General features: G+C 42.5%; 53 protein-coding genes and 1 other RNA gene (2 of these 54 running past the window's edge). 45 read left to right on the top strand and 9 right to left on the bottom strand.

What is annotated here, in order from left to right:
• From addA to pheT, 4 genes are all read left to right on the top strand, one after another.
• Window positions 1-2305, top strand: partial view of a helicase-exonuclease AddAB subunit AddA gene (addA, locus tag IGI96_RS16885; RefSeq protein WP_270288309.1) — the 3' portion only. It extends 1373 nt beyond the left edge of the window; the window shows 2305 of its 3678 coding nt (coding positions 1374-3678); the start codon falls outside the window, past its left edge; the stop codon is at window positions 2303-2305.
• Between the two features lie 67 nt (window positions 2306-2372).
• A complete protein-coding gene (locus IGI96_RS16880) occupies window positions 2373-2693 on the top strand; it encodes a winged helix-turn-helix transcriptional regulator (RefSeq protein ID WP_005226192.1) in 321 nt (106 codons plus the stop codon).
• 353 nt (window positions 2694-3046) lie between these two features.
• Window positions 3047-4093, top strand: a complete 1047-nt coding sequence (gene pheS, locus IGI96_RS16875) for a phenylalanine--tRNA ligase subunit alpha (RefSeq protein WP_005226191.1) — start codon at window positions 3047-3049, stop codon at window positions 4091-4093.
• Window positions 4094-6514 carry a phenylalanine--tRNA ligase subunit beta gene (gene pheT / locus IGI96_RS16870; protein WP_270288307.1) on the top strand — a complete coding sequence of 807 codons (2421 nt, stop codon included), beginning with the start codon at window positions 4094-4096 and terminating at the stop codon, window positions 6512-6514. It begins immediately after the preceding gene.
• A 400-nt stretch (window positions 6515-6914) separates the two neighbouring features.
• Here the strand turns inward: pheT and trpS are convergent, their stop codons facing one another.
• Entirely contained in the window at window positions 6915-7922 is a 1008-nt protein-coding gene (trpS, locus tag IGI96_RS16865; RefSeq protein WP_005226189.1) for a tryptophan--tRNA ligase, read from the bottom strand.
• A gap of 267 nt (window positions 7923-8189) precedes the next feature.
• Between trpS and IGI96_RS16860 the strand changes: the two genes are divergently transcribed.
• The 8 genes from IGI96_RS16860 (at window position 8190) to cbpB (ending at window position 14608) form a co-directional block, all read left to right on the top strand.
• Window positions 8190-8927, top strand: a complete 738-nt coding sequence (locus IGI96_RS16860) for an amino acid ABC transporter ATP-binding protein (protein WP_005226188.1) — start codon at window positions 8190-8192, stop codon at window positions 8925-8927.
• 18 nt (window positions 8928-8945) lie between these two features.
• The gene (locus IGI96_RS16855) at window positions 8946-9755 is read left to right on the top strand and encodes a transporter substrate-binding domain-containing protein (RefSeq protein WP_005226187.1); all 810 of its coding nucleotides are present in this window, start codon (window positions 8946-8948) and stop codon (window positions 9753-9755) included.
• A gap of 11 nt (window positions 9756-9766) precedes the next feature.
• Window positions 9767-10414 carry an amino acid ABC transporter permease gene (locus tag IGI96_RS16850; protein WP_005226186.1) on the top strand — a complete coding sequence of 216 codons (648 nt, stop codon included), beginning with the start codon at window positions 9767-9769 and terminating at the stop codon, window positions 10412-10414.
• A gap of 17 nt (window positions 10415-10431) precedes the next feature.
• Entirely contained in the window at window positions 10432-11088 is a 657-nt protein-coding gene (locus IGI96_RS16845; RefSeq protein ID WP_005226185.1) for an amino acid ABC transporter permease, read from the top strand.
• Window positions 11089-11317: 229 nt separating this feature from the next.
• Window positions 11318-12133 carry a glutamate racemase gene (gene racE, locus IGI96_RS16840; protein WP_015509769.1) on the top strand — a complete coding sequence of 272 codons (816 nt, stop codon included), beginning with the start codon at window positions 11318-11320 and terminating at the stop codon, window positions 12131-12133.
• Window positions 12134-13486 (top strand): ribonuclease PH, encoded by a 1353-nt coding sequence (gene rph / locus IGI96_RS16835; protein WP_142973038.1) that lies wholly within the window; start codon window positions 12134-12136, stop codon window positions 13484-13486. It abuts the gene before it with no gap.
• Window positions 13483-13995 (top strand): metallophosphoesterase, encoded by a 513-nt coding sequence (locus tag IGI96_RS16830; protein WP_438785387.1) that lies wholly within the window; start codon window positions 13483-13485, stop codon window positions 13993-13995. The genes rph and IGI96_RS16830 overlap by 4 nt, the downstream gene beginning before the upstream one ends.
• A gap of 109 nt (window positions 13996-14104) precedes the next feature.
• Window positions 14105-14608 (top strand): cyclic-di-AMP-binding protein CbpB, encoded by a 504-nt coding sequence (gene cbpB / locus IGI96_RS16825; protein ID WP_005226181.1) that lies wholly within the window; start codon window positions 14105-14107, stop codon window positions 14606-14608.
• A 35-nt stretch (window positions 14609-14643) separates the two neighbouring features.
• On the opposite strand, the gene IGI96_RS16820 is transcribed toward cbpB, so the two are convergent.
• Window positions 14644-15561, bottom strand: a complete 918-nt coding sequence (locus IGI96_RS16820) for a mechanosensitive ion channel family protein (RefSeq protein WP_438785386.1) — start codon at window positions 15559-15561, stop codon at window positions 14644-14646.
• A 147-nt stretch (window positions 15562-15708) separates the two neighbouring features.
• Window positions 15709-16464: an enoyl-ACP reductase FabI gene (gene fabI, locus IGI96_RS16815; RefSeq protein ID WP_142973037.1), complete on the bottom strand. Its 756-nt coding sequence runs from the start codon at window positions 16462-16464 to the stop codon at window positions 15709-15711.
• A 205-nt stretch (window positions 16465-16669) separates the two neighbouring features.
• Here fabI and fabZ point away from each other — a divergent pair, with 205 nt between their 5' ends.
• The gene (fabZ, locus tag IGI96_RS16810; RefSeq protein WP_005226178.1) at window positions 16670-17110 is read left to right on the top strand and encodes a 3-hydroxyacyl-ACP dehydratase FabZ; all 441 of its coding nucleotides are present in this window, start codon (window positions 16670-16672) and stop codon (window positions 17108-17110) included.
• A 50-nt stretch (window positions 17111-17160) separates the two neighbouring features.
• On the opposite strand, the gene IGI96_RS16805 is transcribed toward fabZ, so the two are convergent.
• Window positions 17161-17910 carry a peptidylprolyl isomerase gene (locus tag IGI96_RS16805; RefSeq protein ID WP_438785385.1) on the bottom strand — a complete coding sequence of 250 codons (750 nt, stop codon included), beginning with the start codon at window positions 17908-17910 and terminating at the stop codon, window positions 17161-17163.
• Window positions 17911-18092: 182 nt separating this feature from the next.
• On the opposite strand from IGI96_RS16805, the gene IGI96_RS16800 reads away from it, so the two are divergent.
• Both IGI96_RS16800 and IGI96_RS16795 read left to right on the top strand, forming a co-directional pair.
• On the top strand, window positions 18093-19184 hold the full coding sequence (locus tag IGI96_RS16800; protein WP_438785384.1) for a DUF871 domain-containing protein: 1092 nt from the start codon (window positions 18093-18095) through the stop codon (window positions 19182-19184).
• Between the two features lie 178 nt (window positions 19185-19362).
• A complete protein-coding gene (locus tag IGI96_RS16795) occupies window positions 19363-20313 on the top strand; it encodes an alpha/beta hydrolase (RefSeq protein WP_142973064.1) in 951 nt (316 codons plus the stop codon).
• A gap of 50 nt (window positions 20314-20363) precedes the next feature.
• Here IGI96_RS16795 and gap read toward each other — a convergent pair whose 3' ends face one another.
• Window positions 20364-21374, bottom strand: a complete 1011-nt coding sequence (gene gap / locus IGI96_RS16790; RefSeq protein ID WP_438785383.1) for a type I glyceraldehyde-3-phosphate dehydrogenase — start codon at window positions 21372-21374, stop codon at window positions 20364-20366.
• Between the two features lie 248 nt (window positions 21375-21622).
• Here gap and obgE point away from each other — a divergent pair, with 248 nt between their 5' ends.
• The 7 genes from obgE to IGI96_RS16755 all read left to right on the top strand — a co-directional run bounded on the left by obgE (window position 21623) and on the right by IGI96_RS16755 (window position 28914).
• Window positions 21623-22936: a GTPase ObgE gene (gene obgE, locus IGI96_RS16785; protein WP_042890376.1), complete on the top strand. Its 1314-nt coding sequence runs from the start codon at window positions 21623-21625 to the stop codon at window positions 22934-22936.
• Window positions 22937-23116: 180 nt separating this feature from the next.
• Window positions 23117-23692, top strand: a complete 576-nt coding sequence (locus IGI96_RS16780; RefSeq protein WP_142973035.1) for a DUF456 domain-containing protein — start codon at window positions 23117-23119, stop codon at window positions 23690-23692.
• Between the two features lie 72 nt (window positions 23693-23764).
• Window positions 23765-24721 carry a ribonuclease Z gene (rnz, locus tag IGI96_RS16775; RefSeq protein WP_034857404.1) on the top strand — a complete coding sequence of 319 codons (957 nt, stop codon included), beginning with the start codon at window positions 23765-23767 and terminating at the stop codon, window positions 24719-24721.
• Complete coding sequence (locus tag IGI96_RS16770) at window positions 24705-25493, top strand: SDR family NAD(P)-dependent oxidoreductase (RefSeq protein WP_142973034.1); 789 nt, start codon at window positions 24705-24707, stop codon at window positions 25491-25493. The genes rnz and IGI96_RS16770 overlap by 17 nt, the downstream gene beginning before the upstream one ends.
• A 12-nt stretch (window positions 25494-25505) precedes the next feature.
• Window positions 25506-25943 carry a lipopolysaccharide assembly protein LapA domain-containing protein gene (locus IGI96_RS16765; protein ID WP_142973033.1) on the top strand — a complete coding sequence of 146 codons (438 nt, stop codon included), beginning with the start codon at window positions 25506-25508 and terminating at the stop codon, window positions 25941-25943.
• Between the two features lie 146 nt (window positions 25944-26089).
• Entirely contained in the window at window positions 26090-28390 is a 2301-nt protein-coding gene (gene recJ / locus IGI96_RS16760; RefSeq protein ID WP_167827405.1) for a single-stranded-DNA-specific exonuclease RecJ, read from the top strand.
• An 11-nt stretch (window positions 28391-28401) separates the two neighbouring features.
• A complete protein-coding gene (locus tag IGI96_RS16755; protein WP_005226167.1) occupies window positions 28402-28914 on the top strand; it encodes an adenine phosphoribosyltransferase in 513 nt (170 codons plus the stop codon).
• A gap of 76 nt (window positions 28915-28990) precedes the next feature.
• On the opposite strand, the gene IGI96_RS16750 is transcribed toward IGI96_RS16755, so the two are convergent.
• Both IGI96_RS16750 and lexA read right to left on the bottom strand, forming a co-directional pair.
• Window positions 28991-29203, bottom strand: coding sequence for a hypothetical protein (locus tag IGI96_RS16750; protein WP_005236082.1), 213 nt, complete (start codon window positions 29201-29203; stop codon window positions 28991-28993).
• Window positions 29204-29332: 129 nt separating this feature from the next.
• Complete coding sequence (lexA, locus tag IGI96_RS16745) at window positions 29333-29953, bottom strand: transcriptional repressor LexA (protein ID WP_005226165.1); 621 nt, start codon at window positions 29951-29953, stop codon at window positions 29333-29335.
• Window positions 29954-30089: 136 nt separating this feature from the next.
• Between lexA and IGI96_RS16740 the strand changes: the two genes are divergently transcribed.
• From IGI96_RS16740 to IGI96_RS16655, 18 genes are all read left to right on the top strand, one after another.
• Complete coding sequence (locus tag IGI96_RS16740; protein WP_005226164.1) at window positions 30090-30329, top strand: DUF896 family protein; 240 nt, start codon at window positions 30090-30092, stop codon at window positions 30327-30329.
• Window positions 30330-30429: 100 nt separating this feature from the next.
• The gene (gene tkt, locus IGI96_RS16735) at window positions 30430-32427 is read left to right on the top strand and encodes a transketolase (RefSeq protein WP_060791961.1); all 1998 of its coding nucleotides are present in this window, start codon (window positions 30430-30432) and stop codon (window positions 32425-32427) included.
• 381 nt (window positions 32428-32808) lie between these two features.
• Window positions 32809-33816, top strand: coding sequence for a hypothetical protein (locus IGI96_RS16730; RefSeq protein ID WP_270306539.1), 1008 nt, complete (start codon window positions 32809-32811; stop codon window positions 33814-33816).
• Window positions 33817-33828: 12 nt separating this feature from the next.
• Entirely contained in the window at window positions 33829-35217 is a 1389-nt protein-coding gene (locus tag IGI96_RS16725; RefSeq protein WP_270288300.1) for a hypothetical protein, read from the top strand.
• Between the two features lie 309 nt (window positions 35218-35526).
• Window positions 35527-36405: a glucosaminidase domain-containing protein gene (locus IGI96_RS16720; protein WP_438785382.1), complete on the top strand. Its 879-nt coding sequence runs from the start codon at window positions 35527-35529 to the stop codon at window positions 36403-36405.
• A 198-nt stretch (window positions 36406-36603) separates the two neighbouring features.
• Complete coding sequence (cysK, locus tag IGI96_RS16715; protein ID WP_005226159.1) at window positions 36604-37533, top strand: cysteine synthase A; 930 nt, start codon at window positions 36604-36606, stop codon at window positions 37531-37533.
• A 169-nt stretch (window positions 37534-37702) separates the two neighbouring features.
• Complete coding sequence (locus IGI96_RS16710) at window positions 37703-38143, top strand: Fur family transcriptional regulator (protein WP_005226158.1); 441 nt, start codon at window positions 37703-37705, stop codon at window positions 38141-38143.
• Window positions 38140-38526, top strand: coding sequence for a RidA family protein (locus tag IGI96_RS16705; protein WP_015509753.1), 387 nt, complete (start codon window positions 38140-38142; stop codon window positions 38524-38526). The genes IGI96_RS16710 and IGI96_RS16705 overlap by 4 nt, the downstream gene beginning before the upstream one ends.
• A gap of 111 nt (window positions 38527-38637) precedes the next feature.
• On the top strand, window positions 38638-39339 hold the full coding sequence (locus tag IGI96_RS16700; RefSeq protein WP_010748401.1) for a DnaD domain protein: 702 nt from the start codon (window positions 38638-38640) through the stop codon (window positions 39337-39339).
• Window positions 39340-39363: 24 nt separating this feature from the next.
• Window positions 39364-40020 (top strand): endonuclease III, encoded by a 657-nt coding sequence (nth, locus tag IGI96_RS16695; protein WP_005226155.1) that lies wholly within the window; start codon window positions 39364-39366, stop codon window positions 40018-40020.
• A gap of 596 nt (window positions 40021-40616) precedes the next feature.
• Window positions 40617-40991 carry an LPXTG cell wall anchor domain-containing protein gene (locus tag IGI96_RS16690; RefSeq protein WP_010748400.1) on the top strand — a complete coding sequence of 125 codons (375 nt, stop codon included), beginning with the start codon at window positions 40617-40619 and terminating at the stop codon, window positions 40989-40991.
• Between the two features lie 14 nt (window positions 40992-41005).
• On the top strand, window positions 41006-41809 hold the full coding sequence (locus IGI96_RS16685; RefSeq protein WP_270288324.1) for a WxL domain-containing protein: 804 nt from the start codon (window positions 41006-41008) through the stop codon (window positions 41807-41809).
• Window positions 41810-41849: 40 nt separating this feature from the next.
• A complete protein-coding gene (locus IGI96_RS16680; protein ID WP_010748398.1) occupies window positions 41850-42662 on the top strand; it encodes a WxL domain-containing protein in 813 nt (270 codons plus the stop codon).
• Between the two features lie 79 nt (window positions 42663-42741).
• A complete protein-coding gene (locus IGI96_RS16675) occupies window positions 42742-46857 on the top strand; it encodes a WxL protein host-binding domain-containing protein (RefSeq protein ID WP_438785381.1) in 4116 nt (1371 codons plus the stop codon).
• A gap of 259 nt (window positions 46858-47116) precedes the next feature.
• Window positions 47117-49168, top strand: a complete 2052-nt coding sequence (locus tag IGI96_RS16670) for a glucosaminidase domain-containing protein (RefSeq protein ID WP_270288296.1) — start codon at window positions 47117-47119, stop codon at window positions 49166-49168.
• 18 nt (window positions 49169-49186) lie between these two features.
• Window positions 49187-49666: a signal peptidase I gene (lepB, locus tag IGI96_RS16665; RefSeq protein WP_015509748.1), complete on the top strand. Its 480-nt coding sequence runs from the start codon at window positions 49187-49189 to the stop codon at window positions 49664-49666.
• 121 nt (window positions 49667-49787) lie between these two features.
• Window positions 49788-50639 carry a hypothetical protein gene (locus IGI96_RS16660; RefSeq protein WP_375838838.1) on the top strand — a complete coding sequence of 284 codons (852 nt, stop codon included), beginning with the start codon at window positions 49788-49790 and terminating at the stop codon, window positions 50637-50639.
• 2 nt (window positions 50640-50641) lie between these two features.
• Window positions 50642-51838: a hypothetical protein gene (locus tag IGI96_RS16655; protein ID WP_270288290.1), complete on the top strand. Its 1197-nt coding sequence runs from the start codon at window positions 50642-50644 to the stop codon at window positions 51836-51838.
• Between the two features lie 79 nt (window positions 51839-51917).
• On the opposite strand, the gene IGI96_RS16650 is transcribed toward IGI96_RS16655, so the two are convergent.
• Together IGI96_RS16650 and recU are read right to left on the bottom strand one after the other, a co-directional pair.
• Window positions 51918-54239 carry a PBP1A family penicillin-binding protein gene (locus tag IGI96_RS16650; RefSeq protein WP_176323957.1) on the bottom strand — a complete coding sequence of 774 codons (2322 nt, stop codon included), beginning with the start codon at window positions 54237-54239 and terminating at the stop codon, window positions 51918-51920.
• Between the two features lies 1 nt (window position 54240).
• Complete coding sequence (gene recU / locus IGI96_RS16645) at window positions 54241-54867, bottom strand: Holliday junction resolvase RecU (protein ID WP_015509744.1); 627 nt, start codon at window positions 54865-54867, stop codon at window positions 54241-54243.
• Window positions 54868-54937: 70 nt separating this feature from the next.
• Between recU and IGI96_RS16640 the strand changes: the two genes are divergently transcribed.
• The 5 genes from IGI96_RS16640 to IGI96_RS16620 form a co-directional block, all read left to right on the top strand.
• The gene (locus IGI96_RS16640; protein ID WP_086338722.1) at window positions 54938-55483 is read left to right on the top strand and encodes a DUF1273 domain-containing protein; all 546 of its coding nucleotides are present in this window, start codon (window positions 54938-54940) and stop codon (window positions 55481-55483) included.
• 71 nt (window positions 55484-55554) lie between these two features.
• The gene (gene gpsB, locus IGI96_RS16635) at window positions 55555-55965 is read left to right on the top strand and encodes a cell division regulator GpsB (protein ID WP_005226142.1); all 411 of its coding nucleotides are present in this window, start codon (window positions 55555-55557) and stop codon (window positions 55963-55965) included.
• 24 nt (window positions 55966-55989) lie between these two features.
• Window positions 55990-56355, top strand: an RNA gene (gene rnpB / locus IGI96_RS16630) — RNase P RNA component class B.
• 66 nt (window positions 56356-56421) lie between these two features.
• Window positions 56422-57585 (top strand): THUMP domain-containing class I SAM-dependent RNA methyltransferase, encoded by a 1164-nt coding sequence (locus tag IGI96_RS16625; protein WP_010748389.1) that lies wholly within the window; start codon window positions 56422-56424, stop codon window positions 57583-57585.
• A protein-coding gene (locus IGI96_RS16620; RefSeq protein WP_438785380.1) for a carboxypeptidase M32 crosses the window boundary here: on the top strand, window positions 57582-57671 show its start. It continues 1425 nt past the right edge of the window; only the first 90 of its 1515 coding nucleotides appear in the window; its start codon is at window positions 57582-57584; the stop codon falls past the right edge of the window. The genes IGI96_RS16625 and IGI96_RS16620 overlap by 4 nt, the downstream gene beginning before the upstream one ends.

Below are 57671 nucleotides of genomic sequence, written 5' to 3'. Positions count from 1 at the left end.
TGAAACAGAGAATGGTGGGCGAAGAATCGTCTTAGCAGAAAATTTCCGTTCTCGTTCCGATGTATTGGATTTTACGAATCTAGTTTTTCAACAACTGATGGATGAAAGGGTTGGACAAATCCCTTACGATGAGGCGGCAGCCTTGATTACCGGTTTTCCTGATTTTCCAGAAAGCGAGGCCTTTGCCACAGAGCTCTTGTTATATGAAAAAGAGCATGAATCCGAAGAACAATTGATCGATGACAAAACAGAAGGTGAAATGCAGATCACTGCCTTGAAGATTCGAGAGTTGATTGAATCAAACTTCATGATCTATGACAAAAAAGCCAAAACAAATCGACCAATCACTTACAATGACATCGTCTTATTGACCCCCACACGTAAAAACAATCTTGTCATTTTGGATGTCTTTAAGCAGTTTGGGATTCCGATGGCGGTCAATGATGCTCAAAACTATTTTCAGGCAACGGAGATCCAAACCGTCGTTTCTTTGCTGCAGATCATTGATAACCCGTACCAAGATATCCCACTTGTGGCCGTTTTGCGTTCGCCAATCGTCGGCCTAACAGAAGATCAATTGGCTGAGATCCGTTTAGCGAATCGTTCCAGCGACTACTACGATGCAGTATTGGATTACCATGGGCAACAAGAAGCGTCACCCTTGTGGCAAACGGTGGATGGATTTTTAACAAAACTGGAACAATGGCGAGAGGAAGCACGACGATTACCAATCCCAACCTTGCTTTGGCAAATCTATGAAGATACTGCCTATTTGGATTATGTCGTGGGACTGCCTGCAGGTCAGCAGCGCTATGCCAATTTAGCGGCATTGGTCCACAGAGCGGAGAAATACGAAAAGAGCAGTTTCCGTGGGTTGTACCAATTCATTCGCTTCATCGAAAAGATGCAAGAAAAAAACAAGGACTTGGCAGAGCCATTAGCTACACCAGTAGAAGATGCAGTTCGTGTGATGACCGTCCATGCAAGTAAAGGTTTGGAATTTCCTGTAGTCTTCTTATTGGATACAACAAAATTCTTTAATTACCAAGATTTTCAAAAACGCTATATCTTTGAAGAACAGCTGGGGGCTGGGATCCAATATGTGGAACCCGCAGAAAACCTTAAATTTGAAACACTACCGTTTCAAGCCATCAAGCAAGTTCGTTTGAAAAAAGCCTTGTCAGAAGAGATGCGAAAATTATATGTAGCATTGACACGAGCAGAGCAGAAGCTTTTCTTAGTAGGCTCCTATAAAAATCAAGCGGATGCCTTCAAGACATGGCAATCTGGCTTGACACAATCCGAGATGGTTCTTGATCCAGCGTTGCGCTTAGTGGCACGGGGGAGCTTGATGGATTGGGTCGGACGGACCCTGATGCGCCATCCAGATATGGAAGCAGTATTCTCCGAAGCGTCAGAGCGCAAGCGAACGATCGATCATCCTGCTCATTTTCGTCTGTCATGGTGGAATCAAGAAACGATCACGCAAGAAGTCCAAGAGACGCTTGCGCCAGTCGAGGAGCCTAAACGATTGATTGCGCCAGATAGCAATATCGATGATCTTTTGAAACGCCTAGCCTATCGCTATCCTTATCAAAAAGCGACCCAAACGACTAGTTATCAATCTGTTTCAGAATTGAAAAGACTCTATAACGATCCTGATGATCAACAGACCACTTTGTTGGAATGGCGGTCGGTTTCCGAGAAGACGAATCCTCAGCAATATCGCTACGTACAAGATGAATTGGCGAAACCCAAATTTCTGCAAGAAACGAAGCCTCTCGCCAGCAGTATCGGAACCGCAACACATACGGTTTTGCAAATGATCCCCTTAGGAATGAAGCCAACACAAGATACTTTGGCGCTCCTGATTGCTGAACTCGTGAAAAAGCAATTTTTTTCTGAAGAAATCGCCAAAAAAATTGACCGATCGAGTATTTTGTGGTTTTATCAAACTGAACTAGGTGAACTGTTGAACCAATTCTCTGATGTGGTGAAGCGAGAGCAGCCGTTTTCGATGCTAAAAGAGGCCGATACGATCTTTGAAGGGTTTGACGAACCAGATGCGCCGCTTTTGATCCATGGTATTATTGACGGCTATATTGAATTGGCGGATGAAATCATTTTGTATGACTTTAAAACGGATGATGTGTTCGGCAGTCAGGCTCAGATTGAACAGAAAATGCGCGAACGATATTATGGTCAATTAAAACTCTATTGCCAAGCATTGGAGAAAGCATTGAACAAACCAGTGAAACAGACCTATTTAGTGCTGTTAAAACCTAAGATGATCGTGGCATTCTAGCTGATCGATCCTAGTTTCTTACATTTCGTAAGTCATATGCTATAATAGGTAAAAGAGGTGATGGAGAATGATAAAAGTAGAATCGGATTATGCCCTTTGTCCTAAATTTGAAAAAGCTTTTTCTATTTTAGGCAAAAAGTGGAACGGCTTGATCATTGATGTCCTTCTTGAAGACGGCAAACAAAGATTTGTTGAGTTAGCAAACAAGATTCCTCAAGTGAGTGATCGGGTGTTAGTCGAACGCTTGAAAGAATTAGAGCGGGAAGAAATTGTCTGCAAAGAAAACAATCTTTACTGCTTGACGCCAAGAGGTATTGCTCTTGAAAAGAGTATGATGAGTGTGAAGCGTTGGGCAGAAACCTGGGTACGTGAGGAAGAATGCAGTTGATTTCTCAACGGAAATTAGGTAAACTAAGCTTAAATGAATAGTAAAAAAAGCGTTGATAGAAACTAGTAATTTGGCTGGATCAGAAAAAGGGAGACTTGTCACAGACTGAAAGCAAGTCCTGTATTCGAAAAATGAATTTCACTTCTGGAGCTTGCTGAGAACAATCAGTCGGCAGTGTTGCTGTCGTTAGCCGAAGTGAGTGCGCGGAACTTTCCGCGAATGAGGATGGTAACACGAGACGTCGTTCCTTTTTTTAAGGGATGACGTCTTTTTTTGTCTTTTTATCAAAAGATCGTCACTTTTTCCAGTCAAATCGTTTTTTACACTATTCACTGTATAGAAGGAGGAAACACATGTCTTTACAAGAAAAATTAGAAGCATTGAAGGAAACGACATTGCTTAAAATCAAAGAAAGTCCAACCATGAATGACTTGAATCAGATTCGAGTGGAAGTGCTTGGAAAAAAAGGTCCCATTACTGAAGTTCTACGGGGGATGAAAGATCTTTCTGCGGAAGAACGGCCGAAGGTGGGGAGCTATGCCAACGAGATTCGTGATATCTTGACAGAAGCGATCGAAGAAGCCAAATCGTCTATCGAAGCAGCAAACTTGGAAAAAGCCCTTGCTGAAGAATCCATCGACGTGACTTTGCCTGGTAAAAAGATGGACCGAGGAACACGCCATGTGCTAACGCAAATCATGGAAGAAATCGAAGATATCTTTGTTGGTATGGGCTACCAAGTAGTTGAAGGCTACGAAGTGGAAAAAGATCATTACAACTTCGAACGGATGAATCTGCCAAAAGATCATCCAGCCAGAGACATGCAGGATACTTTTTATATTTCAGAGGAAGTGCTGATTCGGACCCATACGTCACCAGTGCAAGCGCGAACAATGGAGACTCATGATTTTTCTAAAGGGCCGCTGCGGATGATCTCACCAGGGAAAGTTTTCCGTCGTGACACAGATGATGCGACCCATAGCCACCAATTCCATCAAATTGAAGGATTGGTGATCGATAAAAATATTACGATGGGTGACTTAAAAGGAACCTTAGAAGTCATGATGCAAAAAATGTTTGGTGAAGATCGCCAAATTCGCTTGCGACCAAGCTATTTCCCTTTCACAGAACCATCGGTCGAAGTTGATGTCAGCTGCTTCAAGTGCGGTGGTGCGGGTTGTAACGTTTGTAAACAAACTGGCTGGATCGAGATCCTCGGTGCTGGAATGGTGCATCCTAACGTCTTAGAAATGTCAGGGATCGATCCAACCCAATATTCAGGATTTGCTTTTGGTTTAGGTCCTGATCGAGTGGCAATGCTGCGCTACGGCGTAAACGACATTCGCCAATTCTATCAAAATGATGTGCGTTTCATTCGCCAGTTCAAGGGGGAACAATAAATGTTAGTATCGTACAAATGGTTAAATGAATACCTTGATCTGTCTGAGATCACACCAAAAGAGCTGGCGGACAAAATGTCAGTGACTGGGATCGAAGTCGAAGGTATTGACGTGCCTGAAGAGGGTTTAAAAAAAATCGTTGTCGGAGAAGTGACCGACTGCCGACCACATCCAGATTCTGATCATCTATCGATTTGCCAAGTAAATATTGGTGAGGAAGAAGACACGCAAATCGTTTGTGGGGCACCAAATGTCAAAAGTGGCATCAAAGTCATCGTAGCATTACCAGGCTCTCGAATCGTGGACAATGTAAAAATTAAAAAGAGCAAGATGCGGGGAGAAGTTTCGAACGGCATGATTTGTTCATTGCAAGAACTAGGGTATGCTGATAGTGTAATCCCCAAAGAATACGCAGAAGGAATCTATTATTTACCAGCAGAAGCAGAAGTAGGAACACCGGTTTTTCCTTATCTCGATATGGATGATCACATTATCGAATTATCGATCACTCCGAACCGCGCGGATGCGTTGAGCATGCGGGGGGTTGCTTATGAAGTCGGTGCCATCTATCGGCAAACACCGAAGTTTCCTGAAATTGCGCTTAATGAAAGTGAAGTAGCTGCTGCCGATAAAATTCAGGTGAAGGTCACGGAAGCAACCGATGCACCCGCCTACCAAATTCGAATCATTGATGGTGTAACGATCGCCCCAAGTCCACAATGGCTGCAAAATCGCTTGATGAATGAAGGCATTCGTCCAATCAACAATGTTGTGGACGTGACAAATTATATCTTGTTATTATTTGGCCAACCATTGCATGCTTTTGATTATCAAAAGCTAGACAGCAAGGAAATACTGGTACGTCGCGGCAAAGAAAATGAAAGCCTGGTTACCTTAGATGGAGAAACACGTCAGCTTTCATCAGAAGACATCGTTATCACCAACGGAACGACACCCGTTGCGCTCGCAGGCGTCATGGGAGGGCTTGATTCTGAAATCACGGAAACAACGACCACAGTCGCTTTAGAAGCGGCGCTGTTCGATCCATTAGCGATTCGTTTAACCTCAAAGAAATTCAATTTAAGAAGTGAGTCCTCTGCTCGTTTTGAAAAAGGGATCAACCAAGCAACGGTTGCAAAAGCTTGTGATGCAGCAGCAGCACTGATTGCAGAACTTGCTGGCGGAACGGTCTTAAAAGGGGCAGTAATAGGTTCCCAAGTAGCAGTAGAACCTGTGGAGGTTACAATCACTTTAGCTCGAATCAATAGCTATTTAGGCACAGAAATCACTGATGAAGAAGTGCAAGAAATCTTTGACGCATTAGGCTTTGGTCATCGTCAAGAAGCAGACAGCTATATTGTTTCTGTCCCACCTCGTCGTTGGGATATTACGATCGAAGCAGATATCATTGAAGAAGTGGCGCGTATTTACGGTTATGATCGTTTGCCATCGACTTTACCGCAAGGAGAAACGGTTGCCGGTCATCTAACCAAAGCGCAACGTCTGACTAGAGAAGTTCGGACGCTATTGGAAGGCAACGGGGTCAGTGAAGCCATTAGCTATGCTTTGACCACTGAAGAGAAGGCACAACAATTTACGGATAAATCGAGCCAAGTGACTCGATTGGATTGGCCAATGACCGAAGAGCGTGCCGTCTTGCGCTTGAATCTGATTTCAGGCTTGTTAGACGACGTTGCGTACAATTTGGCACGTAAAAACAATCGTGTTGCTTTGTATGAAATTGGTCGCGTCTTCTATCAAACAGGCGACAGTAAGCACGAGCTGCCAACAGAAGTCAATCACTTAGGGCTAGCTTTGACAGGAAATATCCATGAGAAAGACTGGCAAACCCAAGCTCGAAAAGTTGATTTCTTCCATTTGAAAGGCATTTTAGAAAATCTATTTGATTCGTTGGCATTAACCGACCGTATTCGTTATCAAAAAACGGCAGCTATCAAAGAGATGCATCCTGGCCGTACGGCAATGATCCTGCTAGATGACCAAGAAATCGGCTTCTTGGGACAAGTCCACCCATCGATCGCCAAAGATTATGAAGTGAGTGAAACCTATGTTGCTGAATTGAACTTAGATCAACTGTTAGCAGCAAAAACAGAACAATTGGTCTATCAACCAGTTTCTAAGTTCCCATCAGTAACGCGGGATATGGCACTCTTGCTTGATGAAACGATCGATAACCAGTCCGTGATGGAGATCATTCGCGAAAGTGCAGGTCGCTTCTTAAGTGCGATTCGTTTATTCGATGTTTATCAAGGGAAAAACATCGAAGCAGGCAAAAAATCATTAGGGTACAGCCTGACCTTTAGCAATCCAGAAGCTACCCTGACGGATGAAGAGATCAATCAAGCAATAGCGAAAATTACTCGTAACTTAGAAGAAAAAGTTCAAGCAGAAATCCGCTAATCAAATAAGTAGAAAAACGTTCTCCACCATACAAAGAAGTTGGGTGGGGAACGTTTTCTACTATTATAATAGATGCTCAGATGACACAAGAATGTGAGGAGTTGAGTGAAAGCCGTAAAAGATTTCTCTATAGAAGGCAATCCAGCTTTTTTGGTCCAACTTTTTTTAAACACTGGCAAGGTTGAAAAAAGGATTTTTTAATCCGCATTTTATGAGGTTATTTTTTAGGACGGCTCTCTTGGTTTTTGTGCAAGAAACAGCATCAAATCAAATTACACAAAGTGTCAGTCTAAGGAGGAAGGGTTCTCGTGAAATCTAACACATAGTTGGCACATAGGTTTTGTATGAAAGAATTCATTCCGATTTGTAAACAAAAAAACAAGCCGTAAAGGCTTGTTTTTTAGGCAAAGTAATTGATGCCCATTGCATTTTTGACTTCAGCTAACGTTTGGGCGGCAACTTGTTCTGCTTTTTCACTACCAATTTTTAATAAGTTCATCACTTCACCGGGATCTTTTGCAAAAGCTTCACGGCGTTCACGAATCGGTGCAAATTCGGCTTCTAGAACATCGATCAAATAGCGTTTGATTTTGACATCGCCTAATCCACCACGGGTGTAATGTTCTTTTAATTCAGCAATTTTTTCTTTTTCAGTGCCAAATACATCAAGATACGTAAAGACCATATTGCCTTCGACTTGTCCAGGGTCGTTGACATGAATGTGATTTGGGTCCGTGTACATGCTCATCACTTTCTTTTGTAATACATCGGCTGGATCAGCTAAGTAAATACCATTGTTCAGTGATTTGCTCATTTTCCCGTTCCCATCGATCCCCGCTAAACGTCCCATGCCTTTTGGCGGTAAAACCGCTTTTGGTTCGACTAATACTTCACTATACGTAGAATTAAAACTATGCACGATTTCTTGCGTTTGTTCCAGCATTGGTTTTTGATCTTCTCCAACGGGGACTAAATTTGCTTTAAAAGCGGTAATATCCGCTGCTTGAGAGACAGGATAGATGAAGAAACCTGAAGGGACGCCTTCACCAAATTTTTTTTGTTCAATTTCGGCTTTAACGGTTGGATTTCGTCGTACTCGAGCAACACTGACTAGATTGAGATAATACATCGTCAATTCAGAGAGCTGAGGGATTTGCGATTGAATAAACATCGTTGTTTTTGCTGGATCCAATCCAACGGCTAAATAATCCAAAGCAACTTCTAAAATATTCGCTGAGACCTTCTCAGGTGTTTTCGCGTTATCTGTTAGTGCCTGCATGTCAGCGACCATAATATAAAGCTGATTTTCAGGGTCAGCTTGCATTTCGACCCGTTTTTTTAAAGACCCCACATAATGGCCAAGATGCAATTTGCCAGTTGGGCGGTCGCCAGTTAAAATCGTATTCACTTTTTTTCCACCTTTTCCTTTGTTATATGGTTTATCTTACCTTTTTTTAGCAAAAGAAACAACCGGTTCTCCTTGTGATCTGATGGGGTGAGAAAAATTTTCATGGACAAAAACCTCACATCAAAGTAAAATAGCACTTGTCTTTTCAGAAATAAGGGGGGAACATTGGAAAAGCACCTTTACAAATGAAAAAAGATTGAGCTATAATATGAATCAAATCTTTCCAATTACTCATTTAATTTTAAAAAAAGCTAGGAGTGTGAATCAATGGCAATGATCGAATTTAAGAACGTAGAGAAATATTACGGAAAGTTCCATGCTTTAAAAAACATCAACCTTGAATTTGAAAAAGGTGAGGTCGTTGTTGTTATCGGACCTTCAGGATCTGGTAAAAGTACAATGCTCCGTACGATTAATGGTCTAGAAACCATTTCAGGTGGTCAATTATTGGTCAATGGCAAGAACTTGTTTGACAAAGATGTCAAAATGACAGAAATTAGAAAAAACATCGGCATGGTGTTTCAACATTTCAATTTGTATCCAAATAAAACCGTGTTAGAAAACATTACGTTGGCACCGATCAAAGTATTAAAACAAAATGAGCAAGAAGCCATCAATTTGGCGGAAAAGCTTCTTGATCGGGTAGGGATGTTAGATAAAAAAGATTCCTATCCTTCCATGTTATCTGGCGGACAACAGCAGCGGGTCGCAATTGCCAGAGGGCTTGCGATGAAACCAGAAATGCTGCTTTTTGATGAGCCAACGTCAGCATTGGATCCAGAAATGATTGGTGATGTCTTGGATGTCATGAAAAAAATCGCCAGTGAAGGCATGTCCATGATCGTTGTTACCCATGAAATGAGCTTTGCCCGTGAAGTAGCAGATCGAATCGTCTTTATGGCGGAAGGACAAGTCTTAGAAGACCGACGCGATGTCGATGGATTCTTTGATGCACCAAGAGACGAACGTGCAAAACAATTCTTGAGCAAAGTCAGCAATCATTAAGCAATAGGAGGAACCCTTATGAGAAAGAAAATCTTTTCCTTTCTAGTCTTAGCCTTTGCCCTTGTGACTTTCTCAGGTTGTAAAGGACAAAGTGCCGCAGAGATCGATATTTTAGAAAACAGCAAAGAGACGAATCAGATCGTTTGGGGCGTAAAAAACGATACCCGTCTTTTTGGATTAATGGATATCGCGACCAGAGAAGTACGAGGATTCGATATTGATATCGCTCGTGCAATCACTGAGAAAATTTTAGGTCGTGATGGCAATGCCATCTTTGTTGAAGTAACCTCAAAAACTCGGATTCCTCTTTTGAAAAACGGCAACATCGATGCAATCATCGCCACGATGACTATCACGGAAGAACGTAAAAAACAGGTCGATTTTTCCGATGTCTACTTTGATGCAGGCCAATCGTTATTAGTTGCCAAAGACAGCCCTATTCAAGGGATCGAAGATTTGACCGCAGATACCACTGTATTGGTCGTGAAAGGCTCTACTTCAGCTGTGAACATTCGTGAAGCAGCACCAGAAGCGCAAATTTTGGAACTTGAGAATTATGCGGAAGCCTTTACGGCTTTACAATCTGGTCAAGGGGATGCTATGACCACGGATAATGCGATCTTATTAGGGATGGCGAGTGAAAATCCCAATTACCATTTAGTTGGCGAAACTTTTACAGAAGAACCTTATGGGATTGCCATCAATAAAGGACAAAAGCCGTTTCTTGATGCAGTGAATCAAGCGTTGCGGGAAATGCGTGAAGATGGAACCTATGATGAGATTTACAACAAGTGGTTCCCTGAAGACGAATCAGGAAAAGTAGAGTAGGAGGAAACTGAATGGTTGAATTATTTCAAACGTATACCGGTCAGTTTATTGAAGGCTTTAAATACACAGTCATGGCGAGTTTGATCGCACTGTTTTTTAGTCTTTTGATCGGAACCTTAATGGCAATTTTTCAGTTGTCAGACAATCGCCTCATCAAAGGGATTGCCAAAGCGTATGTTGAGTTTTTTAGGAATATTCCCTTATTGATCATCGTGATGTTCTTTTATGTCGTTGTGCCAATGTATTGGGTTTCTTTTGACGGCTTTCAAGCAGGAACGATCGGCTTAACGATCTATACATCGGCATTTATCGCTGAGACGATCCGTTCAGGGATTCAAACGGTCCCTAAAGGCCAGATGGAAGCTTCCTTGTCTTCTGGTTTTACTTACAGCCAAGCGATGCGCTACATTATTTTGCCTCAAGCATTTAAGATCGTCGTACCGCCGTTAGGCAATCAATTTATCAATCTTGTCAAAAATTCATCAATTTTGGCGATGGTCGCAGGATTAGATATTATGTATCAAGGCGATTTGATCGCAAGTGAGACCTTCAATACATTTGATACGTATATCATTGTTGGTCTTTTCTATTTGATCATTACCCTACCGTTGTCTTATTTGATGGTTTACTTGGAACGGCGTTGGGCTGTCCGCTCATAGAAAGGAGCTAACGAACTATGGACTTTTTTGAAGCTTTTTCAGCGATTAACATTCGCTTCTTGATCGATGGCTTGCGGGTAACAGTTGAAGTGTCGATCCTATCGATTTTATTTAGCTTTATTATCGGAGGGATCGCCGGTATTTTGCGCTTCAGCTCGATCCCAGTCTTTTCTAAAGTATTAGGTGTCGTGATCGATGTTATTCGTAACTTGCCTTTGCTCTTGATCATCTTTTTCACTTACTTTGCATTGCCGCAGATCGGTATCCGCTTTAATATTTTTTGGTCAGCGGTTGTGGCGTTGACGATTTTTGAATCAGCGATGCTCTCTGAAATCTTTCGTGCTGGTTTGAATTCTGTGCCAAAAGGGCAGATGGAAGCTGGTTTGTCTACAGGGTTGAGCTATGTCGAAGTATTGCGGAGCATCGTCGTGCCGCAGGCATTTAAAGCGATGCTGCCAGCGATCGTCAGTCAGTTGATCTCTTTGATCAAAGATACGTCATTAGCTGTGATTATTTCTTTACCAGAGCTGACTCATCATGCTCGAATCATTTATGGTCAAAACACAAACTATGTTTTGCCTATGTTTTTAGCAATGACTGTTTTATACTTTTTGGTTTGTTATGCCTTGTCATTGCTTTCTGGCTTTTTGGAAAAACGTCAGTACGATTACTAAAACGAATAATCGTCAAAAACATCCCCACGATCGGTCTTTCACCCATGCAAGTGCAACTTGTGGGGTGTAAGCCAATCGTAGGGGCTTTTTCTTTTTGACCGTTTCGTGGTTTTTCGGTAAGCTTTTTTAGCAAACGAAAGGAATACTTGAAAAATAGTCAAAAAAAGTCCAAAATGAATAAGAGAGAAAAATGCACCAAACTCTTTCTTTCATGTAAAGGATGGAAACTATGACAAACAACAGACCAATTGGTTTTATCGATTCTGGTGTTGGTGGGTTGACGGTCGTCAAAGAAGCAATCAAGCAATTACCCAACGAATCGATTCTTTATCTGGGAGATACAGCCAGATGCCCGTATGGTCCGAGACCTGCTGAGCAAGTCATCGAGTATACGTGGCAAATGACCCGTTTTTTATTAGAAAAAAACATTAAAATGTTGGTGATCGCTTGTAATACAGCAACAGCGGTCGCCCTTGAAGAAATCAAAGAACAACTAGCGATCCCAGTGATCGGCGTGATCCTGCCTGGCAGTCGAGCAGCAGTCAAAGCAAGCAAAAACCAACGAATCGGTGTCATCGGGACAAACGGAACGATCAAAAGTGACTCTTACAAGCGCGCTCTTCATGGCAAAGCGCCCCATGCGTCCGTCGTCAGTTTGGCTTGCCCGAAGTTTGTGCCGATCGTAGAAAGCAAACAATACCATAGCTCGGTCGCCAAGAAAATCGTGGCAGAAACGTTGCGTCCATTGAAAAACAAACGGCTAGATACAGTGATTTTGGGTTGTACCCATTATCCTTTATTGCGTCCTTTGATTCAAAATGAATTGGGCGCTCATATCCAGCTGATTGATTCAGGGGCAGAAACGGTGGGGGAAGTCAGTACCTTGTTGGACTATTTTTCCATTGCTGCAACGAGTCAGGACGATCCGCATCCGCAACATGCATTTTTTACTACTGGTTCACCGAAAATGTTTGATGAGATTGCCAATGATTGGCTTGATTTAGACACGATCTCATCGATTCACACTGATTTAGGAGGCTTTTAAATGCGACATGATGGCAGAAAAGAAACAATGTTAAGACCAGTTAACATTCAAACCAACGTCTACAAACACCCCGAAGGATCGGTTGTGATCTCTTTTGGTGACACAACCGTGATCTGTTCGGCAACGATTGAAGAGCGGGTCCCTCCGTTTTTACGAGATACGGGAAAAGGCTGGGTCACAGCCGAATACAGTATGCTCCCACGAGCGACCAACACTCGGAATCGTCGAGAAAGTGCCAAAGGCAAGCTTTCTGGTCGGACGATGGAGATCCAACGGCTGATCGCTCGTTCCTTGCGCGCAGTAGTCGATTTAGAAAAATTAGGGGAGCGCAGTATCGTGGTCGATTGTGATGTCGTTCAAGCAGATGGCGGTACCCGAACAGCTAGTATTACCGGCGCATTTGTCGCGTTGCGTTTAGCTATCGATACCTTGTTGCGTGACAAAGCGTTGATGGAAGATCCAATCAAGGAGCATTTGGCAGCAATTAGTGTCGGGATCTTACCAGATGGCACCTGTGTGACCGATCTTGATTATCAAGAAGATTCTTCAGCTGCTGTTGACATGAATTTGGTGATGACGGAATCTGGTCGATTTGTCGAATTGCAAGGAACTGGGGAAGAAGCGACCTTTGATGGTCAGCAGTTGAATGAGATGCTGATTTACGGAAAAACGGCTATCGAAGAATTGATTGCCTATCAAAAAGAGGCACTGTTTTTACCAGATGAACCCCCTTATGAGATTCCCGAAAAAACGATCGTCATTGCTACAGGCAATCCAGGAAAAGCCAAGGAATTTAAAGCCGTATTTGGCGCGGCAGGTTACGATGTCCGTACCTTAAAAGACTATCCTTCCTTACCAGATGTTGAAGAAACCGGCACCACCTTTGAAGAAAATGCCCGCCTTAAAGCCGAAACCATCGCCAGAATTTTGGGAAGACCGGTGTTAGCTGATGACTCAGGACTGAAAGTCGATGCATTAGGGGGACGACCAGGGGTGTACTCTGCTCGATTTGCTGGTGAGCAAAAAAGTGACGCTGCCAATAATGCAAAATTGCTCTATGAATTGACGGATGTCGAAGATGACAAACGCAGTGCCCAATTTCACTGTACGTTAGTTTTCGCAGCGCCAGGAAAAGAGAGTTTGGTGGTTGAAGCTCAATGGCCGGGGAGAATCGGCCGCATCCCTCGTGGAGAAAATGGGTTCGGCTACGATCCATTGTTTATTCCTGATGGTTCAGAGCAAAGCGCAGCCCAAATGAGTCAAGAAGAAAAGAACCGAGTGAGCCACCGTGGTCTAGCAATCAAAAAACTGCAGGAACAGTGGCGGGAGTGGTTAGAAGGAGAAAATGTATGAAATACTTAGTTGTCAGTGACAATCATTCAGATCGTGAGATTCTTGTTGATCTTAAAAATGAATTCGAAAATCAAGTCGATTTGTTCCTTCATTGTGGGGATTCAGAACTTCCTGAAACGGATCCTTTATGGGAAACATTCCAAGTCGTTTGTGGCAATTGCGATTACGGTGGTGGTTTTCCGAATGAGCGTATCGTTAAAACGCCGCTGGATACCATCTATATGACCCATGGCCATTTGGCGGATGTTCGTTTTGGCGTAACCAAATTAGGCTTAAAAGCGCAACAAGCAGATGCCTCGATCGCTTTGTTTGGTCATACGCATCAAATTGCTTGTGAGAAAGTCGGGAATCGACTTTTCTTGAATCCCGGCAGTATTTCCCAACCGCGAGGGCAAATTCAAATCAAAAGTTTTGTGATTATTGAAAGTACGCCAGAACAATGGGCAATCCAATACTATGATCGTTCCTTTCATAAAGTCCCAGAGCTAGCTTTCGTTTTCACACGTTAAGTAAGCGGAATCAAAAAGTAAAAATTTCATTATAATTTTGCAGGTTTCTACTTTCTATTCTCATTTTCAAGTAAAATAGAAGAGTAGCTGTGAAATGGAGGCAATTAGATTGATAGGACAGACCGTAGAAAAAATATTACTCGAGAATCAAGAAAATTTCTTGGTGCCGGCAGAGAATGTGGCATCGGTATTTTATAACCACCCTTTGAGTCACGCATTGCTTGTTTTATCAAAAGTGGGCTATTCAAAGATCCCAGTACTAGATAGTGAGGACCATTTAGTCGGCTTAATCAGCCTCTCAAACATCGTAGAACGAATGATGGATCTCACTGGCTTCAGTATGGAAAATATTGAAGGGCTGACTGTGGCAGATGTCATGGAAGTCAATGTGAATTGCATCAAAGAAAACGATGAGTTGGAAAGTATGCTGCATCTGTTAGTGGATCAAGCATTCTTGCCGATCGTTGATGATGACAATGTCTTTGTTGGGATTATCACTCGCAAAGAGATTTTAAAATCCGTCAATCATTTGGCGCATGAAATCGAAAGACGCTATTTGCTGATTTCGAAAGAAGATGCCCCAAAGATGACAGATGAACTGCATGTGGTATAGAAAAAAGGTTATCCCAGTTTCGGGATAACCTTTTTTTAAATACCGACGATCGGCGCATTGGGGATCGTATAGCCTTTGGCAGTTAATGCATCGATCGATGCGGCCAAAAATTCCTCTTTGATTTTCCATTGCGTACCGTTGGTCACATACATGGTCGTGCGAATTGCAAAGTTGTTGTTCCCTAGATCCACCAGACCGAAGACCGTAGGGGCCGTTTGAATCTCTTCTTCGTGCTGCTGAGCAATCTGTTCATTGACTTCTTCAATGATGGCACGTATTTCATCTAAGCCTTCAGATGGTAAGATACGTACGTCTACCACGACTTGCATATTGGCTCTTGATGTATTACTGATGGTCGTGATGTTACGATTTGGGATATAATGAACGGTTCCGTCAACGGATTTTAATTGAACAGTCCGAATACCGACGGCCGTCACCGTACCTTCAAGCGTCAGATTGGTCAAGCGGACGTAATCACCAACGTTGATTTGTTGTTCGGTAATAATAAAGAAGCCAGTAATCAAGTCGTTCATAAAGCCTTGGGCGCCGAGACCGAGGGCGACACCGACGACTCCGGCACCGGCTAGTAGCGAGCCTACAGGTACGCCGATGGTTGAAAGGAGAGCATAGACAAAAAAGAAGCCTAATGTGTAATGAACCATATTGCGGATCAGGGTATGGATCGTGTTGATTCGACTCACATTGAAGGTGGCTTTTTTTTCATAGGACCGATAGATCCGGTCAATGATCATGTTGCTTATTTTTAATAAAATTCCGAATAAGATACACAAAAAAAGCAGCATCAGTGCTTTTTGGATCAGTAGGCCAATGATCGATTCCCAGTCGATCGATGCCCACCATTTTTGTAATGCATTGAGCTGAGCAGCTGCTGGTTCGGTAATGCTGGAACCACTTGAATCGGTCGTGCTAGCTGCAAGTAGCAGTTGTTTCATAAAATCCCTCCAAGTCTTACTGCATCTATTTTAACCAAGATAAAATAGAAATGCAAAGGAGGTTTTCTGAAATATCTGTTTTTTTCAGAAAAAGCCTGCTTAGCCAACGGGTAGGCAAATAGCAGACTTTTCTATGACAATTATTGATTAAGATAAATGAACGCCTTTATCAACAAAAATCACTTCGCCGATAATCCCGCTTGATAATGGACTGATCAAGAAGGCACAAGTATTGCCCACTTCTTCAATCGTCACACCAATATGATCAGGTGTTCGATCCTCTGACAATTGGATCAGTTTTTGATAGTCTTTTACACCAGTTACTGCCAGCGTCTTGATGGCACCAGCTGAAATCGCATTGACGCGGATTTTTTGCGGTGAAAGTTCGGCAGCTAAATAGCGAACGCTTGATTCTAAAGCGGCTTTTGCAATTCCCATCATATTGTAGTTCGGTACTGCCCGTTCGGCACCTAAGTAGGAAAGGGTAACGATTCCAGCATTTTCAGCTAAGATTGGTTTGGCATATTTGGTGACGGCAATCAATGAATAACTGCTGATGTCTTGCGCCAAAGCATAACCGTCACGAGAAATATTCAAAATATCGCCAGATAGATCTTCTTTATTGGCATAAGCAACGGCATGGACAACACCATGGATCTCACCTGCATATTCTTTGATCGTTTCAAAGGCGGAAGCAATGCTTTCGTCATTGGCGACGTCACATTCCACTACAAATTCATCAGATTCCAATAAGCGCTCTAAAGGCTTTTTCATGCGGTCGTTTTGATACGTGTAGATCACATCGGCTCCTTGTGCTTTTAATGCTTGTGCACAGCCCCAAGCGATACTGCGTTTGTTAGCAACGCCCATGACGACAACTTTTTTACCGGTTAAAAAACTCATAATTCCACTCCTTAATAAATTCAACAATAATAAAATACGTATAATGACAAATAGTAAATCAAACTATCTGATTTCTAATTATTAAGCATAATTGTTTGATTGTCAAACTATTTTTTTCTTAATAAATATTTAGTTGCGAATTTCGCTGAACTATGATACTTTGATAATCAAACTATAATAAATTCTTAAGCAAGGAAGGGAAACCATGAAAAAACTATTGACTGAAACAGAAGTCATGGATTTGATTCCAAATCGCTACCCAATTATATATATTGATTACGTCGATGAAATCGAGTCTGGCAAAAAGATTATCGCAACGAAAAATGTCACCATCAACGAAGACTTTTTCCAAGGACATTTCCCAGGAAATCCAGTAATGCCAGGTGCCTTGATTTTAGAAACATTGGCACAAGCAGGATCGATCCTGATCTTGAAATCCGAGGAATTCCAAGGTAGAACGGCGTATATCGGCGGCATCAACAAAGCCAAATTCCGTCAAAAAGTTGTTCCGGGAGATACCATGAAACTTGTTTTCGAGATCACTAAAATCAAAGGCTCTGTAGGAACTGCTGATGCGGTCGCTACAGTGGACGGCAAAAAAGCTGCGGAATGCGAATTCACCTTTATCGTTGGCGACCAAAAATAAAAGACAACCGCTGAAATTCCCGAATATCGGAGACTTCAGCGGTTTTTTATTTATTCTTTGGCTTCTTGTAAGACCTTGATCGTTTCGATCTTCACTGGCTCAACTGGTTGAGAATTCTCACCATTGCCAGAGTCTTGGGTTTCTGCTTGCGCAATTTTATCTACGACATCCATGCCTTCGATCACTTGACCAAATACAGTATAGCTGCCGTCCAATCGTGGTGTTCCACCATTTTTGTAGGCTTCGATGATTTTTTCAGGATAGTGTTGGATCGCTAGACCGTCGGATACATCTTGATCATTTTGAACGATGTAGAACTGACTGCCTTGGCTGTTTGGCGCACTTGATTTTGCCATTGCTAATGCGCCTCGCAAGTGATAAAGCTGGTTGGAGTATTCTTCGCCGAATCCTTCGCCCCAAATGCTTTCTCCGCCAGTGCCATCACCATTAGGGTCGCCCCCTTGGATCATAAACTCTTCTACGACACGATGGAAAGTCAAGCCGTCATAATAACCATCTTTGGCATGGGTCAAAAAGTTTTCGACTGCTTTGGGCGCGATCTCTGGGAAAAGTTTGATTTTGATCGAGCCTTCTTCCGTCACCATTTCAACTAAAGCTTCATTCTCTTGCACATCCGTTGATAATTGCGGCAATTCCAGGGCATTCAAGTCAACGGATTCTGAGGTTGACGTGCTTTCTGCTGAATTGCTTGATGAGGGATCGGTGGTACTTGAACCTGTACAAGCAGCTAATAATAAAAGGCTAGTAGCTGCTGTCAGTGTGAATAGGATTTTTTTCATTCTTTCATTCCTTCCAGTTTTCTTAATGATAATCATAACAAAAAAGAGACATAGAAGAAAGCGCAGATTTTGTGGAATGAGAAAGAAACAGACGGAAAGGTGTAGACCACTTTTTAGATGTTTGCTATAATGAAAGAGGATTCATTATAATAAACGGATAGAATTTACAGGAGGTTTTTTTGATGGGAAAATTAGGGATATCGATTTATCCAGAGCGCTCAACGTTTGAAAAGGACAAAGCGTATCTAGACTTGGCACACAAATACGGCTTTAAACGGGTATTTACCAGTTTGCTGCAAATCAACGATGACAAAGAAAAAGTCTTGGCAGACTTTAAGCAAGTCGTGGATTATGCCAATCAGTTAGGAATGGAAGTCATGGTAGATATCAATCCTGGTTTATTCGAACAGCTAGGTATTTCTTATGATGATTTATCCTTCTTTGATGAGATGGGGGCTTACGGTGTTCGGTTAGATATTGGTTTCACTGGTTCAGAAGAAGCCAAAATGACCCGTAATCCTTACGGGATCAAAATCGAAATCAATATGAGCAGCGGCACGAGCTACGTGGATAACATCATGAGTTATTCACCTAATACTGAAAATTTACTCGGTTCGCATAACTTCTATCCTCATCGCTATTCAGGGTTAGGCTATGACCATTTTGTTTTTTGTTCGGAAAAATTCCGCAAATACAATTTAAATACGATGGCTTTCGTGAATTCTCACGAAGCTGATTTCGGTCCATGGCCAACACAAGATGGTTTATGCTCTTTGGAAGACCATCGTGATCTGCCACTAGCTACACAAGTCAAACATTTAGTGTTGACTGGTTTGATCGATGATATCTCTATTGGAAATGCCTATGCTTCAGAAGCAGAATTGGCAGCAATGGTTGAAGCGTTTCATGCTGATTATCCGACATTAAGAGTCGATGTCGTTGACGGAATCACTGAAGATGAACGAATTTGTCTCTTCGATAATCTGCACAGCTATCGAGGAGATCGCTCAGAGTACATCTTGCGTTCAACGATGACGCGGATCTATTATAAAGACAAGGAATTTCCACCTCATGATACCCGTGATATGGTAAGAGGGGATGTCTTGATCGATAATGCTGGCTATGGACAATACAAAGGTGAGACGCAAATCGCCTTGAAAGCAATGAAAAATGACGGTCGTGTCAATGTCGTTGGTAAGATCGCTGATGAGGAACTATTCTTATTAGAATTTTTGAAACCTTGGTCAAGTTTTAAATTGGTCGAAAATAACTAATTATCACGAAAAATCAACCATTGCCAACAAAGCGTGTTGGCAATGGTTTTCTTTTTGGGCGCTTGCAATTGACAAACACGAGCAAAAAACGGTAATTTATGTAGTGGGTTCTTTCCATGAAGAACGATGAAACCATAATAATATTATGTAAACTATATAACAAGAGGACGTGACAAGTGTGAAATTGCGCTGGAAGATTGCCATCGGAGTGGCTGTATTAGCAATTGCAGGATTAGGGTATGCAGGAAACTATTTTTACGATTATGCGGTGGTTCCTTCAGAAAAAGATTTTTTGGAAGGAGATACCCCTGGTACGGATGAAAATCAGACAGGAAATGAATCGCAAAATTGGTTTACAGATCCCGCAAATCGTGAGATGTGGCAGCTGACTTCTGAAGATGATTTAAAATTATCCGCCATTTATCTACCGGCGGAGGAGAAGAATCGAGGAAAAACGGCGATCATCGCGCATGGCTACATGGGGAATGCAGAAACGATGGCGGACTATGCTAAGATGTATCATGATTTAGGCTATAATGTCTTGGTTCCAGACGCTCGAGGGCATGGTCACAGCGAAGGAGATTATATTGGTTTTGGGTGGCACGAACGTAAGGATTATCTGCAATGGATCGATGAAGTACTCGCAAAAAATGGTCCTGAAGAAACGATCACTTTGTATGGCATCAGTATGGGGGCTGCCACGGTAATGATGACCAGTGGGGAAGACTTGCCGAAAAATGTCACTTCTATCATTGAAGATTGTGGGTATACCAACGTCAATGAAGAATTGGGGTATCAACTCGATCAATTATTTGGTCTACCTGCCTTTCCATTGATGAATGTCACTAGCCTTGTCACAAAAATCCGAGCGGGGTATTTCTTTGGTGAAGCAGATGCAGTCAAACAACTGCAAAAGAATACGCGTCCAATCTTTTTTATCCATGGCGATGCGGATACGTTTGTTCCTTATTCGATGCTGGAAATTTTGTATAACGCGACCGATGCACCAAAAGAAAAGTGGGTTGTTTCAGGTGCCGAGCATGCGAAAAGCTACAAAACAGATCCAGCGCTTTACAAAGAAAAAATTGCAGCTTTTTTGGACAAATACGATCACCCAGCAAGTGAATAAAAAAGTGCCGGTTCAAAAAAAGAACCGGCACTTTTTGCTTGACCCTTGGCTTATAAACGAGCAAATTCTTCTAGCAAACGAATCATTTGGCAAGTAAAGCCATATTCATTATCATACCAAGCGACGGTTTTCACCAGTTGGAAATCGCCAGCCGTGGTTACTTCTGTTTGTGTCGGATCAAAGATAGAACCTTGGGTGGTACCAATCACATCTCCAGAGACGATCTCACGGTCATCGTAACCGAATGACGGATTATCGACGGTGTGTTTTCTGATCGCTTCATTGACTTCATCGGCGGTTACTTTGGTTTTCAAAATTGAGACTAATTCTGTTAAAGAACCATCGACGACAGGAACCCGTTGGGCGTGTCCTTGTAATTTGCCATTTAATTCTGGGATAACTAGACCGATCGCTTTAGCAGCACCCGTCGAGTGAGGGATCGTGTTATCTGCAGCGGACCGAGCGGCTCTTAAGTTTCCGCCTTTTACCGGACCATCCAATAGCATTTGTGTAGAAGTATAGGCATGTACCGTCGTCTTCGTACCAACTTCGATCCCGAATTCCTCATTTAAAAAGTAGGCCATCGGAGCTAAGCAGTTGGTCGTACAAGAACCTGCGGATATGATAGTATCCCCTGGTGTTAACGTGTCGGAGTTGACATTGTAAACGATCGTTTTCATATTACCAGCTGGTGCGGAGATAACGACTCGTTTGACACCCGCATCAAGATGGGCTTGTGCTTTTTCTGCGGAAGTGTAAAAACCCGTGCATTCTAAAACGATATCGACGCCATTTTCTTTTGCCCAAGGGATTTTGCTTGCGTCTGGTTCAGCGTACACACGGGTCTCTTTGCCATCGACAACGATAGCATTATCCGTTGCAGTAACAGTTCCAGGGTACGTGCCGTGGGTCGAGTCAAATTGCAATAAGTGTGCTAACATGACTGGACTCGTTAAATCATTGATTGCCACAACTTCAATATCGGCAGAAACTTCTTTGATCCTACGAAAAGCCAAACGTCCAATTCGTCCAAAACCATTGATTCCAACTTTTACTGTCATTTCTTGTTTCCTCCTTTGATTGTGTCTGGTACACTTAAAAGTTTGCTACGATTTCAAGTGACTGTCAAAGAATAACCCTTAAGAATTCGCGATTTCTTACGGAAACCCATGAGAAAAGATAGACAAAAGACGTTTCGGTCGTTACAATAAAATAGACTTTCTTATTAGAGAAATAGTAACCACTTAAGGTGAGATAACTGATAATCAAAAAGTATAGAAGGTAGTAAAAAAAGAATGGAGGACAAATAATGTCCATGTTTTTAGATCAAGTGACAATCGATGTCAAAGCAGGAAAAGGCGGCGACGGAATGGTTGCTTTTCGCCGAGAGAAATATGTCCCAGACGGCGGACCCGCAGGTGGTGACGGTGGACGTGGTGGTGATGTCATTTTAGTCGTAGACGAGGGTCTGCGTACATTAATGGATTTCCGTTTTAATCGTCATTTTAAAGCGCAACCCGGGGAAAACGGCATGAGTAAAGGAATGCACGGTCGTGGCTCAGATGATACCTACATCAAAGTACCACAGGGAACGACCGTTCGTGACGCTGAAACAGGTGCCTTATTAGGTGATTTGATTGAGCAAGGCCAAACATTAGTGATTGCTAAAGGTGGCCGTGGCGGCCGTGGCAACATTCGGTTTGCCTCTCCGAAAAACCCAGCCCCAGAATTAGCTGAGAATGGAGAACCTGGTCAAGAAAGAAAAATCGAGCTCGAATTAAAAGTTTTAGCAGATGTTGGTCTAGTTGGTTTCCCTTCAGTTGGGAAGTCTACATTACTCTCTGTGATTTCCTCTGCTCGACCAAAAATTGGTGCGTATCATTTTACCACGCTGGTACCAAATTTAGGTATGGTAACAACTACTGATGGCCGTAGTTTTGCGGTCGCTGATCTACCTGGTCTGATCGAAGGAGCCTCACAAGGGGTTGGTTTAGGGACTCAGTTTTTACGCCATATCGAACGGACGCGGGTCATTTTACATGTGATCGATATGAGCGGCATGGAAGGGCGCGATCCATATGAAGACTATTTATCCATCAACAATGAATTGTCGACCCATAACTTGCGCTTACTAGAGCGCCCACAGATCATCGTTGCCAATAAGATGGATATGCCGGATGCTGAAGAAAACCTAGCCCTTTTCAAAGAGCAGCTGGCAAAAGAAAAAACGGATGAGTTCGCGGATGAACCAATGATTTTCCCAATCTCTGGTGTCACTCGTAAGGGAATCGATGCCTTGCTGAATGCGACAGCGGATCTATTGGAAGTCACTCCTGAGTTCCTCTTGTACGATGAAGAAATCGAAGAAGATGTGGTTCATTACGGCTTCCAATCGGATGAACCGGAGTTTGCAATCGATCGCGATCCTGATGCAACTTGGATCTTGAGCGGTGAGAAAATCGAAAAACTATTCCAAATGACGAACTTTGATCACGATGAGACTGTGATGCGTTTTGCTCGTCAATTACGTGGATTGGGTGTCGATGAAGCATTGCGTGCGAGAGGTGCCAAAGACGGTGATATTGTGCGTATCGGTAATTTTGAATTTGAGTTTGTCGAATAAGCGTTTAAAAGAACATCATTTTTTTAAAAAAATCCTTCATAGTTGAATTGGTTTTGACTGCCGATCATTGATTTTCTCTAAGAAATCAATGATCAGCAGTCTTTTTGGTTTCTTTTTTCATTTAAATGATTTACTGTTAAAATAAAGAAAAGAACAAATAAACCAAAGGGAGCGATTTTTATGTCAAAACGAGTCATTGTAATGAACTTTGATGCTAGTGCCAAAGCGTATCAAGCCTTTTCTGAAGTGAAACGGATGCATATGGAACGGAAGATCAAAGGGGAACAAATGGCAGTTCTTACCCACACCAATGAAGGCGTGCATCAATTTAAAGTCGAGGACTTTCTCGATTTTACTGGGAACAATAAGACATCAACGGGTGGATTGATCGGGATGCTCGTTGGTGTGCTAGGCGGACCTTTAGGAATCATGCTGGGCTGGTTTGGTGGCAGTATGATCGGTGCTACTCGTGATGCAAAAGAGATCCAAAATGCGCAAATGCTTTTTGAACATGTCGGAAACCAAATTGGTGTTGGTGATACGGGGTTATTATTGATCGCAGATGAAGAAGACAATCGTCCTTTGAATCATTTGATCATGAATGAATTAGGCGGTGACATCACGCGCTTTGACTACGATGAAGTGGAAGCAGAGATTGAAACGGCTAAGAAAGTCGAAGAATCCACCAAAGCACGCGTTCAAGAAGACTGGAAAAACTCTCATAACGACGCAGAAGATCGCCAATCTGAGAAATAAAATCCACAAGCTTCAATTGCAACTTGATTTCTTTTCCGCTAAAATTGGAAAGAGATGAAAGGAAAGAAGCTTATGGAATTAGAATTTTTAGGAACAGGCGCGGGTGTGCCTGCGAAACATCGAAACGTGACCAGCATTGCGTTACGACTTTTAGATGAACGGAATGCCGTTTGGCTTTTTGATTGTGGCGAAGGGACGCAAATGCAGATTTTGCATTCTACGATTCGTCCACGAAAGATTGAAAAAATCTTTATCACTCATCTTCATGGTGACCATATCTATGGGTTGCCAGGATTGATCAGCAGCCGCTCCTTTCAAGGAGGCGACACGCCTCTAGAGATTTATGGACCCAAGGGGATCAAAGCATACGTTCAAACCGTTTTGCGGATTTCTCAGACCAAAGTCAGCTACCCCTTACATTTTTTCGAGATTGAAGAAGAAGGGATTCTTTTTAAAGATCAGCAATTTGAAGTATCGTGTCTGCGTCTTGATCATGGCATTGACAGTTTTGGTTATCGGATTGTTGAAGCAAGCCATCAAGGGGAATTGCAAGTGCAGGCTTTACTGGAACTTGGTTTGAAACCTGGGCCGCTCTTCGGTCGTTTGAAAAAAGGTGAAGTAGTTACCCTTGACGATGGACGTCAAATCAATGGGGCTGATTTCTTGGGCCAAGCGAAAAAAGGTCGGATCGTGGCGATATTAGGTGATACGCGTAAATGTCAAAACGCCGTACTGCTAGCAGAAGATGCGGATGTATTGGTGCATGAAAGTACCTTTAACAAAGAAGAAGCCAAGTTGGCTCGCGCTTATTTTCACTCGACGACGCGGCAAGCTGCCGAAGTGGCACAAGAAGCTCAAGCTAAGCGTTTGCTGTTGACCCATATCAGTGCGCGTTACGTTGGCAAAGATATTACAAATTTAGTAAATGAAGCAAAAGAAGTATTTCCGAATACGTTGATCGTCAAAGATTTTGATATTGTCGAGATCCCTTTTGCCGGAGAGGAAGAAACAGATGAATTTAGAGAATAAAGTTGTCGTTGTAACAGGTGGCTCTGCTGGACTTGGAGAACAAATCTGTTATGAAGCCGCAAAACGTGGTGCGATCGTCGTGACTTGTGCCCGAAGAACGAATCTGATTGGAAAAGTCAAAGAACAATGTATGGAATTAAGCGGCAAAGAAGCGTATGCGTTTCAATTGGATGTAGCAAATCCTGAAAGTGTGGAGCGCTTACTAGAAAAAATCAATGAAAAAGTTGGTAAGATCGATGTCTTCGTCAATAATGCTGGCTACGGGATCTTTCAAGAATTTACAGAGATGGACCCGGCGGTCATCCGAAATATGTTCGAAGTCAATGTGCTTGGCATGATGGTTTTGACCCAGCAAGTAGCGATCCAAATGGCTGAACAAAAGCACGGTCATATCATAAATGTTGCTTCGATCGCAGGTAAGATCGCTACGCCAAAAACGGCCGTCTACTCTGCAACAAAATTTGCTGTGCTCGGTTTTTCTAACGCATTACGTTTAGAACTAAAACCATTAGGGATCAACGTAACAACGGTCAATCCTGGACCGATCGAAACGGCATTCTTTGACCAAGCAGACCCAAGCGGTAGTTACTTATCGTCGGTGGGCAGCCTAGTGCTCGAACCGAACAAATTAGCGCAAACGATCGTCAAAACGATGATCCATCCAAAACGAGAAATCAATCGCCCACATATTTTAGGCGCTGCTGCGAAACTATATACCCTGTTTCCTTCAATCGGCGATTATATGGCGGGAACGATGTTCAACAAAAAATAGGAGTTGAAGCCCATGAAAAATCAATGGCGTGTTATCGTTGGTATTTTACTGATTTTAGTGATCGTTTTATTTGCCGTTGCAAACAATATGACTGTCCCGATCAACTTTGGCTTCACAACGATTCAATCGCCACTGATCTTAGTCATTATTGGTTCTGCTTTGTTAGGCGCATTGATTTTGCTGCTGGTTTCCACAAGCGCAATGTTCCGCCAAAAAAAAGAACTAAAGCAATTGAGAAAAGAGCTTTCAGATTATCGTTCGAATAACGAGAAGGTTCTCCAAGAAGAACGAGAAGCTTTGGAACGGGAATACACGAACAAGCAGGCGGAGTTAGCGGCAAGACAGCAGCAGCTCGATGATCAAGAAGCCCAGCTTTCCTCACGTGCTGCGGGCGCATCCACGCCGCCAACGATCGATGAGGAAATGAAGTCTTTTGAATCGCAAGCCTAAAAGAACGACGTTTCACAAAAAAAGAGTTTGCTAGTGCAAGATTTGCTGCAAGCTCTTTTTTTGTGTTGTAAAACGAGTGCTGTTTCTCTCGTTGTTTTTCTTTTTTGCATAAACTTTGCTATAATATCCTAGTTAGGAGTGATTTGGTGAAACGTGCAAATTTTCATTGGGTGCGTCCGCAAGAAAGCGAAACGACCCCAGTATTTAAAGAGCTGATCCAAGAAAGAAAGATCCCTGAGCGGATCGGCGCGTTGCTATGGCAGCGAAATATTCGAACAGCAGAGGCGCTCGATGCTTTTTTATCAACGGACCTGCAATATCTTCATGATCCGTTTTTATTTCATGATATGGCTAAAGCCGTGGAACGAATCCATGAAGCGATTTTAAATGGCGAACGAATCTTGATTTATGGTGATTACGATGCGGATGGGATTACGAGCACTACCGTGTTAAAGGAAACGTTGGAATTGCTAGGGGCGGAAGCTGAGTATTATTTGCCTAATCGTTTTACAGATGGATATGGGCCCAATCTAACTGTCTATCAAGATAAAATTGCAGCAGGGACGCAATTGATCATCACCGTCGACAATGGGGTGTCTGGTCATGAGGCGATTGCTTATGCTCAAGGACAAGGAGTTGACGTGATCGTCACAGATCACCATGAACTACCTGCAGAACTACCGGAGGCGTTTGCTATTGTCCATCCCCGTCACCCTCAAGGAAACTATCCTTTTGGTGATTTGGCTGGAGTCGGCGTTGCATTTAAAGTGGCTTGCGCTTTGTTAGAAGAAGTGCCAGTGGAATTGCTTGATCTTGTTGCGATTGGGACGATCGCTGATATGGTTTCTTTAACCGATGAGAATCGGCTATTAGTCAGCAACGGGTTGAAAATGATTCAGCAATCGGATCGCATCGGACTGAATGAGTTGCTGTCAGTCAGCGGTTTAAAAAAACAAACAGTCAACGAAACAGATATTGGCTTCGCCGTTGGACCACGGTTAAATGCGATCGGTCGTTTGGAGGACCCCAATCCGGCTGTTCGCTTGTTGACTACCTTCGATGAAGAAGAGGCAGTAAGCTTAGCCAAAACCTTAGATACAATCAATCAGCAGCGAAAAACATTTGTTGAAGAAATCATGAAAGAAGCACAAGAAAAAATCGATCCTGCGAATCATGTTCATTTGGTGGTGGGAGATCATTGGCACGAAGGCGTTTTAGGGATCGTGGCAGGACGAATCATGCAAAGTACAGGACAACCAGTAATCGTTTTGACAAAAAAAGAAAATGGCTTAGCCAAAGGGTCGGGAAGAAGCATTGCTGCGTTGAATCTGTTTGAAATGCTGTCGACGATGAAAGACATGTTTACTAGCTTTGGCGGCCATCATGCAGCAGTTGGATTAAGTATCCCCATCGATCATTTAGATATGCTGCAAGCCCAAATGAATCGTTATGTTGAAGAAAATGCCATTGACCTCAGTCAGGGCATCCCATTAGCGATCGATGAGGAGCTACCGTTAACAGAAGTTTCGATCAGTTTTATTGAATCATTAAAAGTCTTAGCGCCTTTTGGAACGGACAACCCCTTACCGAAATTTTTATTTTCTAATCTGATGACTCAAAATGCTCGCCAGATTGGTTCAGAAAATCAGCATTTGAAGTTAGTGATGAGCGATGAGTCTAACACGCAGCTGGATGTCATTGGGTTTGGTTTTGGAAAAGATTTAGTAGCGTTTGAAAACGACCGCTTATCGATCGTTGGTCAGCTTTCCATCAATGAATGGAATGGCAACAAAAAACCGCAGCTCATGTTGGATGATTTTGCAGTGGAAGGGATTCAGCTATTTGATTATCGTTCGAAAAGAAGCCGTCAAGGTGTCTCTCTGGGCAGTCAAACACTAGGCGTTCTTTTCAAGCAGAAACTTCCTCGGGAATTGCAAGGCTTTTGTGGGCAAACCACCATATTTGACTCAGTTACAGCCTTGGAAGATACTTTTCGTGCTGGTCAGTTCCAAGAGATTGCATTTTTAGATTGTCCTGCTGACCCTGCATTGATCAAAGAGATCGTTCAAGCGCTCCAGGCGTCAAGAGTTGCTTTTGTTTTCTACTCGACAGAAGATGCTTATTTAGATGGGGTAGGGACAAGAGAGCAATACAGTCGTCTCTTTCAACTGATCAAACAGCAGCCTCGTTTGGACATTCGTTACAAACTAAAGATGGTCGCTGACTATCTAAAAATTCCACAAAAATTACTTATTTTCATGATTCAGGTGTTTTCTGAGCTGGAATTTGTTACAATACAAGATGGTGTTTTGAATAAAACTGCTGATCCTGTTTCCCGTCCATTGACGGAGAGTCATTTGTATCAGCAACGACAAAAACTGATCAAAACAGAAGAATTTTTATTAATGAGTGATTTATCAACCCTTCGTCAGTGGTTGACAGTCTAGGAGGAAAGAAAATGGATTTAAAAGAGTATATTGCTAGTATTCCTGATTATCCCCAAGAGGGAATTATTTTTCGGGACATCTCGCCATTGATGGCAGATGGAGAAGCGTATCGGTATGCGACACAACAAATCGTTGAGTATGCACAAGAAAAAGGCATCGATATGGTGGTAGGACCTGAAGCCCGCGGCTTTATCGTTGGTTGTCCAGTTGCCTATCAATTAGGTGTCGGCTTTGCCCCAGTACGTAAAAAAGGAAAATTGCCACGGGAAACGATTGAAGCAGAATATGAAAAAGAGTACGGTGTGGATGTCTTGACGCTGCACGCCGATGCCATCAAACCAGGTCAACGTGTCTTGATCTGTGATGATCTACTAGCAACTGGCGGAACGATCAAAGCAACGATCGAACTCGTAGAAAAACTAGGTGGCATCGTTGTTGGCTGTGCCTTCTTGATCGAACTGATGGATCTACATGGAAGAGACAAGATCCAAGGTGTCGAAATTAAGACGTTAATGGAATACTAAAAAAGCAGAAACAAAAAAGGACTCGCTGGAGTCCTTTTTTGTTTCTGCTGCCTTATGGGCGTATGTAGGGGAAGGATCATGGTTCATAACGATAAAAATCATGATCGTGATAATAATGGCGGTTACGTTTGCGCTCTGCTTGGCGGAATTTCTTTTCATCCCAAAGCATGAACCAAAGCATCATTAGAGGGCAAAAAATCAGAACAGCACTTAAAACGCCAAAATAGCCAATAACAATTCCCATCAATAATACCCACAACATAAAACCAAATCGACGAACTGCTTTCATCTCATTCACTCCTTAAATAATACGAACTTATGTTTGTATACTTATTATACGAATGTTTGTTCGCTTTGTAAAGAGGAAAGAAAAAAAATCTTCGTAGAAACGAAGATTTCCTAGTCAGCTCGTTGAGCATCAAAGCAGATGGCGATACAATCCAACAACCAATCCTAAAATCGTTACGTCAGGCAAAATGATTGGTTCTAAATAATCATTTTCCGGTTGTAAACGAATGTAATTCTTTTCTTTATAGAATCGTTTGCACGTAGCTTCGTCTTCATCTGTCATAGCAATCACGATATCGCCATTTTGAGCACTTTGTTGTTTACGAACGATTACTTGATCACCGTCGAGAATGCCAGCATTGATCATACTTTCTCCTCGGATCGTCAACATGAATAAACTTCCTGTGCTATTCGCTAAATCTGGCGGAATCGGAAAGAAATCGGATGCATCTTCCACGGCTAAAATCGGTTCTCCAGCAGTTACGACACCAAGCATCGGAATGGATGCTGGTTGAACATCGATTTTTTCAAGACCGGAAGCAGTTAATTCAATGGCTCTGGGTTTTGTAGGATCTCGTAAGATCAGCCCTTTTTTTTCAAGTCGGGACAAATGGCCATGAACAGTTGAGGTAGAAGATAACTGAACGGCTTCGCCAATTTCGCGAACAGTCGGCGGATAGCCTTTTTCAGTGACACGTGTATGAATGAACTTAAGAATTTCGATTTGTCGATTTTCTGTTCGTTTTGCCAAAACTGACACCTTCTTTCATTTGATAACCTTAGTGTACCATAGCTATATCGATTATTCAAACAAATGTTCGCTTTTTGTGCTATTGTTTTTGCTCGCTAGTTTGTAGTAAAATCAAGAGGGAAAAGGAGGAACAACTATGCTATCTCAAGAAAAATTAGCTCGAATCAATGAACTTGCCAACAAGAAAAAAACAGAAGGATTGACTGAGGCTGAGACCCACGAACAAAAAGTTCTGCGTGAAGAGTATTTAACCGCCTTTCGTGGAGGGATGCGACACCATATCGAAGGAATGAAAATCGTTGACCCTGAAGGTGCTGATGTAACACCAGAGAAGTTAAAAGAGATTCAAAAGAAAAAAGGTCTCCACGGCAGATAATTGTGAATTCCTTTTCATTGCTATTGAAATAAGCTTCTGAATCACGTATAATGAAAGATGTAATAAAGGTAAAAAAAACCTAAATTAGGAGGAACTACCATTGTTTGATAAAATCGATCAATTAGGAGTGAACACCCTTCGTACATTAAGTATCGAAGCCGTACAAAAAGCCAATTCAGGACATCCAGGATTACCGATGGGGGCAGCACCTATGGCCTATGCCTTGTGGACGAAACACTTGAAAGTCAATCCAACGACTTCTCGCAACTGGGTGGATCGTGACCGCTTTGTTTTGTCTGCTGGACACGGTTCGGCGTTATTGTACAGCTTGTTGCACGTGTCTGGTTACGATGTGACCATTGAGGATCTAAAAAACTTCCGTCAATGGGATAGCCGCACGCCAGGACATCCAGAAGTCGATCACACAGACGGCGTGGAAGCAACCACTGGACCTTTAGGACAAGGGATCGCCATGGCAGTCGGTATGGCGATGGCCGAAGCCCACTTGGCTGCAACCTACAATCGCGACAAGTATCAAGTCATTGATCACTATACCTACGCTTTATGTGGCGATGGGGACTTGATGGAAGGTGTTTCGCAAGAAGCTGCATCCATGGCTGGTCACATGAAATTAGACAAACTGATCGTCTTGTACGATTCAAATGACATCTCCCTAGATGGCCCAACTTCAAAAGCCTTTACAGAAAATGTCGGTGCGCGTTTTGAAGCGTATGGCTGGCAACACATTCTCGTTGAAGACGGCAATGATTTAGAAGCGATCTCGAAAGCGATCGACGAAGCAAAAGCTGAAAGCGACAAACCAACCTTGATCGAAATCAAGACTGTGATCGGATACGGTGCGCCAAATCAAGGCACCTCTGCCGTTCATGGTGCGCCGATCGGTGCCGAAGGCATTTCTGCAGCCAAAGCGATTTATGGTTGGGAATACCCAGAATTTACCGTACCTGAAGAAGTTGCCGCGCGCTTCAAAGAAACCATGATCGATGAAGGGCAAAAAGCTGAAGCAGCTTGGAACGAAACCTTCCGTGCCTATGAAGCAGCCTACCCAGAACTTGCTGCGCAATTCAAACAAGCCTTTGCGGGTGAATTGCCAGCAGATTGGGATGCAGCATTACCAAGCTACGAAGTTGGCAGCTCACAAGCTAGTCGAGTATCCAGCAAAGAGATGATCCAAGCCTTATCCAAAGCCGTCCCTAGTCTCTGGGGTGGATCGGCTGACCTTTCTGGATCCAACAACACGATGGTGGCAGCAGAAAAAGACTTTGAACCTGGCCAATACGAAGGCCGCAACATTTGGTTTGGCGTTCGAGAATTTGCGATGGCGGCAGCGATGAACGGCATCCAATTGCATGGCGGTACGCGAATCTATGGCGGAACCTTCTTCGTCTTCGTTGATTACTTGCGTCCAGCGGTGCGCTTGTCTGCGATCCAGCATGCACCTGTGATCTATGTCTTGACGCATGACTCCGTGGCGGTGGGAGAAGATGGACCGACGCATGAGCCAATCGAGCAATTAGCCAGCGTCCGTTGCATGCCAAATGTCCAAGTGATTCGTCCAGCAGACGGCAATGAAACCCGTGCTGCCTGGAAATTGGCCATGACGACAACGGATAAACCAACAGTCTTAGTCTTAAGCCGACAAAATCTACCAGTGATCGAAGGCACGCAAACCGGTGCGGATGAAAATGTCGCAAAAGGTGGTTACGTGATTTCAAAACAAGCTGGTGAAACACCAGCGGGGATTTTGATCGCCACAGGTTCTGAAGTGAATCTTGCGGTCCAAGCACAAGCTAAATTGGCAGAAGAAGGCATCGATGTATCGGTGGTCTCCTTACCAAGCTTTGATTTGTTTGAAGCACAAAGCTCAGAATACAAAGAAAGCGTCTTGCCAAAAGCAGTGAAGAAACGGGTAGCGATCGAAGCAGCTTCCCCATTTGGTTGGGAACGTTACACCGGTTGCCATGGAAAAGTGATCGCGATCGATCATTTCGGTGCATCCGCACCTGGTGACAAAGTCTTAGCGGAATTCGGCTTCAGTGTTGAGAATGTCGTGAATACTTTCAAATCAATCGATTAATTGATCGACAATCAATCAAAAATAGCACGTTCGAGAATCTTTTCGATTTTCGAGCGTGTTTTTTTGTCTGGATCATGGTTAGAGAACCACAAGGGAGAGGAATGAGAAGCGCAAGTCACCGATTCAACAGGGAAATACTTTCTATCGATGAGCCAATCGTCAGAGAGAAACTGGATCAAACAAATAATAAACGTCACTTTGTTGTATAAAATTGAATATATATGAATAAAAATGCTAGTTTTCGTTGTTGCAAGGCTGGTTCCTGTGTATAGTTAAAGAAAAAGAACCTAAACAATAAGAGCCAAGGAGAATGGCTCAAGAAAAGAGAACAGGGAAGAACGACTACTTGAAGAAAGAGGAATAAGGAGATGGGAAAACACGATGAAAAGGTTGAGGGTTAGTCACACGAACCGACGAAAGAAATGCGGCGTTATGAGTGGAAAAAAGAAAAAAAACATTCTTTTGGTAATACTACTGCTAAAGCTATTTTCACGAGACGTTTACGCAACAGAATTGAATGAAATTGCAACAGGTGATGAAGCAAACGTTGTGATACATACTGATTTTCTCAAGAGTGAAGTGACAAATCCGTCTATTTATCTCACCTATACGGCCGTTCCGTCAAGTGGAAGTGAGATAATTGATGTTCACGTTGAGATCAATGGGGCATACCATAGTCATCTTTATTTGAAAGATGAAAACAATCACGACACAGTGGAGGAATTCGATTTCGGCAGTGGAATCGTTGTTTTGCCCTATCATCAATCAGAAGCGATGTATCTTGAGCTTGTAGCGGTTGACAGCAGCGGCGCCAGTGGGCGATTCAAATTAGAACATCCGATTACTGTGGTAGATCCACCCGCTCTGCCGTCACCAACTCCTGATGAAATTAGTACTGAATTCTTTTGGGAGGATGAAAGAACATTTGTGAACAATCGCTTATACATGGGAATCGCTGGAGAAACAGAAATAGACCGATTCCGAGTATCAGAAGCGAAGATCCATGAAGCAGTCGAATCGATTGGCGGGACAATTTTGCAAGAAGCGGATTGGTCATGGCACATTCTCATAGGTGTCAAAAAAAGTACCGCTGAAGAGCTGATCGCCATGATTATGAGTCTGGTGACGAATTATCCTGAGGTCTTCGACGGGGGCAGTTTAGATATAATTGAGAATGTCGGACATGCAGGAGAGACAAGTGAGACATTTGATGTGGACACGAACGAGACCTTAAATGATCCGTTGGCCTATGCACGATCAAATGGGGCTGCAGCTTCTACTGAGCCGTTGGAGATTCCCATCGGAATGACACTATTTCTTTATATAATAATGGTAATACCAGTGCCAAGTTTGGCCGTAACATGGTTTTTACTCAGACACAAACGCTAAATAGGAGGAAAAATGGAAATAAAAAAGAAACGATTGCGCAATAAAGTCGTGGTATTAGTGATCATCTTGCTGTTTACACCCAAAATCAGTCATGCTGAAACGAATAGTAATACAGAAAGAGACGGGCAAACGATTATAAACATGGAAGATAAACCGATCATCGAACTACTCAGTGAAGAGCCTGGTGCAGAATTAAATGTGCTCTTTTTTGAGATAATCTACGCAATAACCCCTACTACAGGTAGTTTTATTGATGAAGTGTTCGTGAAGGTCGATGGGGAATTCGATCGTTATCTTTTTCGAAGTATCACTTCATCAGTAATGATCGAACCCGGTCGAAAAATAGCTGACGCACGTTTATTTCTTCCAACTGAATCTGAAGCGCATCGATTTGAACTTGTAGCCATTGACAACACAGGAGCAATGGCGACCTATTCATTTGAAGAACCATTTTATATGAACGAATCTCCAGGCCTACCTGCACTGTTTTTGGAGGATATCACTACTTATGAGGCAGACGGCGTAAAAAAGGGTTTTGTGAACAATCGCATACACCTTGAAATCGACCGTGCTGCTCGCGATGAGCAGTTTCCCACATTGACTGAACAATTGTTGGATAGTCTCATCACACATGAAGCTCAACTTTTAGCTGGACCTGATCAAAATGATCGAGTAACAATTGAAGTAGCACCCTTTTCCTTTGAGGAATTTCATCAGATCCTCTTTGAAATCAGACAATTTTCTTCTGGGTTGATCAAAAGGGGAGCTTTGGAAGAAATTGATCCCACGACTGTTTCACTTGATCCTAGAGACGAAAAGCATGCAGCTCGGCCCATGACAATTACTTCAGATATGGTTCAGACAGGGTGGGTCCCTGGACTATTTTTGCGCAAATATCAAGCGAATCTGCTCAGGTTTAAGTTTACCCTGAGTGAGGATAATTATTTGCTGCACAAGTACTTTCCGTCCACTGATTTAGGACGATCATTGTTCTATCAACGGGCGGACGATGCCGTAAGGCAAATCGATGGAATCAGAGTAATCGATCCTCTGCCGATGTTTCCGTATATATGGGTAGAACTCGATGAAAATAGTCCCAATGAATTGATCGAAAAAGCCCAAAAAGTAATGAGAGAATCCGCGGATGTATTTGAAGAAGCAGAGATGGTCTTGATCAATGATTTTCTAAATGGCGAACCATTCTACGAAGAGGTGCATAGGCAAGTACCAGTTGTGATCAATGAGAATGGTACCGTAGGCGCGCTGTTTTCGGTAAAATGGATAGGGATCACACCGACTATGAAGTCAACTTACCGCACTATCATAAGTCTCCCCATAATTTACTTATGCTTCATTTTTTGTGTGTATCTTTGGAACCGAGTGCGTTTTCGTCCCAAATAGTTTTAGATTTTTCAGGAATCGACGGCGATCAACAAGGCAGGTTCAGAAAGGAGCTAAGAAAGCAAGGTGGTTGAAGGAAGCTGAGTTGTTACAAATTTGCTTTTTGATTATTTCTGAAACAGAAAAGAAGAAAGCGAAAAAACTTTTAAAAGCTTTTCATTTTGTTAAGAATTCTAAGAATGTTCGTTTAGTTTTTTAAAAGACTCTTTCCCGAGTGTAAAGTGAACATTGTTTGCACTGTTAGATGTTTTTCCGTATAATAGCTGTATTGATTTATTTGAAAAAACGTACAGTTACTGGAGGAAAAAAATGGGAAGTTATCAAACAAGAAGTGAAAGACATCATCAACCAAAGAAGACGATAAAAAGACCTACTAAAAAGGCGGTGGTCTCTTTGATGGGGGCAGGAATGATGTTAGCGCCAATGACGGTCACTTTCGTTCCTCAACAGGTACAAGCTGCTGAGAATCAATACGCGACGCAGGACATCTCAGGTTTTATTGAGCAAATTGGCTGGTCAGCACAAGATGTTGCTGCCAACAATGATCTCTATGCTTCTGTGATGATTGCTCAAGCGATTTTGGAAAGCGGCTATGGTTCTTCCGCGTTATCCAATGCACCCTATTACAATTTGTTTGGGGTCAAAGGCAGTTACAACGGACAAAGTGTCTATATGCCTACACAAGAGTATTTGAATGGTCAGTGGGTAGAGATGAATGAACCGTTTCGTCAATATAACTCTTACTGGGAATCGTTTCAGGATCATGCGAATGTCTTGCGCAGCACGAGTTTCGCGACAGGAACTGCTCATTACAGTGGTGTTTGGAAAAGCCAAACAACCTCATTTTATGATGCAACGAATTACTTGACGGGGCGCTATGCTACCGATTCAGGGTATGCACAAAAACTGAACTGGTTAATTGAAACGTATCAGCTCACACGCTTTGATACTGGGACAACGCAAAGTACCGCATGGACAAGTACAACGAGCACGACTAGCACCAGTACTACGCAAACTACAACGACGACTCAGGTAAACAGCGGATCTACAGCGCAGAGCTATCACGTTGCTTCAGGCGATACACTTTGGGATATCGCCAATAAATTTGGCACAACGGTCGACGCTCTAATGGCAACAAATGGGTTATCTAGTGAGGTCATTGTTGTTGGCCAAGAATTAATCGTTTAATTATCTGATACCGCCTTAAGAATGATTGCTCTAAATGGCATCATTCTTAAGTTTTTTTTGTAATGGAAAAACAAAATCAAGAAAGTGAATACAAACAAATATAAAAAAATAAGAAAAAAATTGAAATTGCTTACTTTTTATTCGCAACTCGGGGTTATTTTAGGTAGAATGGAAGAATAAGAACGGGAGGGATTTTCCATGACAAAAATCTATCAATCGGTCAATGAGTTAGTTGGGCATACGCCAATCGTCAAATTAAATCACATCGTAGAAGAAGGTTCTGCGGATGTGTATCTGAAATTAGAGTTCTTCAATCCTGGGGGAAGTGTCAAGGACAGAATTGCTTTAGCCATGATTGAAAAAGCAGAAAAAAATGGCTTGTTAAAAGCTGGTGATACCATCATCGAACCAACATCTGGGAATACTGGGATCGGCTTAGCCATGATCGGTACGGCAAAAGGCTATCGTGTCGTGCTGGTTATGCCAGAAACCATGAGTATTGAAAGACGTAAAATTGTTCAAGCTTATGGCGCAGAGTTGATTTTGACCCCTGGTTCTGAAGGAATCACTGGTTCTATCAATAAAGCAAAAGAATTAGCAGAACAAGACGGCTATTATATGCCATTACAATTTGAAAACCCAGCCAATCCAGAAGTCCATGAAAAAACGACAGGGAAAGAAATTGAGGATGCGTTTGAATCTAAAGGGTTAGACGCTTTTGTTGCTGGGATCGGCACAGGTGGCACGATCACTGGTGCGGGGAAGGAGTTGAAACGCGTCTATCCTAATTTGAAGATCGTGGGCGTTGAGCCTGCAGAATCAGCTATTTTGGGAGGTGGCAAACCTGGTCCCCATAAGATCCAAGGGATCGGCACGGGATTTGTTCCTAAAGTACTAGACACTGAGATTTATGATCAGGTGATTGCCATCGCTAGTGAAGATGCCATGGAAACTGCGCGTCAAGTTGGGATGAAAGAAGGAATCTTAGTAGGGATTTCTTCTGGTGCAGCGATCAAAGCGGCATTAGAGGTTGCTAAGGACTTAGGAAAAGGCAAAAAAGTCTTAGCGATCGTACCAGATAATGGTGAACGCTATTTGTCTACGGCACTGTATCAGTTTGAAGACTAGCAAAGAGGGAGAAAGCAGGCATTCGTTTGTCTGCTTTTCTTTCTCGAAAAACTGAGGGAAGACGGGCTGGGAAAATGCGCTATTCCTTTGAAAAAAACAAGGAAAGCTGTTTGAATTTTTAGGTTTTACATAGTATGATAGGTAGGATAAGAGAAATGGAGGAACTCCTGTGAGTACGATCTACGATGAAGCGATCAAACGATTAAAACATGAAAATATTCGTATTACACCGCAGCGAGTAGCGATATTAGAATTTTTAGCCAGTCACGATGCCCATCCGACCGCTGAAGAGATTTATCGGGCGATCGAAGTTCATTTTCCTGGTATAAGTGTCGCAACGGTATACAATAACTTACGTTTGTTCACAGAAATTGGCTTTGTAAAAGAAATGAATTATGGAGATGCCTCCAGTCGTTTTGATTTTACAACGGAGCCTCATTATCATGCTATCTGCCAAAAGTGTGGAAAGATCGCTGATTTTTACTATCCAGGATTGGAAGATGTCGAAATGGCAGCTTCGAAATTAACTGGGTATCAAATAAATAACCATCGACTAGAAGTTTATGGTCTATGTCCCGAATGCCAAGTGAAAGAGGAGGAAACAAAATGAAGATAATTTCTACAGATCAAGCACCACAAGCAATCGGTCCTTATGTTCAAGCAAAAATCGCAAACGGCTTTTTGTTTGCTTCTGGTCAAGTGCCATTAGATCCTGTTTCGGGGGAAGTTGTCGGTACGACGATTGAAGTACAGACTCAGCAAGTATTGAAAAATATCAACGCGATTCTTGAAGCGGCGGAACTTACGCCAGATGATATCGTTAAGACGACATGTTTTTTAAAAAATATGAATGATTTCGTTCCTTTCAATAATACGTATAGCACATTGTTCAATGAAGCGTTACCTGCACGTTCTGCTGTCGAAGTTGCTCGCTTACCAAAAGATGTTTTGGTTGAAGTTGAGATCATCGCAGCAGTCAAAGAAAAAGCGTAACCAACAAAGAATCGTGGGACGTCCGCATTTGCGTCGTCCCCTTTTTATTGATTCGATCCTGATAGGAAGAATCTTAATGTTTCAAGTGAGCCAAGGAGAAGAGGATGTAGTATGGTTTCATTAAAGGAATATTTGGCAAAAGGGCAAACGACGATTTCAAATTTGCTTTTAGAGAATTACCATCATCTTGGTTTGACGAATGATGAATTTTTGTTATGGCTACAACTGTATCGCAGCCATGAGCAAGGCAATGATTTTCCAGATTTACGTGAGATCGCCTCGGTGATGGGCAGCGACCAAAAAGAGATCTATCATTGGTTGAATCAATTGCTGAAAAAAGATGTGCTGCGAATGGGTTCAAAAAAAGACGACGCAGGAAAAATGGTGGATTATTATGATTTCACTGGCATTTATGAGCGACTCGAGTTTCTTTTGCAGCAGCAATCCAAAAAGGAAGTCGCTGAAACAAATGAAGAGAAGATACGCGAGTTGTATCGCTTATTTGAAGGAGAATTTGGTCGCCCCTTATCGGCGATCGAATACCAACGGATCGGGCAGTGGTTGGATGAGGACCACTATGATCCCGAGCTGGTCCAGTTTGCTTTGCGCGAAGCGGTCTTGAATCAAGCGTATAGTTTAAACTATATCGATCGTATTTTGCTTTCGTGGGAACGCAAGAATATTACCTCAAAAGCGCAAGTAGAAGAAGAGCAAAAAAGAAGAAAAAAACAGTTTCTTCAAAATGAAACCACGCCACAAGAAGATGGCCCAATGCCCAAAATCCCTATGCATAATTGGTTAGAAGGAGAGTAAGATACAAGGAGTTTAATTCGTCCAATGATCAGTAAAGAAAAAACAATGACTGCGATAGAAATAATGTATGAGATGTTTCCTGAAGCACATGGAGAACTAGTGTCAAAAAATGCCTTTGAATTGCTGATTGCTGTCATTCTAAGCGCACAGGCAACGGACGTGTCAGTCAATAAAGTGACACCGGCACTTTTTGAAGCATATCCAACGCCGCAGGCTCTCAGCGAGGCGCCGTTAGAAGACATTATTGAAAAAATCAAATCGATTGGCCTCTATCGAAACAAAGCGAAAAATATCAAAGCTTGTGCCTCTGAATTGTTGCTGCGTTTTGGAGGCGAAGTGCCTCAAACCAGAGAAGACTTAATTTCTTTACCAGGTGTCGGCAGAAAAACAGCGAACGTCGTTCTTGGCGATGCATTTGGCATTCCAGCAATCGCTGTCGATACGCATGTCGAACGGGTATCAAAAAGGCTGCGCATCTGTAAACTAGACGCCAACGTATTAGAAGTCGAACAAACATTGATGAAAAAGATTCCAGATACGTTGTGGGTCAAAACGCATCACACGTTAATTTTCTTTGGTCGTTATCATTGCACAGCACGGGCACCTAAGTGTGAGGTTTGTCCATTGTTGACAATGTGCCAAGAAGGAAAACTTCGGATGAAGGGGAAGAAAACCATTTAATGGTGAACATAAACCAAAAGTAACTAGGATCAAGACGCTAAGCGAAATCGCTTAGCGTTTTTTTTTGCACAAATTGATAAAAAAAACAGGTAATTAACGTAATACCCTTTATTAAAGCCCTTCCAAGCAACTGGAAAAACATAAGCTTACCGAATTTTTTTGATTACACCACTCAAAATCAGGTGTTTTTTCACAAAGAGATCGTGTGAGGGGTGATGCTCGATGCGAAATGAACCTTCCGATACGCCTTTTTTTGAAACTATTTGTAAGCTTAGTATGATGGGTTTTTTTCGCACAATTTTCATCCTTTCTTTTTATAAAACTGCTTATATTTAGTCAATAAAACGTAAAATTAATAAGAAAATTCACCTATTGGTGAAAAATAGTATTTCAAATCTGTGAAAATCATCAGTATAGTGAACTTTGTCAAAGGTTATAAGTCTTTCTCTGCTATTTTACGAATGACAGAAAAAGCGTTGCACAGTTCAAATGATTCTGTAACGATCTCAAAATCATTTTTTGTTAACGGGTCTTAGACAAACGCAGTTTTGAAAAGATCACTTATAAGATGTGGCAAGTATAGAGGAGGAGGGAGAATGAAAGGAGAAAAGGTATGGAAATTAGTTCGTATGGTTCTGTTTTGCACTCTTTTTTATGGGATAACTATTTCTACGGCAGCGGTGAATGCTCAGGAAGTGCAGTCGGTTGAAACAGAAAGCTCTGTGCTTTTTACCGGTGTTTATGAGCCTATTGGGCAACCCGAACCAGCACCGCCAGCAGGCCCTACAGAGAATATCTCGCCACCAAACGAGGTAGCAAAACCAGGTGGTATTTTACCAAAGACCAACGAGACAAGAACTTACGGCGTAATCTTACTTGGATTACTGCTCGTACTGGTTGTATTGTATGTGCAATATACCAAACATCGATCAAAATTTATGATGGTTAAAAAGAAAAGACAAATAATTTGAAAGCAGGGATGAATTTGAAATTCGTAACATTTGCATCGGCAGCTGTTTTAGCTGCAACTTTATTTACTATTAGCGCGCAAGCCTTCGCTACTGAAAGTGTAACAAACCATGATACAGAAGGGAAAGTTCTCTTTGTACCAAACGATAGCGAAGCAACAGTGGTTCAACCACCAAATCCTGGTCCTAATGGTCCAGATGTAGAGATCGATCCAGTCGGCCCGGAAGGACAAACGGGACCATTGACGATTGCTTACGCACCTACGCTTAATTTCGGTGAGCAAGTGATTTCTAATACCGATCAAGAATATAAGCTAGTGGCTGAATTACACAAGCTAAAAGATGCGGAAGATAGTGAAGAAAGAGTTCCTTATGTTTCTTTTGCCCAAGTCCAAGATACGCGTGGGACAAATGCTGGGTGGGATTTAAAAGTTTCCTTAAGTGCTTTTGAATCAGGAACACAAAATAATGAACTGACTGGAGCAAGAATTCGTTTTAATTCGCCAAAATTGGAATATAACGGAAGCAACCAAGAAAATGAACCACAAATTCATGCGGATGGATTGATTTTAGATGCTACAAATAGTGAGCGTTCGGTTCTGACCGCTGCTCAAACAAAAGGTGCTGGTGTATCGTCAGTCGTTTGGGGCGATCAGGAAGAAATCAATCGACAAGTGGAAGCAGGCGCAGAGGTTGTTGAAAATGCTGGAATCGAGTTACTTGTTCCTGGATCAACAGCGAAAGACGCTGCTCTTTATGAAGCAACCCTTACTTGGACATTGGCTGCAACAGCTGGACCGGACGGAGAAACGGTTCAATAACTTGGTTTTGTACTGAATAAAAAGAAAGAAGGAACTAGAAATGAAAAAGATTCGTTTAGCTACGGTCGCTGTATTATCCACCACTTTACTAGCAGGAGGCGTTCAAGCCTTTGCCCAATCTTCATTAGAAACGACTACCGATAACGTTGTAGGGTTTACCTCAGACGGAAGCGATCTAACAGTGGTACAACCGCCAGTCGTGCACCCAGAAGTAGAAACGATCGAACCAACACCGCCAGGACAAACGGGTCCATTTACCATTGCTTATGCACCACAAACATTCGATTTTGGTCAGAATGCTATTTCTACCAGTGATCGTTGGTATTCAATCGTTGCTGATGAGCGTAATTTGGCTGATCAATCAGGTACGACACCGTATGTATCGTTTGCCCAAGTGCAAGATACCCGAGGAACGCATGCTGGTTGGACATTAAATGTTAGTCTAACTGATTTTACTTCTGAATCAGGGGATGTCTTGACTGGGGCAAAAATCAAGTTGGCAAACCCTGAGATCGTGTTCAACAAAGGCGAGGGTGATCCAGACTTACAGCCAAGTGCCGTTATCAATAATGAAGAACAAAATGCGTTGATCTTAGATGTCAACGATCAAGACATTCCTGTCATGCGTGCTTCGGTCGGTCAAGGCGCGGGCGCTTCATCGATTTACTGGGGAGATCAAGAAAAATTGACGGAACAAAATCTTAATAAACAAGAAGGCGAAATTATCAGAAATGATGATATTCAACTATTTGTACCAGGTTCTACCACGCAGCTAGCAACTAACTATACTGCGGAAATGACATGGACGCTAACTGCTTCTGTTGATAGTGGCGGCGAAACAGTAAATCCGTAAGAAGGATCATAGCTTGCAACAAGAAACAACTGGCAGGAATAGTAAATTATTCCTGCCTTTTTTGGAAGGAGAACCACTTTTGACTGAACAACGTATGAGAATGAAATGGATAAAAACGGTTACCTATGCGGTCATCCTATTATCATTCTTTTTTTCACCAAGATTGAGCTATGCTCAGACAGAATCAGAATTAAACTTCTATGTGACGCCTATCTTACCGGAAAGTCAGCTGGAAGGAGGGGCATTGGGGTATTTCGATTTAAATCTTGGGGCAGGAGAACGTGATGAATTGGCTTTAGAGATCGAAAATGGTTCTGATCAAGCGATCGAAATAGAAATTTCTGCCCATACGGCATTTACGAATGTGAATGGTGTTGTGGAATATGGTAGGGATGCAGAATCCCCTGATCCGACTTTACCTGCATCAATTGATGAACTGGTAGAGGTGCCTGAAACCGTATCGTTCGATCCATTAGAAAAACGAATCATTTCTTTACCGATTACGATGCCAGAAGAGGAATTTAAAGGGGTTTTGGCAGGTGGCATTCGAATCAAAGAGGTTATTTCGGAAGAGGAGCAAACACAATCTGCTGAACAAGGATTAGGTATTCGGAATGCATTTTCCTATGTCATTGGTGTGGTAGTAAGCAACAATCGGTCCGCAACGGATCCGGGATTGGAACTGCTTGATGTTTTTGCCGATCAAGTAAACTACCGAAACGTATTTAGTGCTGTTATCCAAAATTATACTTCAACATTTGTCAATCAATTGGAAGTAACAGCTGAAATTCGATCTGTTGGCAGTGAGACAATTTTATATGAAACAAGTCAATCAGCGATGCAAATGGCTCCTAATTCACATATGCATTTCCCAATTCCCTTGAATGGCGATCGTTTTCGTAATGGGGAGTATGTATTGAATCTTACTGCGCGGTCAGGAGAGGAAGAGTGGTCTTGGGAACAGACATTTAGCGTAGAGGCAGAAGATGCTCGCCGCTTAAATGAACTCGATGTCACTGTAGATACGTCACTCAATTGGTGGATGATCGCCACGGCTGGTCTAATCAGCTTGTTTCTATTGCTTGCGATCATCCTAATTGTTCGTCAGAAAAAAATGCAAAGGAAGGTGGGAAAAGTTGAAATGAAGAATACCCCACACAAGGTAATAATTGCGATCATTATTGGATTGCTAAGTGTGCAAACTTTTTTTCCAAGTCTGAGCAGTTTACTATTGCCAGAAATCCACGCCATCGATCACACGATTGAACCATTGGACGAAACGCATAACATGTCCTTGCTTGATAAAGCAACACAACCGATCCAAACAAAAGAATTTGACATCCATACCCCTTTTTTTCAGTTTCCAGTTAGTGTGATTGAAGGTGTCGTGGATCAACCGATCGATGTTTTCGTCGTATCAAGCCAACCGTTAGATGAGATTACGCTGGTTGTAGCGAAAGAAGCAGCGATCGCGGAAGAAGAATTTGCTGCAGAAGTGAAGAGTAAAAAGCTGTCTGAAGAAGAACAGGAATGGACGCTTACCTTTGATGAAGAGCCAATGGAGTTCGAGATTCCTATCGTCTTTAATAAAATAGGCGATTATCAACTGGTTATAGGTGAAGCGGAACTAACGATCGAAGTACAGGCAGAAGATGACGAGGAAGAGGACTCGGATGATGATGCAGATAATGAAACGATCGAGACAGAAGTCTCACCATCAGAGACGCCGCAGGAAGGGGAACGAACCACGCAACCTTCCAATGACGCGAACCTAAACGAGAATCAGCAAGACACAGAAGCTGATCAAGCAGAAGCGATTGCCCAATTGACAGAACCGGTCACACCGTTAAACGAAATCAGTCATCGGGATGTTTCCAACTGGCAAGAATTTATGGCGGCAATCGTGAACAAAGATGTAAATTATATCAATATCGTAAACGACTTTGAATCTCCGGATAATCCTACTCAAGGAGTTTCTGGAGTGGCTGTGGGAAGTGCAACTTCCAACCCAACAAATGGATTAGCCTATATTTGGACCAATGCTTCTGGAATTTCAAGAACGCTTGTGATCGAAGGCAATGGGTATCAAATCGACTTTAGAGCTGTTGCTGTCGGATTTTATGATAGTACCGTCAATAGTGCAACGCCGTGGGACATCACGTACCAAAATATCGATATCGTTCATGGCAACTATTATGGCTTCATGAATTTTACGAATATGAGCATTCCACAACAGAATCTATCCAGAATGCGCTACCATAATTTGACCAATGCGGGAAATCAATTGATTCACTCGCACGCAACACCTGTCGTTATGTCTGGCGAGGTAACATCGCATCAATCACCGACGTATACGTCCCGATCAGGACGAGTACAAACGATCAACGCAACGAATCAGGTAAATATGGAAATAACCCAATTAGAAGTTCTCGATAACGCAGTAGTTGACATGTCAACGATTAATGCGGGAAATATTTATTTGTACTATGCAACGGGTCGAATGATTATTGGCGATGATGTGAAAATGACCTTGCGAACAGCTGGCACAGGAGGAGAAGCCTATGGGGCAAATATTTACATTCAAAATGGTCGGATCGATATCGGTAATCGATCAGAGCTTCATTTGAATGCTCGAGCCAACTCCCCCGCAATCAGTATGTATGCTAGCGGCGCCCACTTTGAAATGTCTGAGGATAGCAAAGTGGTAATCAAAGCTGACGGACGTACCACAAGCCTCAATGGATGGGGCTATAACATTATCTACATGGGTGCTGGAAGCACGATGCTTATTGGAAATAAAAGCAGTGTCGAAATTGATGCAGTGAATCAAGGGACCACCACATCCGGAGTGATCCATGTAGCCGGTGCCGCCACATTTATTGTTGCTAAAGAAGGAATCTTGGATATTAAGTCAGACGGAACCAATCCCTCTCATTCCTTGATGACATTTTTGAGCTCGGCCTCAACCTTCACTTTTGCGGATGCACAACGCATCAATTTAGAGAAAACAAGGGCGGTTACCGGAAATGCAGCAAATAGCAGCCTTATTTCGATCTCCGGCAGCGGTGGGCTATTAGATGTGGATATTCAAGCAGCGAAACAATGGCGGCACGGAAACTTGACGGAGGAACCAGACTTCAGTTGGAGTCCAATCTTCAACTTAAAAGTGAATTTTGCCTCTACCTTGTCATCGATTTCGAATGTTTCTTCCATCTCTCAAGAGATCGTTGATCATTTTCGCGCGAATTTTACCACAAGAGCACAACGTATCCTATTTGAATATATTCCAGATGTCGAGGTTCATTTAGAACCATTAACGGAAGACCCGGCACTGGAAGGCTCAAGAATCATTAGGGGAAAAGCCACACCTTATAGTGTGATTCGTTTTGACGGAGATCCAGCGATTCCCGCACCGCAACTGCAATCACCCTCTTTTGATGATAACAGCTTGTTCCATCTTCAAGCAGATGCCAATGGTGATTTCAGCTTGACCTTAGCCGAGGGGGATCGGTTTACAAAACATAATACGGTGACGGCTTACGCTTTCTTAAATGGAAAATTTGATACAGCTGAAACAGTTGTTCAAGAGATTGCCACAATGAATCCACGAGATCCGATCGCGCCAGATATTGAAGTAAATCCAGAAAATAAACCGGATATACCAGAACATTTAGGGTTTATCAGTATCGATTTCATCTCCCAGTATAGCTTTGGAGATGTATCAATAAGTGCAGATACCAAACAGTACAAGGCATTGCCGCAACGTCTTAGCAGTGCAGATGGCTCAGTAACTGAGGAACGGCCAAATTACGTGCAGATTTCTGACCGTCGCGCTCAATTTACCGGCTGGGAACTAAACGCGACATTATCCGCTGCAGGATTTCGTAATGATCGAGGAGAAGAACTTCGGGGTGCACGAATTATTTTAGAAAATGCAGTTATGCTGACGAATGCTGCCAATTCAGCAATTCCTCCCACTTATAGTGAATCAATGATCCTTGATCCTGGGGTACCCGCTTTGATCGCTGAAGCAGATGCAAATGAAGGAAGCGGTACCTGGATTCAGCGCTACGGGGATATGGGGACGATGGGGGATAGTGTCAAACTTGAAGTACCCATTGGATCAAATCCGCGTAACATGACCTACCAAGCAACGATTGAATGGGAGTTAAGTTTTGTCCCATCTACCGAATGATCAATGCTCAATCTTATCAAATGGAAGCTGTTGACGCCTATGACAGCTTCCATTCTTGATAGGAAGATAGTGAGTAAATCGCTTGAAAAGCAGTGGGTTTTACCGTTTTTTTGCGGTAGATCACGCTTGCTTCCTAATAACCGCGAAGAGATAGAGTTCACCTAAACTCGTGCAATAACTATTCAAGCAGCTTTGAATCAGTTCGTCAGGTTTTGTTCAAAACCAATGATGCCAGCTGAAACAAGAGAAAGGAAACTGTATGAAGAGTAAAAAAAAGAAGTCATATCTGACAGTATTCAGTGCTGGGATTTTAGCAAGCCAACTTTTTGTTTCTCCCGTATTGCTGGCGAAAGAAAGCCCTCAGCCTGATAACTATTCAGAAAATACAAATGTCGAACAGCAACTTGATGACCAAGATTCATCGGCAGCAGAAGACCAAGAAAGTCAAGAAGACGTCAGCAAAGAGCAAACGGAGGACTCGACCGAGTTATCCTCCGAATCAAATGAACCGCTTGTGGATTCAGAAACAGCAGATCCCGTTGTAGAATCTCTTGATTCGTCTGAAGAATCAGACTCAACACAAACGACCGAGTCAGCGGAAACGACCGAACTAGAGGAATTAGAGTCCACGGAACCTTCCGAGGAAGAGGAAAAACTAGATGCTGAAACGGACGATCTAGAAGTAGAAACAGAGAACAAGCCAAAAGAGACCGACTTGATTGATGAGTCATTGGCACCAAAAGAAAATGAAATTTCAACTGAGAGCAACGAAAATACTGAAAATGCAAAAAAAGAGGAGCCGAAAACACCTCCGATTATTGCACCTGAGCAAGTAATAAACCCTGTCGTTCAATCACCAGATGCTACTTCTCACTTGAAAAATTCTTTTTATGATGGACGTACCATTGATTTACCAGAGAGTTTTCGGGCAGCGAAGATCGCAGATTCGAATCTGTTAGATTTCACCTTGCCGATATTAGCTGATTATGATGCCCAATGGCAAGCGGCATTGGTTTACGAGATCATCGGGCAAATTGGTGAACTAGAAGAACCATCGACAATGGACGAATGGATCAATGAACGGATCAAAGCGGTTATAGAAGGAAAAGCTAGCTGGATAGAAAAAGAACAGCAGGTTGAACAATTACAACCGGGGGATCTTTTATATGACGAAAATAAGTTAATTGGTATCTACCTCGCAGATGGTTACCAAGCAAGTTTAGTGACAAATCAAGAAGAGCCAACGAAAACTGCCATCGAAGTTCAGCGGGCTTCAATCGAAGAGCCGCTATCGATCAGACGGCTATCAAATCCTGAATTGGCTACATATGGCGAAAAGCTAGTTACTGAATATCCAGCCCCTTACGAATTTACAGTGAATCAAAAGACCCAGACGTTTATTGAAACATTGGCACAAGAAGCCCAAAGCTTAGGGCAAGAATACGATGTCTTTGCTTCTGTATTAATCGCGCAAGCGATCCTTGAAAGCGGCAGTGGCGACAGCGGGCTTTCCAGCAGTCCCCATTATAACCTTTTTGGGATCAAAGGCAGTTATCAAGGAAGCAGCGTGACTTTACCAACAATGGAAGATAAAGGCAACGGAGAACTATTCCAAATTCAAGCAGCCTTTCGTTCCTATTCAAGTTATCGAGATTCGATGGCAGATTATGTCAAATTGATTCGCGGAGGAATCACTGGAAATCCAACCTTTTATCAAGACGTGTGGCGCTCTGAATCAAAAAACTATCTTCGGGCAGCAGATGCTTTGACGGGCACTTATGCGACCGATGTTAATTATAGTAAAAAAATCAATTCACTGATTGCGGTCTATGGATTGACGCAATATGACCAAGTGATCGCAACAGAAACAGGCTTGTTTATCCAAGGAAAAGAACAAATTCCAGAAGAGTATCGCTCCCTCATGACATTCCCAGAATACAACGGTCATGACTACAATCTTTCTGGTTCGTATCCTGTTGGACAATGTACTTGGTATGTGTTCAATCGGGTGAGTCAATTAGGCGGTCAAGTAGATGACTACATGGGAAATGGTGGTCAATGGGGCAATACCGGACGACGTTTAGGTTACAACGTCAGTCAAACGCCTAAAGCAGGCAGTATGATCTCTTTTGCACCTGGAACAGCTGGATCTGATCCTCGTTATGGTCATGTCGCTTTTGTTGAAGCCGTTGGTCCAAATGGTATTTTGGTTTCAGAAGGAAATGTCTATGGTGGAACCACAATCTCTTATCGCGTGATCAGCAATGAATTGGCGCACTCATCAAGTGTTTCATATATTATGCCAAAATAAGGATGGAGGGCTGGCAATATGAGTAAAAGGCATAGACAAATAGGTCTTCCTATCAGCGGTATCTTTTTGATGGTCCTTTTGCTTATTGCGTTTCTTCAGCCGTATCGACTGGCGTTAGTCAGAGGAACGTCCATGCTGCCGACGATCGAGGATCGACAAGTTGTGCTGATTCATAAAAAGCGTCAGCCAAATCGCTATCAGCTGATCGCTTTCGAACAGGAAGGAAAATTTTTGATCAAGAGAGTGATTGGTGTGCCGGGGGATTCCTTCGTTCGTACACAGGAGCGGTTGTTGATTGGGGCGGAGGATACTGACTTTGATTTTTCATTTATGATCACTGTGAAGGATGAAGCCGTTGAGGCGTTGCCGATTCGGGGGTACCTCAAAGAAGATGAGTACTTTGTCGTTGGCGATGCACTGCTCACTTCAAGTGATAGTAGAGAATTTGGAATCATTTCAAGTAAAACCTTTTATGGTGTGGTGACCACGTTCTTCTGAAACATCAGCTTTTTGAAAGGAAGTTTGCGATGATTCATTTCTTGCAACATATCAACGAGACTAAGTTTGTATCAAAATGGATGAATAAAACGAATTTTAGTTTTGATGGAAGGAAGAGACTGTGATTTTTATCTATATTGGGATGATACTGCTTGCCATTGGAGCAGGTAGTATCATCGGTTGGCGATTGTATCGAGAATATTTATTAAGAAAAGTTGAAAAGCAGCTGTCGTCAGATGCTTTATCCAAAAGGAAACTGCGTTTATTTAAGCACAACCTGCGCAGTGGGCACCTGCTAATTTTATTGGGCTGCAGTAGTGCCATAATCGTAAGTGTCTTGCTACTAACAGTTTTTCAGCTGACAGGCGGCATTCATTTGCAAAAGCTGCAAGAAGAAACCAGTCAATTGAAAGAGGAAGTCTTCGCGCTAAGAACTGAACAAACGGAATGGATGCGTATGCCGATTTTTGCATATCCTGAGAACAGCTTTTCTTTTGAAGCGATTGATTGGGAGCATTTACTCGTCTCCAATGATCGTGAAGCACAGTTTGCAGCTGAATATGAGTTGGCCTATCAGTTATCACCATATCTAGGTCGCACTGTAGCGATGATTTTTGTTGATCAGCCTTTGCAAGAAATCTCGATTGTTCTATCTAGCAAATTACCATCAATTGATGACTTAAACGGATGGGAAGAGAATTTTTCTCGTCTACTCCATGATATGCAGAACGTTCCCCTGATCACCCAAGGAACCTTCTCTGTCCAATTTTCCAAGGATTCTGATCAGTCCTTTGAGCAGACGATCATTCGTGACGAGAATGGGGTCTGGACCCTTTTAGAACGCAGATTCCCAAACACTGATGCTCAAGAAGTAGACAACAACGAGAGGAGCGAGAGCATATCGTCTACTCCTCAAACGGATCAAAGTGAAACGATCAATACAAATGAACAAAAAGGCAGTGTGAAAAATTAATGATGAAAAAGAAAAACAAAGGTTGGTTTTCTGCCCAAAAGCTAATGGATGAAGTGAATCAATTATCCATAGAAGAGCTGAATGAATTTGAGGAGACAAATCAAGAAGAGGGAATCGTTGAGGATCAAGGGTCCGCAAAGGCTACCCCTGAAAAAAATGAGGACGAGACCAATCGACCAGCAGACAATGAACTCCCTAAAACCCAGAAAGAAGCAGTAAAACCTGTCGCACAAACTTTCGCAAAACCGATTTCTCACCAAAGAGTGGCTGGAGATCAGCAGATAGAGCAAAGTGTCAAAAAGATAGCAGTGCAGCAAAAGTCCTCTGGCAACCGTGATAGCTACGCCAAGGATAGTCAACTCGTTGAAGATAAAGGAGAACGTATGGAGAAAGAATTGAGTACAAACCAGACAAATAAGCAAGAGTCAAAAGAACAAGAAAAGGATCATATGATTGAAAATTTATCTTTTGAAATCAAAGAATTGATTTTAGAAAATGAGCAACTACAGGAAGAAAAAAATCAGTTAAAAAAACAGCAGAAGGTAGTGGCTCAACAAGAAGCAGAGGCAAAAGAATTAAAAGCTTCGCTAGTAGAAGCGAATAAGAAAGTCAAAGACCTAGAAGAGCAGCTTGCAAAAGAAGATACAGAAAAACTTGAAGTAAAAATCCAGCAATTAGAAGCCAAGTTAGCTGTTCAGCAAGAAAAAGAGCAACAAGAGAAACAAACTTACGAAAAGGAACGCGCTGAATGGACCTTGAAGCGGCAAGAAATCCAGCAGCTGCAAGAGGTAATTGCTGATTTGAAACAGCAATTGGCAGAAAAAGAAGAGCTTGCTGCAAATGTATCAGCTAGCGAATCAAATGAAGAAGTCGCAGAGCTTCAGGCGACAATCGAAGCATTAAGGGAAGAAAATGCAGCCCTACAAATCGAAAACGAGCAGTTCCAAACAGAAATCAGTGAGGTCTTAGTCTTTGCTAGAAGAAAAGCGAATCGCACAATTCAGGAAGCGAAAATCGAATCTGAACGAATGATCCGTACAACAGAAATGCGGATCGATGGGATTCATGATCGTGCCAAAGAGATTCTTTTTGAAGTGAACGAGACGAAAGAAAATGTGATTCACTTGTTTGACGATCTGCATAATCAAGTTCATCAGCTTTCCGATAAAAAATTGCTGTTTGAAGAGCTTGAAAAGTAAGCTTCTACATTTATATGGCAGTTAGTTATAAAAAAACAGTAGATCAGATTTTGATCTACTGTTTTTTTGCGATTCTCCATTATTCGACACTACCATCGTTTGGTTCCGGCGGGTCCGGTGGTGAGGAAGGATTATCCTCACTGCTGGAAGGTGTTGTTGAACCGGGATCCTGACTAGAAGCAGGAGGCGTAACGACCGATGATGAATCATCCTCATCAGGTGTTGTCACTGGTGGTGTTACTTCGCTTGATGATTCTATTGTACTTGATGGTGTTGATTCGCTACTTTCTGTAGAAGGTGTCGTTGGTTCAACGTAGGAACTGCTGCTGGACGAACTTGGTGCTGAATAGCTTGGTTGGGTGTACGTCCCTTCAAGATAAAGCTCTCTTCCGATCCGTGTCAATCCGTCAGGCATTGTCCAGTCCGTGTTTTCTACAGAAGCAGAAACATAGCGCATCAATTCACGATAGACATCTGAAGCCACATGGGTACTACTATCAGTGATCGGTGTCATTTTGTCGTTGTAGCCTGTCCAAACCGCCAATGAGTAGGAGGGAGTATAGCCGGCAAAGGTAATATCAGGGTAGGCACCATTCGATGTATCCAGTTGTGCTAACTGGTCATCGGTGTAGTTGGACGTTCCCGTTTTCCCTGCTTGGTACAAACCATCGATTTGCGCGTTGGTTCCAGTTCCGACAGAAATAACATCTTTCAAGATATCGGTCACCATGTAAGCTGTCGTATCATCCATTGCTTCTTGACCAGAAACTTTAAAGGATTCTTCGTCTTCTGTACCATCTTGCATGACGATTTTATTGACGTACTGTGGTTCATAATAGGTGCCACCATTTGAAAACGCAGCATAAGCAGCGGCCATTTTCAGACTGGAGATCCCATACTTTGTGCCATCCAATTTATCCGTATTGCTGGAAATCGCATTGGATTGGGTGATCGTATCATATTCGATTCCTAAACCACTGAGAAAGTCTGCGATATTGTCCGCGCCGACTTCATCAAACAGCTTCACTGCCGGCACATTTCTAGACTCTGCTAGAGCGGTCCGCAAGGTGATATTGCCCATATATTGGCGATCCCAGTTGTAAACAGGAATATTCGTCCCTTTATACGTGTAAGGTTCATCTAAAATCATTCTACCCGTGGAATCTTGTAGAAATTGAAAGGCAGGGCCATAGTCTGTGATTGGTTTGACGGTCGAACCAAAGTCTCGTGCGACATTGACAGCCAGGTTATTTGCTAGAACATCATCAACATTACGGGCACCGATCTGAGCGGTCACCTTGCCTGTGTTAACATCAACTAAGGTAGCGGCAACTTGCATCTTGTCATCTGGGTAATCAACGTAGTCGTCACTGTTGACGATGTCATATAATCGTTTTTGTGCATCGATATCGACATTAGTATAAATATCTAAGCCGTCAGTATACACATCTTTCCCAGTTTTTTCTTTGACTTCAGCGATCACTTCGTTAAAGTAGTTGTCAAAGTATTTCCACTCTTGGTTTTCACGGGGATTGTCTTGCAAGCCTTCTTGAATATCCTCGGCAACGGCCGCATCATATTCCGCTTGCGTGATTTTTTCATTTTCCAGCATCGCACCTAAAACAACATCTCGCCGACTTTTCGCATTATCAGGATGCGAAAATGGGTCAAAAGCTGAAGGGGCATTTGGTAAACCGGCAATCAAAGCGGTTTGCGCAAGGTCTAGTTCAGCTAACGGCTTGCCGTAAAACTTCATTGCGGCCGTTTGCATCCCATATACACCATTGGACATATATACTTTATTGATGTAGTAAGTGAGGATCTCTTGTTTTGATTTCATTTGTTCAAGACGAACCGCCATCCATGCTTCTTGTGCTTTTCGACGTAATGTTTGGTCTTCAGCGCTGGTAGAAAAGAAGGACAGCTTGATCAATTGCTGTGTCAACGTACTTCCGCCTTGCATACCGCCGGTTGTGGCATTGGATAATGCGGAACCGACGATCCGAATCGGATCGACTCCAATATGCTGGTAGAAGCGGCGATCTTCGACAGAGACGATCGCGTCTTCCAGCAGTTGAGGAATCTCACTTGCTGTAATTTTTTCTCTGGTTTCACTACCGAATTCAGTGATCAATTCGCCATTTGACGCATAGAAACGAGAAGAAACCGTTGAATCCAAACGTGTTTCATCAAGTGCAGGCGCATCTTTGGCATACCACCAGAATAGCCCCATCCCGGATAGAATCCCGATACAGCCTAAGAAAAACAGCCCCATAAATACTTTTAAAAGAATACTCCCAATGCTTCGTTTGCCTTTTGCCTTAGGAGGCTTTGGTGCTTTTTTAGCTGTACCTTTTTTAGAATCATGCCGAGAGGTCCTCGATTGTGATCCATTTGCCATACTAATCATTCTCCTTCATCGTTAAAAATTGATCAACTGCTTTTAAATAGGGAATACGCGGCGCAATTGAAGGGATGATTTCAATCCCATTCGTTTCAATATAGGCCAGTGTCATTGATTTTTTTCCCGTTTCTTTTTGCAGGTGCCATTGAGAAACTAAGCACTTGCTATCGAGAAAAAAGCAGCGTTGTAGACTAGAAAACCATAAAAGAACAAAACATAAACCCGCTTGTTCCAAACAGTCTTCCATGTGCTTGATTTGGTGTGGATGAAAATTTTTAAAGGGAAATGACGTTTTGTTTTGAGTCTCTTTCGCTTCAAAGTCGATATATTGCCCTTGATAAACCCCATTGTAATCGGTGGTGGATGCCTCACGGAAATAGGCTTCTTTGATTACGGCGGCGCTTCTTCTTGGATAATCTACTTTCACGATTTGAATTGGTGTCGGTTTCTTATGAATGACAGCAAGTTTCCGATTCAAATAATAAAGGTTGCTTTCATTGATCGCTTCTTCAAAACGCATCCCACGATTGGCATACGTTTTTGGCTTTATTAGTTTCTCTTGCATTTTTTGTTTTTTGCCGTCATCATAGGTAGTAGATTGTCCATTCGGGTAACGAATAACCATGTTGTTCACACTCCTAGGCAACATTATACCAAAAAGTCGTTTGGAAAGAAAAGAGATGACCAGAGAAACAATGAAAACCTTATACTTTACTGGCTATCGTAATTATGAATTAGGTGTCTTTCAAGCAAAAGATCCCAAGATTGCAGTTATTAAGAAAGTAATAATGTCGACTTTGACCAATTATGTCGAAGAAGGGTTAGAATGGCTCTTGATCAGCGGGAATCTTGGCGCGGAGCTGTGGTGTGCCGAAGCCGTTGAAAAATTAAAACAAACATACCCAGAACTGAAACTAGGAATTATTTTTCCTTTTGAAGGGTTTGGTGAAAATTGGAACGAAACAAATCAGCAGGCACTGCAAACAGCGAAGTCATTTGCCGATTATGTCAATGCCACCAGCCATAAGCCTTACCAAGACCCCAGTCAATTAAGAAATCACACGGCATTTTTACTGGAGCATACCGAAGGCGCACTTGTGTTATATGATGACGAATTTCCAGGAAAACCTAATTATTTCTTAAGAGATGCCAAAGCTTATAGTGAGCAAAATCCCTACTTTATTCATCAAATAACAATGGATGACCTACAAAACGCAACATTTGATAGTAATTTACTTTGATTTTCGTATATTTTTTGATAGAATGGTCTAGAAAGTGAAAACCATTTGGAATAAACAATGAGGTGTAAATAATGGCAAATTTAATTTATAGTCCAAAAGATATTCTGCAACAAGAATTCAAAACAAAAATGCGTGGGTATGATCCAGTTGAAGTGGACGAGTTTTTAGATAATATCATTAAAGACTACGAAAGCTACAACAAAGAAATCTTAGCCCTGCAAGAAGAAAATGATCGTCTGACAGCGAAAATCGATCAATTGTCGAAAAACCAAGCGATCGCATCTCGTGTTCAACAAGAAGCGCCGAAAAGCCAAACCGTTACAAACTTTGATATTTTGAAACGGTTGTCTAATCTTGAAAAAGAAGTGTTTGGCAAAAAGCTTGATCGTGAATCAGAACCTGTCACTCGTTCTTCTTCCTACAACAGTAACTATACAAATGCTGATTTTGAAGATGACAACGAAAAAACCCGTCAATTCTAATCTACTGTAGAAAAGATAGTTGTGGTTTTCGGGTAATTGCGGCATAACTCGATTATGCTGAGGAAAGTCCATGCTCGCACAAGCTGAGATGCTTGTAGTGTTCGTGCCTAGCGAAACCATAAGCTAGGGTACTTGAGAAAGTAACGGCAGGAAAAATGGCTAAGGTGTAAGCTATGCCAAAGTATCCTTGAAAGTGCCACAGTGACGAAGCAAGGCGGGAAACCGTCTTGGTGGAACGCGGTAAACCCCTCGAGCGAGCAACCCAAACAATGGTAGGGGCACTTTTTGCACGGAAATGAACGGAGCAAGAAGGCAAGTAATTGCAGATAGATAATTACCCAGTGTTTTCTTCTCCCTGAGGAAAATACGGACAAAACATGGCTTATAGAAAATCACAACCTATCAGGGAATCCTTCCAGCAACGGAAGGTTTTTTTATACCAAGAAGGAGAGCGTTATGACTGAAAAAACATTTAATTGTATTGCCACCGCTGCGAGCGGTTTAGAAGCACTAGTGGGCAAAGAATTACGGGATTTAGGGATCGAGTGTGAGGTTGAAAACGGCCGAGCGCGTTTTAAAGGGACGATGGAGACCATTGCTACCGCGAACTTGTGGCTCCGTACAGCGGACCGTATCAAAATCGTCGTCGGGGAATTTGACGTATTGACTTTCGATCAGCTGTTTGAAGAAGTTAAAGCGTTACCGTGGGAAGACTTTTTACCTTTAGACGCTGAATTTCCAGTAGCTGGTAAATCAATCAAATCAAAATTGTATAGTGTACCTGATTGTCAAGCGATTACCAAAAAAGCAATCGTCAATCGTTTAAGAGAAGTATACCATCGTCCAGCAAGTGTGCCGCTGACTGAAACGGGCGCTTTTTTCCAATTAGAAGTCGCTTTATTAAAAGACCATGCGATGATCACATTGGATACGACTGGCCCTAGTTTGTTTAAACGTGGCTATCGTTTAGAAAAAGGAGGCGCGCCGCTGAAAGAAAACATGGCTGCGGCTTTAGTGATGCTGACAAATTGGTACAAAGACAAGCCGTTTGTCGATCCCGTTTGTGGATCAGGCACGTTGTGCATTGAAGCAGCGTTGATCGGTCACAATATCGCCCCTGGCTTTAATCGGGAATTTGTTTGCGAAACGTGGGATTGGTTCCCAGCAGAAGTATTTGAAAAAGTACGGAAAGAAGCAGATGAAGCAGCAGATTATGATGTCGAATTAGATATTACCGGTTCGGATATCAATGGTCGAATGATTGAGATCGCCCGCAGAAATGCGGAAGAAATCGGTCTAGGAGACTCGATCACCTTCAAACAACAAGCCGTTAAAGACTTTAAAACAGAAAAAGAGTATGGTGTCGTTGTGGCTAACCCTCCTTATGGCGAACGCTTAGGAGAAGAAGCGTCCGTTCAGCGACTGTATCAGGAAATGGGCCAAGTGTTTCGGCCGCTTAAAACCTGGAGCAAGTACTTTTTGACCAGTGACTTGACTTTTGAGACCCATTACGGCGAAAAAGCGACAAAAAAACGCAAATTATACAACGGTGCGATTCGTACCGATCTCTTCCAATACTGGGGACAACGTCCGCCACGCAAAAAGGAGTCTGCTGAATGAAAGAACAAGAATTTCTGAAAGAATTAAAAGAAATCGATCTATTGCAACAAGCAATGGGGATCTTAGGCTGGGATAATCAAACAGGG

It is taken from the genome of Enterococcus sp. DIV0421, from assembly GCF_051713745.1.
Classification (GTDB): domain Bacteria; phylum Bacillota; class Bacilli; order Lactobacillales; family Enterococcaceae; genus Enterococcus_D; species Enterococcus_D casseliflavus.
This window is presented reverse-complemented; position numbering and strand designations above follow the sequence as displayed.

Excerpts from the sequence above, each read along its gene's own strand:
- IGI96_RS16700 (WP_010748401.1), top strand. The coding sequence starts at position 38,638 with ATGGTTTCATTAAAGGAATATTTGGCAAAAGGGCAAACGACGATTTCA.
- IGI96_RS16640 (WP_086338722.1), top strand. The coding sequence starts at position 54,938 with ATGAAAACCTTATACTTTACTGGCTATCGTAATTATGAATTAGGTGTC.
- IGI96_RS16670 (WP_270288296.1), top strand. The coding sequence starts at position 47,117 with ATGAAGAGTAAAAAAAAGAAGTCATATCTGACAGTATTCAGTGCTGGG.
- IGI96_RS16855 (WP_005226187.1), top strand. The coding sequence starts at position 8,946 with ATGAGAAAGAAAATCTTTTCCTTTCTAGTCTTAGCCTTTGCCCTTGTG.
- IGI96_RS16800 (WP_438785384.1), top strand. The coding sequence starts at position 18,093 with ATGGGAAAATTAGGGATATCGATTTATCCAGAGCGCTCAACGTTTGAA.
- IGI96_RS16705 (WP_015509753.1), top strand. The coding sequence starts at position 38,140 with ATGAAGATAATTTCTACAGATCAAGCACCACAAGCAATCGGTCCTTAT.
- fabZ (WP_005226178.1), top strand. The coding sequence starts at position 16,670 with ATGAAAAAACTATTGACTGAAACAGAAGTCATGGATTTGATTCCAAAT.
- IGI96_RS16830 (WP_438785387.1), top strand. The coding sequence starts at position 13,483 with ATGAAATACTTAGTTGTCAGTGACAATCATTCAGATCGTGAGATTCTT.
- IGI96_RS16750 (WP_005236082.1), bottom strand. The coding sequence starts at position 29,203 with ATGAAAGCAGTTCGTCGATTTGGTTTTATGTTGTGGGTATTATTGATG.
- IGI96_RS16820 (WP_438785386.1), bottom strand. The coding sequence starts at position 15,561 with ATGAAACAACTGCTACTTGCAGCTAGCACGACCGATTCAAGTGGTTCC.
- IGI96_RS16860 (WP_005226188.1), top strand. The coding sequence starts at position 8,190 with ATGGCAATGATCGAATTTAAGAACGTAGAGAAATATTACGGAAAGTTC.
- gpsB (WP_005226142.1), top strand. The coding sequence starts at position 55,555 with ATGGCAAATTTAATTTATAGTCCAAAAGATATTCTGCAACAAGAATTC.
- IGI96_RS16805 (WP_438785385.1), bottom strand. The coding sequence starts at position 17,910 with ATGAAAAAAATCCTATTCACACTGACAGCAGCTACTAGCCTTTTATTA.
- lepB (WP_015509748.1), top strand. The coding sequence starts at position 49,187 with ATGAGTAAAAGGCATAGACAAATAGGTCTTCCTATCAGCGGTATCTTT.
- IGI96_RS16650 (WP_176323957.1), bottom strand. The coding sequence starts at position 54,239 with ATGGCAAATGGATCACAATCGAGGACCTCTCGGCATGATTCTAAAAAA.
- IGI96_RS16690 (WP_010748400.1), top strand. The coding sequence starts at position 40,617 with ATGAAAGGAGAAAAGGTATGGAAATTAGTTCGTATGGTTCTGTTTTGC.
- IGI96_RS16740 (WP_005226164.1), top strand. The coding sequence starts at position 30,090 with ATGCTATCTCAAGAAAAATTAGCTCGAATCAATGAACTTGCCAACAAG.
- rph (WP_142973038.1), top strand. The coding sequence starts at position 12,134 with ATGCGACATGATGGCAGAAAAGAAACAATGTTAAGACCAGTTAACATT.
- racE (WP_015509769.1), top strand. The coding sequence starts at position 11,318 with ATGACAAACAACAGACCAATTGGTTTTATCGATTCTGGTGTTGGTGGG.
- IGI96_RS16625 (WP_010748389.1), top strand. The coding sequence starts at position 56,422 with ATGACTGAAAAAACATTTAATTGTATTGCCACCGCTGCGAGCGGTTTA.
- rnz (WP_034857404.1), top strand. The coding sequence starts at position 23,765 with ATGGAATTAGAATTTTTAGGAACAGGCGCGGGTGTGCCTGCGAAACAT.
- IGI96_RS16755 (WP_005226167.1), top strand. The coding sequence starts at position 28,402 with ATGGATTTAAAAGAGTATATTGCTAGTATTCCTGATTATCCCCAAGAG.
- IGI96_RS16765 (WP_142973033.1), top strand. The coding sequence starts at position 25,506 with ATGAAAAATCAATGGCGTGTTATCGTTGGTATTTTACTGATTTTAGTG.
- IGI96_RS16730 (WP_270306539.1), top strand. The coding sequence starts at position 32,809 with ATGAAAAGGTTGAGGGTTAGTCACACGAACCGACGAAAGAAATGCGGC.
- obgE (WP_042890376.1), top strand. The coding sequence starts at position 21,623 with ATGTCCATGTTTTTAGATCAAGTGACAATCGATGTCAAAGCAGGAAAA.
- gap (WP_438785383.1), bottom strand. The coding sequence starts at position 21,374 with ATGACAGTAAAAGTTGGAATCAATGGTTTTGGACGAATTGGACGTTTG.
- IGI96_RS16655 (WP_270288290.1), top strand. The coding sequence starts at position 50,642 with ATGAAAAAGAAAAACAAAGGTTGGTTTTCTGCCCAAAAGCTAATGGAT.
- IGI96_RS16780 (WP_142973035.1), top strand. The coding sequence starts at position 23,117 with ATGTCAAAACGAGTCATTGTAATGAACTTTGATGCTAGTGCCAAAGCG.
- IGI96_RS16680 (WP_010748398.1), top strand. The coding sequence starts at position 41,850 with ATGAAAAAGATTCGTTTAGCTACGGTCGCTGTATTATCCACCACTTTA.
- IGI96_RS16880 (WP_005226192.1), top strand. The coding sequence starts at position 2,373 with ATGATAAAAGTAGAATCGGATTATGCCCTTTGTCCTAAATTTGAAAAA.
- pheS (WP_005226191.1), top strand. The coding sequence starts at position 3,047 with ATGTCTTTACAAGAAAAATTAGAAGCATTGAAGGAAACGACATTGCTT.
- IGI96_RS16720 (WP_438785382.1), top strand. The coding sequence starts at position 35,527 with ATGGGAAGTTATCAAACAAGAAGTGAAAGACATCATCAACCAAAGAAG.
- pheT (WP_270288307.1), top strand. The coding sequence starts at position 4,094 with ATGTTAGTATCGTACAAATGGTTAAATGAATACCTTGATCTGTCTGAG.
- recU (WP_015509744.1), bottom strand. The coding sequence starts at position 54,867 with ATGGTTATTCGTTACCCGAATGGACAATCTACTACCTATGATGACGGC.
- IGI96_RS16850 (WP_005226186.1), top strand. The coding sequence starts at position 9,767 with ATGGTTGAATTATTTCAAACGTATACCGGTCAGTTTATTGAAGGCTTT.
- IGI96_RS16770 (WP_142973034.1), top strand. The coding sequence starts at position 24,705 with ATGAATTTAGAGAATAAAGTTGTCGTTGTAACAGGTGGCTCTGCTGGA.
- nth (WP_005226155.1), top strand. The coding sequence starts at position 39,364 with ATGATCAGTAAAGAAAAAACAATGACTGCGATAGAAATAATGTATGAG.
- IGI96_RS16845 (WP_005226185.1), top strand. The coding sequence starts at position 10,432 with ATGGACTTTTTTGAAGCTTTTTCAGCGATTAACATTCGCTTCTTGATC.
- IGI96_RS16725 (WP_270288300.1), top strand. The coding sequence starts at position 33,829 with ATGGAAATAAAAAAGAAACGATTGCGCAATAAAGTCGTGGTATTAGTG.
- fabI (WP_142973037.1), bottom strand. The coding sequence starts at position 16,464 with ATGAGTTTTTTAACCGGTAAAAAAGTTGTCGTCATGGGCGTTGCTAAC.
- cysK (WP_005226159.1), top strand. The coding sequence starts at position 36,604 with ATGACAAAAATCTATCAATCGGTCAATGAGTTAGTTGGGCATACGCCA.